The organism is Pseudomonas kulmbachensis (assembly GCF_963681935.1).
GTDB classification, from domain to species: Bacteria; Pseudomonadota; Gammaproteobacteria; order Pseudomonadales; family Pseudomonadaceae; genus Aquipseudomonas; species Aquipseudomonas kulmbachensis.
Genome location: NZ_OY817088.1, coordinates 4,848,700 through 4,906,370 on the forward strand (window position 1 = coordinate 4,848,700; position 57,671 = coordinate 4,906,370).

General features: G+C 58.6%; 35 protein-coding genes, 1 pseudogene and 1 riboswitch (2 of these 37 only partly in view). Of the genes and pseudogenes, 13 read left to right on the forward strand and 23 right to left on the reverse strand.

The window, feature by feature from the left end; translation table 11 throughout:
* Positions 1 to 957, forward strand: the 3' portion of a protein-coding gene (locus U5A05_RS22235) for an AhpA/YtjB family protein (protein WP_261739984.1). 597 nt of this gene lie to the left of the window's left edge; the window shows 957 of its 1,554 coding nt (coding positions 598-1,554); its start codon lies off the left edge, out of view; the stop codon is at positions 955 to 957.
* 68 nt (positions 958 to 1,025) lie between these two features.
* Here the strand turns inward: U5A05_RS22235 and U5A05_RS22240 are convergent, their stop codons facing one another.
* The 9 genes and pseudogenes from U5A05_RS22240 to U5A05_RS22280 all read right to left on the reverse strand — a co-directional run bounded on the left by U5A05_RS22240 (position 1,026) and on the right by U5A05_RS22280 (position 10,322).
* Positions 1,026 to 1,730: a PqiC family protein gene (locus U5A05_RS22240; RefSeq protein ID WP_261739985.1), complete on the reverse strand. Its 705-nt coding sequence runs from the start codon at positions 1,728 to 1,730 to the stop codon at positions 1,026 to 1,028.
* A gap of 179 nt (positions 1,731 to 1,909) precedes the next feature.
* Entirely contained in the window at positions 1,910 to 4,174 is a 2,265-nt protein-coding gene (gene parC, locus U5A05_RS22245; protein ID WP_321834884.1) for a DNA topoisomerase IV subunit A, read from the reverse strand.
* A gap of 11 nt (positions 4,175 to 4,185) precedes the next feature.
* Positions 4,186 to 4,707: a retropepsin-like aspartic protease family protein gene (locus U5A05_RS22250; RefSeq protein WP_261739987.1), complete on the reverse strand. Its 522-nt coding sequence runs from the start codon at positions 4,705 to 4,707 to the stop codon at positions 4,186 to 4,188.
* Positions 4,704 to 5,684 (reverse strand): esterase-like activity of phytase family protein, encoded by a 981-nt coding sequence (locus U5A05_RS22255; protein WP_321834886.1) that lies wholly within the window; start codon positions 5,682 to 5,684, stop codon positions 4,704 to 4,706. The genes U5A05_RS22250 and U5A05_RS22255 overlap by 4 nt, the downstream gene beginning before the upstream one ends.
* Complete coding sequence (parE, locus tag U5A05_RS22260; RefSeq protein ID WP_261739989.1) at positions 5,684 to 7,588, reverse strand: DNA topoisomerase IV subunit B; 1,905 nt, start codon at positions 7,586 to 7,588, stop codon at positions 5,684 to 5,686. The genes U5A05_RS22255 and parE overlap by 1 nt, the downstream gene beginning before the upstream one ends.
* 52 nt (positions 7,589 to 7,640) lie before the next feature.
* A complete protein-coding gene (locus U5A05_RS22265) occupies positions 7,641 to 8,249 on the reverse strand; it encodes a YqiA/YcfP family alpha/beta fold hydrolase (protein WP_261739990.1) in 609 nt (202 codons plus the stop codon).
* A gap of 95 nt (positions 8,250 to 8,344) precedes the next feature.
* Complete coding sequence (gene cpdA / locus U5A05_RS22270; RefSeq protein ID WP_261739991.1) at positions 8,345 to 9,160, reverse strand: 3',5'-cyclic-AMP phosphodiesterase; 816 nt, start codon at positions 9,158 to 9,160, stop codon at positions 8,345 to 8,347.
* A 101-nt stretch (positions 9,161 to 9,261) separates the two neighbouring features.
* Positions 9,262 to 9,714, reverse strand: a pseudogene (locus U5A05_RS22275) (DUF1249 domain-containing protein).
* On the reverse strand, positions 9,705 to 10,322 hold the full coding sequence (locus tag U5A05_RS22280; RefSeq protein ID WP_261739993.1) for an NUDIX domain-containing protein: 618 nt from the start codon (positions 10,320 to 10,322) through the stop codon (positions 9,705 to 9,707). Before U5A05_RS22280 ends, U5A05_RS22275 begins: the two are co-directional and overlap by 10 nt.
* A gap of 221 nt (positions 10,323 to 10,543) precedes the next feature.
* On the opposite strand from U5A05_RS22280, the gene U5A05_RS22285 reads away from it, so the two are divergent.
* Entirely contained in the window at positions 10,544 to 11,290 is a 747-nt protein-coding gene (locus tag U5A05_RS22285; RefSeq protein ID WP_261739994.1) for an RsiV family protein, read from the forward strand.
* Positions 11,291 to 11,407: 117 nt separating this feature from the next.
* Here U5A05_RS22285 and cytX read toward each other — a convergent pair whose 3' ends face one another.
* Positions 11,408 to 12,700, reverse strand: a complete 1,293-nt coding sequence (gene cytX / locus U5A05_RS22290) for a putative hydroxymethylpyrimidine transporter CytX (protein ID WP_321834888.1) — start codon at positions 12,698 to 12,700, stop codon at positions 11,408 to 11,410.
* Between the two features lie 158 nt (positions 12,701 to 12,858).
* Positions 12,859 to 14,748, reverse strand: coding sequence for a phosphomethylpyrimidine synthase ThiC (gene thiC / locus U5A05_RS22295; protein WP_321834889.1), 1,890 nt, complete (start codon positions 14,746 to 14,748; stop codon positions 12,859 to 12,861).
* A gap of 154 nt (positions 14,749 to 14,902) precedes the next feature.
* A riboswitch (TPP riboswitch) is annotated at positions 14,903 to 15,008 on the reverse strand.
* 172 nt (positions 15,009 to 15,180) lie between these two features.
* Between thiC and U5A05_RS22300 the strand changes: the two genes are divergently transcribed.
* Positions 15,181 to 16,617, forward strand: coding sequence for a TolC family outer membrane protein (locus tag U5A05_RS22300; RefSeq protein ID WP_261739997.1), 1,437 nt, complete (start codon positions 15,181 to 15,183; stop codon positions 16,615 to 16,617).
* Positions 16,618 to 16,916: 299 nt separating this feature from the next.
* Complete coding sequence (locus tag U5A05_RS22305) at positions 16,917 to 21,590, forward strand: dermonecrotic toxin domain-containing protein (RefSeq protein WP_321834891.1); 4,674 nt, start codon at positions 16,917 to 16,919, stop codon at positions 21,588 to 21,590.
* Here the strand turns inward: U5A05_RS22305 and waaA are convergent.
* On the reverse strand, positions 21,555 to 22,832 hold the full coding sequence (gene waaA / locus U5A05_RS22310; protein ID WP_321834893.1) for a lipid IV(A) 3-deoxy-D-manno-octulosonic acid transferase: 1,278 nt from the start codon (positions 22,830 to 22,832) through the stop codon (positions 21,555 to 21,557). The two genes, U5A05_RS22305 and waaA, sit on opposite strands and share 36 nt — an antisense overlap.
* A 145-nt stretch (positions 22,833 to 22,977) precedes the next feature.
* Between waaA and U5A05_RS22315 the strand changes: the two genes are divergently transcribed.
* The 4 genes from U5A05_RS22315 to U5A05_RS22330 all read left to right on the forward strand — a co-directional run bounded on the left by U5A05_RS22315 (position 22,978) and on the right by U5A05_RS22330 (position 26,439).
* Positions 22,978 to 23,310 (forward strand): DMT family transporter, encoded by a 333-nt coding sequence (locus U5A05_RS22315; protein ID WP_261740000.1) that lies wholly within the window; start codon positions 22,978 to 22,980, stop codon positions 23,308 to 23,310.
* 149 nt (positions 23,311 to 23,459) lie between these two features.
* On the forward strand, positions 23,460 to 24,635 hold the full coding sequence (locus tag U5A05_RS22320; RefSeq protein ID WP_261740001.1) for an NAD(P)/FAD-dependent oxidoreductase: 1,176 nt from the start codon (positions 23,460 to 23,462) through the stop codon (positions 24,633 to 24,635).
* Positions 24,632 to 25,444 (forward strand): aldo/keto reductase, encoded by an 813-nt coding sequence (locus U5A05_RS22325; protein WP_261740002.1) that lies wholly within the window; start codon positions 24,632 to 24,634, stop codon positions 25,442 to 25,444. Before U5A05_RS22320 ends, U5A05_RS22325 begins: the two co-directional genes overlap by 4 nt.
* A 41-nt stretch (positions 25,445 to 25,485) precedes the next feature.
* Positions 25,486 to 26,439, forward strand: a complete 954-nt coding sequence (locus tag U5A05_RS22330) for a metal ABC transporter ATPase (RefSeq protein WP_261740003.1) — start codon at positions 25,486 to 25,488, stop codon at positions 26,437 to 26,439.
* 48 nt (positions 26,440 to 26,487) lie between these two features.
* Here the strand turns inward: U5A05_RS22330 and hldE are convergent, their stop codons facing one another.
* Complete coding sequence (gene hldE / locus U5A05_RS22335; RefSeq protein ID WP_261740004.1) at positions 26,488 to 27,909, reverse strand: bifunctional D-glycero-beta-D-manno-heptose-7-phosphate kinase/D-glycero-beta-D-manno-heptose 1-phosphate adenylyltransferase HldE; 1,422 nt, start codon at positions 27,907 to 27,909, stop codon at positions 26,488 to 26,490.
* A gap of 222 nt (positions 27,910 to 28,131) precedes the next feature.
* Positions 28,132 to 29,940 carry a lipid A export permease/ATP-binding protein MsbA gene (gene msbA / locus U5A05_RS22340; RefSeq protein WP_261740005.1) on the reverse strand — a complete coding sequence of 603 codons (1,809 nt, stop codon included), beginning with the start codon at positions 29,938 to 29,940 and terminating at the stop codon, positions 28,132 to 28,134.
* A gap of 157 nt (positions 29,941 to 30,097) precedes the next feature.
* Here msbA and U5A05_RS22345 point away from each other — a divergent pair, with 157 nt between their 5' ends.
* A complete protein-coding gene (locus U5A05_RS22345; RefSeq protein WP_321834896.1) occupies positions 30,098 to 31,960 on the forward strand; it encodes an O-antigen ligase family protein in 1,863 nt (620 codons plus the stop codon).
* 45 nt (positions 31,961 to 32,005) lie between these two features.
* Here U5A05_RS22345 and U5A05_RS22350 read toward each other — a convergent pair whose 3' ends face one another.
* The 7 genes from U5A05_RS22350 to U5A05_RS22380 all read right to left on the reverse strand — a co-directional run bounded on the left by U5A05_RS22350 (position 32,006) and on the right by U5A05_RS22380 (position 40,016).
* Positions 32,006 to 32,626 (reverse strand): CatB-related O-acetyltransferase, encoded by a 621-nt coding sequence (locus tag U5A05_RS22350; RefSeq protein WP_321834897.1) that lies wholly within the window; start codon positions 32,624 to 32,626, stop codon positions 32,006 to 32,008.
* Between the two features lie 15 nt (positions 32,627 to 32,641).
* The gene (locus tag U5A05_RS22355; RefSeq protein WP_261740008.1) at positions 32,642 to 33,526 is read right to left on the reverse strand and encodes a glycosyltransferase; all 885 of its coding nucleotides are present in this window, start codon (positions 33,524 to 33,526) and stop codon (positions 32,642 to 32,644) included.
* Positions 33,523 to 34,674, reverse strand: a complete 1,152-nt coding sequence (locus U5A05_RS22360; RefSeq protein WP_261740009.1) for a glycosyltransferase — start codon at positions 34,672 to 34,674, stop codon at positions 33,523 to 33,525. The genes U5A05_RS22355 and U5A05_RS22360 overlap by 4 nt, the downstream gene beginning before the upstream one ends.
* Complete coding sequence (locus U5A05_RS22365; RefSeq protein WP_321834898.1) at positions 34,671 to 36,125, reverse strand: PIG-L deacetylase family protein; 1,455 nt, start codon at positions 36,123 to 36,125, stop codon at positions 34,671 to 34,673. The genes U5A05_RS22360 and U5A05_RS22365 overlap by 4 nt, the downstream gene beginning before the upstream one ends.
* Before the next feature lie 123 nt (positions 36,126 to 36,248).
* A complete protein-coding gene (locus U5A05_RS22370) occupies positions 36,249 to 37,145 on the reverse strand; it encodes an antimicrobial resistance protein Mig-14 (protein ID WP_261740011.1) in 897 nt (298 codons plus the stop codon).
* Positions 37,145 to 38,275 carry a glycosyltransferase gene (locus U5A05_RS22375; RefSeq protein ID WP_321834899.1) on the reverse strand — a complete coding sequence of 377 codons (1,131 nt, stop codon included), beginning with the start codon at positions 38,273 to 38,275 and terminating at the stop codon, positions 37,145 to 37,147. The genes U5A05_RS22370 and U5A05_RS22375 overlap by 1 nt, the downstream gene beginning before the upstream one ends.
* On the reverse strand, positions 38,259 to 40,016 hold the full coding sequence (locus U5A05_RS22380) for a carbamoyltransferase family protein (RefSeq protein ID WP_261740013.1): 1,758 nt from the start codon (positions 40,014 to 40,016) through the stop codon (positions 38,259 to 38,261). The genes U5A05_RS22375 and U5A05_RS22380 overlap by 17 nt, the downstream gene beginning before the upstream one ends.
* Positions 40,017 to 40,297: 281 nt before the next feature.
* Between U5A05_RS22380 and U5A05_RS22385 the strand changes: the two genes are divergently transcribed.
* From U5A05_RS22385 to U5A05_RS22400, 4 genes are all read left to right on the forward strand, one after another.
* A complete protein-coding gene (locus U5A05_RS22385; RefSeq protein WP_321834901.1) occupies positions 40,298 to 44,566 on the forward strand; it encodes a dermonecrotic toxin domain-containing protein in 4,269 nt (1,422 codons plus the stop codon).
* Positions 44,567 to 44,760: 194 nt separating this feature from the next.
* Positions 44,761 to 49,047 carry a membrane-targeted effector domain-containing toxin gene (locus U5A05_RS22390; RefSeq protein WP_321834903.1) on the forward strand — a complete coding sequence of 1,429 codons (4,287 nt, stop codon included), beginning with the start codon at positions 44,761 to 44,763 and terminating at the stop codon, positions 49,045 to 49,047.
* A gap of 152 nt (positions 49,048 to 49,199) precedes the next feature.
* Positions 49,200 to 51,278: a TonB-dependent receptor family protein gene (locus U5A05_RS22395; protein ID WP_261740016.1), complete on the forward strand. Its 2,079-nt coding sequence runs from the start codon at positions 49,200 to 49,202 to the stop codon at positions 51,276 to 51,278.
* 367 nt (positions 51,279 to 51,645) lie between these two features.
* Positions 51,646 to 55,941 carry a membrane-targeted effector domain-containing toxin gene (locus U5A05_RS22400; RefSeq protein ID WP_321834904.1) on the forward strand — a complete coding sequence of 1,432 codons (4,296 nt, stop codon included), beginning with the start codon at positions 51,646 to 51,648 and terminating at the stop codon, positions 55,939 to 55,941.
* Positions 55,942 to 56,098: 157 nt separating this feature from the next.
* Here the strand turns inward: U5A05_RS22400 and U5A05_RS22405 are convergent, their stop codons facing one another.
* On the reverse strand, positions 56,099 to 57,547 hold the full coding sequence (locus U5A05_RS22405; RefSeq protein ID WP_321834906.1) for a lipopolysaccharide kinase InaA family protein: 1,449 nt from the start codon (positions 57,545 to 57,547) through the stop codon (positions 56,099 to 56,101).
* On the reverse strand, positions 57,547 to 57,671 hold the 3' portion of the coding sequence (locus U5A05_RS22410) for a lipopolysaccharide kinase InaA family protein (protein WP_321834907.1). It continues 628 nt past the right edge of the window; the window shows 125 of its 753 coding nt (coding positions 629-753); the start codon falls outside the window, past its right edge — the gene reads right to left on this strand; its stop codon occupies positions 57,547 to 57,549. Before U5A05_RS22410 ends, U5A05_RS22405 begins: the two co-directional genes overlap by 1 nt.

Sequence of the window (57,671 nt, forward strand, 5' to 3'; positions counted from 1 at the left end):
TGGCTGCGCGAACCCGACCCGTACACCCCGGCCATTCAGCGCCAGGATGAAATCGGTGATCTGGCCCGTCAGCTTCACACCCGCCTGGCCCCTCCGGCACCCGAGCCGGAACCCGAGCCAGAACCGGAAGAAGAAGACTACGACGACAGCGACTACGAAGAAGCCGAAGACAACGAGCCTACTTTCGAAGTACGCAACCTGAGCGACCCTACTTTCGATGAGACCCCACCTGCCCCTGCCCCTAAAGCAGCACCCCGGCAGTTGATCAACACCGAAGAAGACGAGAACGACGACGAAGATCCGTTCGCCGATCTGCGCGACACTGGCACCACCAAAGCGGCGCCGGTTGTGCTGGCCAAGCCCAAACCGGCCGCGTCCACAGCGCCACAGCCAAGTGCCGTGCTCGCGGTGCAACTGGGCGCACAAGAACAACTGCGTCGCCTACCCCGCGCCCGGTTGATGGAGCTGCTGGAGCGCTATCGCGACTGCCTGAATCAGGCGGCTTCGCTGTATCAAAGCGAGCTGCACACACTGAACGATGGCAGCACGCTGATGTTGTTCCACAGCGAAGACAGCGGCGAAGACTACCTGACCAACGCCATTTGCTGCGGCGAACTGCTGCGAGCCCTGGGTCACGCTTTGCAGATCGAAGTCGCGGACAGCGGCATCACCCTGCAATTGCAACTCGGCCTGGTACTGGGCGAAGGCTTGAGCGGCATCAGCCAGATTGACCTGCTGCTGACTGAAACCGCGCAGGACGCCCTTGCCCTGTCGCAACACAGCCGCAACCTGCTGCTGGTTGAGCGCAAGATCAGCGACGACTCGCTGATTCGTCAGCGTGCCCGCATTCGTCCGATTGCCAGCCCTGAAGGCGCCTGCTGTGTTGAGCGCCTGATGGAGCCCTACCCGTCCATGCTGGAACGCCAACTGGCGCGGATGCACGAGAGCCGGGTATAGAAGAGGGCTTTTGACCTTCCATAAAAAATCCCGCACATGTGCGGGATTTTTTGTTTCTGGCATTTAACCTAGAAGCGGAACACTTCCATGTCCGTACGAATAGGTGAAGCCATAGGGATTTTCGGCTTTTCCGCTTCTTGCTTCGGCTCGGCACGGGCCGCTGGCTTGCGCGGCTCAACCAGCGGTGGCTGGTTGGCCAGTGGTTTAAGCGCCACTGCCAATTGCTCGCTCAACTGCTGCAGCAACTTGCCTTGCGCCTTGACCTGATCAGCCGTGCTGCCCGCATGCGGCTGCTCCAGGTGAACAATACGGTTGTCACGCACCTGCCCGCGACGGTCAATCAAACGCCATTGCGCATCCAGCACTGCGGGCAGGTTCTTGCCCGAGTCCAGGCGAGTGATCGACAGCAGTACCTGTACATCCGGGCTGAAGCCCGCAGTGGCAGGCGCCAGAACAACACGCTGGCTGTCCAGACGCCACGCCAGCTGGCGCACCAGCAGTTGATCGATATCTGACGACAGGCTGCCGGCCCATCGACCGTCGGTTGCGGCGCTCAGGCTGCCATCGGGTTGACGTTGCAGCAGGGTTTCACGTTGCAGGTAGTCGGCCACGCTGATCGGGCCAAGTACCACGGCCATGCCGGCGCTTTGCGCAGGCTGGCCGGGGGTGCCGCTGTCCAGTTGGTACAAGGCCGCGGGCTGGTGCGTGCTGCACCCCGCCAGACCCAACACACCGGTCAGCAACGCAATTAAGGGAAGGCGTAGAACGTTCATCATTCCATCCAGGTGGCCGCCATATGGCAGGCCGCAGTGTGATTCTCGAAAGGTTCGCAAGGCACATTGCCATGAGCCGTGTCGCAAACGCGGCATATCATCCGCGAATATTGGACCTGACTCCAGCGCTGTCGCGCCGATCTGCGCGTAAAAAACGCAGATCGGGCACCTAAACAGGCTTAATTGGGTATTTCTACCAACAAGGCATCCACACGCTGGAAGCCTCGCGGCAGTTTGTTACCCCGCCGGCCACGCTCACCTTTGTAGTGCTCAAGATCATCCGCCTTGAGCGACAAGGTACGCTTGCCTGCCTGCAACACCAGTGTGGCGTTGTCCGGGAGCACGGCAATGTCAGTCACATATTCTTCACGGTTGGCCACGCGATCGCCGGGAATACCGATGATCTTGTTACCCTTGCCCTTGCCCAGTTGCGGCAGGTCGCTGACTTTGAAAATCAGCAGGCGGCCCTCGGTGGTCACGGCTGCCAGCCAGTTGTGCTCGCGATCGTTGACGGGCTTTGGCTGCATGACTTGCGCGCCTTTGGGCAGGCTGAGCAATGCCTTGCCAGCCTTGTTTTTGGCTTGCAGGTCTTCACCCTTGACCACAAAACCGTAACCAGCATCAGAGGCAATAACGTACAGCGCATCGTCTTCCGGCAACAGCACACATTCAAAGCTTGCGCCGGGCGGTGGAGTCAAGCGGCCGGTCAGCGGCTCACCCTGGCCACGGGCCGACGGCAAGGTGTGCGCCGCCACCGAGTAGCTGCGCCCCGTGGAGTCGATAAACACCGCAAATTGATTGGAACGTCCGGCCGCGGCGGTTTTGTAACCATCCCCCGCTTTATAGGACAAACCTGTCGCATCCAGGTCGTGACCTTTACCGCAACGCACCCAGCCTTTTTCAGATAGAACAACCGTGACCGATTCAGTCGGCACCAGTTCGTTTTCCGACAGGGCCTTGGCTTCAGTACGAGACACAATTGGCGAGCGACGGTCGTCGCCATAAGTTTCGGCATCGGCCAGCAATTCGGTGCGGACCAATTTTTTAAGCTTGGTTTCGCTGCCCAACAGGGTTTGCAGCTTGGCCTGCTCTTTACGCAGCGCATCTTGCTCGGTGCGCAGCTTCATCTCTTCAAGGCGGGCCAATTGACGCAAGCGCGTGTCGAGAATGTAGTCAGCCTGGATTTCGCTCAGGGCAAAGCGCGCAATCAACTCGGCCTTGGGGTGTTCCTCGGTACGGATGATGTGAATCACTTCATCGAGGTTCAGGTACGCGGTAAGCAAACCGTCCAACAGGTGCAGGCGACGCTCGACTTTATCGAGGCGAAACTGCAGTCGGCGGCGCACCACATTAACCCGGAACTCCAGCCATTCCACCAGCAAGGCGCGCAGGTTTTTCAGCTGCGGCTTACCGTCCAGACCGATGATGTTGATGTTGACCCGGAACGTGGACTCAAGCTCGGTTACGGCGAACAAGTGCTGCATCAGTTCGTCGAGATCGACCTTGTTGTTACGCGGAATAATCACGATACGGCACGGGTTTTCGTGGTCAGATTCGTCGCGCAGGTCAGTGACCATTGCCAGCTTGGTCGGCTTGGCCTGCATCAGGGCCGCGATCTGCTCCAGCACCTTGGCACCGGATACCTGATGCGGCAGCGCGGTGACCACGATGTCGCCGTCTTCAATGTGATAAACGGCACGCATGCGCACCGAACCACGGCCGGTCTGGTAGATCTTCAGCAGGTCAGCACGGGAGGTGATGATTTCAGCTTCGGTCGGGTAGTCCGGGCCCTGAATGTGCTCGCACAGCTGCTCAACGGTGGCCTTGGGCTCGTCGAGCAAGCGCACGCAAGCCGCTGCCACTTCACGCAGGTTGTGCGGCGGCACGTCGGTGGCCATGCCCACGGCGATACCGGTGGTGCCATTGAGCAGGATGTTCGGCAAACGTGCGGGTAATACCGCAGGTTCGTCGAGGGTGCCGTCAAAGTTTGGCACCCAGTCCGCCGTGCCTTGGCCCAGCTCGCTGAGCAGCACTTCGGAGTACCGCGACAAGCGCGCTTCGGTGTATCGCATGGCCGCGAACGACTTGGGATCGTCCGGTGCACCCCAGTTGCCCTGACCGTCGACCAGGGTGTAGCGATAGCTGAACGGCTGCGCCATCAACACCATGGCTTCGTAGCACGCCGAGTCGCCGTGGGGGTGGAACTTGCCGAGTACGTCACCGACGGTACGCGCCGATTTCTTGTGCTTGGAGTCAGCGTCCAGCCCCAATTCGCTCATGGCGTAAATAATACGCCGCTGTACGGGCTTAAGGCCGTCGCCGATATGCGGCAGGGCCCGGTCCATGATTACGTACATGGAGTAGTTGAGGTAGGCCTGTTCGGTGAAGTCGGCCAGTGACCGGCGTTCTACGCCGTCCAGGCTGAGTTCAAGGGAGTCGCTCATGCGGACCTCATTCAGTTCGTTGTCTGGCGCAGCAGCATGGTGCCGCCGCGCTGGGTAAATTCAAGTTTGTTCAGCGCACTCATGCCCAGCAGCACTTGCTCGCCTTCCAGCCCCGGAGCCGCCACTGCACGCACGTCGCGCAACACAATGGCGCCCAGTTGCAGCCGGTCGATGCGGGTCTGATAGCCCTGGGTGCGGCCATTGGCGGTGTTCAGGGTCACGGGGACACCTTTGGGCAACGCCAGTTGTCTGGCCAGATCCATCGGCACTGCCACATCGGTGGCGCCGGTATCCAGCAAAAACTCCACCGGCACGTTGTTGATCCGGCCGCTGGCGACGAAGTGACCCTGCGCGTTGCCGAGCAGTTTGACCTCGATATAACCCTCGCCTTGTTGCGAGGTGACTTCGGTATTGGGGTTTGCCTGACGCTGTTCCCAGCGCCCGAAAAATTGCGCTGCCAGGTACAGCCCGGCACACCAGGCCACGATCATGAAGACGCGACCGACACCTTTACCCGGTGCTTGCTGGCTCATGATTTGACACTCCAACCACCTTGCGGGGCAGCAAAGCGCCAGACGATGGGGCGCTTCTCGCCATCGGCACGGACATGGTTGCCGTTGTCGACACCGATCCAGGCGCCTTTGGCATCCAGGCTCAAGGCCTCGGCATTGCCATAGGCGCTGTTATAAAGCCGCCCTTCGGTCAAAGCATCATTGGCAAATGACCAGCAGCGCTCGATTTCACCCGTATCCGGGGTACGCCGACAAATGCGATAGGCCATGCGCTCAAGGGTAAACAGCTTGCCCTCGAACAGCGCCAGATCGGCAAAATCCTTTTGCTGGGCCTTGGCCTTGAGCTGAGGCGGCGCCTGTTCAAGACCGCCTTCACTCATGAGTACGCAACCGCCTGCGCAATCCCACACACTCTGTTTTTTGCGGATGGTCAGCAAGCCACGGCGCTCACGCTCCGCCGCCAGCCAGATCTGGTTGCCCTGCGGGTTGATGGCGATGCCTTCAAACAACGCATTAAAATGCAGCAACATGCCACTGGCACGGGCCTGACGCACCAACGTCGGGTCAATCTTGAGCCAGGCCGGCGCGCCCGTCAGCGGAACTTGCAACACAGCGGCATGGGCTTCACTGACCACATAGCGGTTGCCCGCGTCGTCGCACGTGATGCCTTCAAAATCCAGAGCACCGCCGCGCAACGGGCTGATGGCTTTACCCATCATCCGTACACCCCACGGCAAGCCGCTTTCCGGCGGCGGCGGAACTTCAATGCTCAGGGCCTCGGCTTGCCACACGGTAGTACGCTGATCAAGGCGATAAATTTGATCATCATCGCGATCCGAGACGGTCCACAACTCACCTGAACACAGCGCCAAGCCAGACAGATTGCCACCGCGCATGCCTGCAACCGGGTGCTCTGACTGCAGCACCAGCTCTGGCCAGGTATTGGCCATGACTGGCGCAGCACCCAACCAGAGCAAGCCCAGCAAGGCACTGCGCATCAGGCCAGCACCTGCGCCAGGTTACCTTTGGATTCGAGCCATGACTTGCGATCACCGGCGCGCTTCTTGGCCAGCAGCATATCCATCATTTCGCTGGTAGCGGCGTAATCTTCCAGCGTCAGTTGCACCAGGCGACGGGTATTTGGGTCCATCGTGGTTTCGCGCAACTGTGGCGGGTTCATCTCACCCAGACCCTTGAATCGCGTGACCTGTGGCTTGCCACGTTTTTTCTCGGCCACCAGCCGGTCAAGAATGCCGTCACGTTCTGCTTCGTCCAGGGCGTAGAAAATCTCTTTGCCCAAGTCGATGCGGTACAGCGGTGGCATCGCCACGTACACGTGACCGGCGTCCACCAGCGGACGGAAGTGCTGCACGAACAACGCGCAGAGCAAGGTCGCAATGTGCAGACCGTCGGAGTCGGCGTCGGCCAGGATGCAGATTTTTCCGTAGCGCAACTGGCTGATATCGGCTGCGCCCGGATCGACACCGATGGCTACGGCGATGTTGTGCACTTCCTGACTGGCCAGCACTTCGCTGCCGTCGACTTCCCAGGTATTGAGGATCTTGCCGCGCAACGGCAGGATCGCCTGGAATTCCTTGTCCCGTGCTTGCTTGGCTGAGCCGCCAGCGGAGTCACCCTCTACCAGGAACAGTTCGGAACGCATCGGGTCCTGCCCGGCACAGTCGGCCAGTTTGCCCGGCAAGGCTGGGCCTTGGGTGATGCGCTTGCGCTCGACCTTTTTACTGGCCTTGAGCCGGCGTCCGGCGTTGTTGATCGCCAGTTCGGCCAGCTGCATGCCCATCTCGGGATTGGCGTTGAGCCACAGGCTGAAGGAGTCCTTGATCACGCCCGATACAAATGCTGCCGCTTCACGGGAGGACAGTCGCTCTTTGGTCTGGCCGGAGAACTGCGGCTCCTGCATCTTCATCGACAGCACGAACGCAATGCGTTCCCACACGTCTTCGGGCGCCAGCTTCACGCCACGCGGCAGCAAGCTGCGGAACTCGCAGAACTCGCGCATTGCGTCGAGCAAACCCTGGCGCAAACCGTTGACGTGAGTACCGCCCTGAGCTGTGGGGATCAGGTTGACGTAGCTTTCCTGAACGCTGTCGCCCCCTTCAGGCAGCCACAGCAAGGCCCAGTCGATGGCTTCTTTATTACCGGCCAGGCTGCCGCAGAACGGCTCATCCGGCAGGCGTTCGAATTCGCTGACCGCGTCGACCAGATACGAGCGCAGGCCGTCTTCGTAATGCCACTCGACCTTTTCGCCGGTGCCTTTGTCTTCAAAGCTGACCAGCAGCCCCGGGCACAGTACGGCCTTGGCCTTGAGGACGTGCTTGAGACGGCTGACCGAGAACTTGGGCGAATCGAAGTATTTGGGGTCCGGCGCGAAGTACACGCTGGTGCCGGTGTTGCGCTTGCCGACCGTACCGATGACTTCCAGATCGGTGGCTTTATAGCCATCGGCGAAGGTCATCTGGTATTCGTTGCCGTCGCGCTTGACCTTGACCCGCACCAGCGTCGACAGCGCGTTGACCACCGAGATCCCCACGCCGTGCAGGCCGCCGGAGAACTGGTAGTTTTTGTTGGAGAACTTGCCACCCGCGTGGAGCTTGGTGAGGATCAGCTCGACACCTGACACACCCTCTTCCGGGTGGATGTCCACCGGCATGCCGCGCCCGTCATCGCTGACTTCCAGTGAGTGATCGGCGTGCAGAATGACTTGCACCGACTTGGCGTGACCGGCCAGGGCTTCGTCGACGCTGTTGTCGATGACTTCCTGGGCCAGGTGATTGGGCCGACTGGTGTCGGTGTACATGCCAGGGCGTTTGCGCACCGGGTCGAGGCCCGAGAGGACTTCGATGGCGTCGGCGTTATAAGAGCTAGCGCTGGGAGTGGCCATAGGGTCTCGTCGTTAGTCGTAAATGAAAAATAAGGGCCATTCGACGGGCGCCTTAAAGGGCCGCAAAGTCGATGGTTTGAAACTGTTCGGCGCCAATCCCTGCAAAGCTCAACAGCTCTGGCAGTTGCTGGGCGAAACCTTGGTAACTGTGATCGCCACCCGCCTGAATACGCAATGTACAGGCCGCGTAGTACTTTTCAGCGTAGCGGTAGTCCAGGGTTTCATCGCCTGTTTGCAACCACACCTGATACCGCTGCGGGTCTTGGGGTGCTGCCACTTCGAGCTCGGCCAACGCCTGCACATGATCGTGGGTCAGTTCCCAGGTTTGGCCGCTGTAGTGGTTGGTTTGCGTGCCCAGATAACCGTCGAACATCCGATGCGGGCTGACGGCCGGGTTGACCAGCAAGGCTTTGAGGCCATGTTGCTCGGCCAACCAGGTCGCATAGTAGCCGCCGAGCGAGCTACCGACCAGCAATGGCCTGCCCAGCTCGCTGATCGCGGCCTGCAATTGGGCCATGGCCTCACGCGGATGGTGGTGCAAGGCTGGCACCCGCAACTGCTCGCCTTGCCCGATGCGCTGCATCACTGTCGTCAACTGCGTGGCCTTCTTGGACTCGGGGGCACTGTTGAACCCGTGGATATACAAGATTGAACCCGACATGTGATGACCCCCGAAGACACATTAAGCTGAACACAGCATCAAGAAAGACGCGCAGTTTAGCCTGACTCAAGGGCAATGACTCGCTTCAAGATATTTCAGTAATTATTGGCGCTGTAATCCGGCTCGAAAGTGAAACCGGCCAGGCGCGACACGCCGGTTTGCAACGTGCCATCAGGTTGCAGGCGCAACCAGCGGTAGCCCGGTGCCTCGTTGCTGACCTTGAAGTCCTGGCTGCCAACTGCGAACTGGATACAGGTCGACGGCGATGCCAGCAGCCGGACATCGTTGCGCTGCTGATCGAACGGCTGATGCACATGCCCCCAGAGCACCGCCCGGGCCTGTGGATAACGATCCAGGACCGCCCAGAACTCCTTGGCGTTGCGCAGGCCAATCGGCTCCAGCCACTCACACCCCACCGACACTGGATGGTGATGCAAGCACACCAGATGATGACGTTCGGGCGCTTCACTCAAGGATTGCGCCAGCAGTTGCAGTTGGTCGTCTTCCAGATAACCGGGAGTGGAATGGGGCACCGCCGAGTTGAGCAACGTAATGCGCCAATTGCCGATATCAACCACCGCCTCCAACAGACGACTTTGTACGGCGGCTTCGCGCATTTGCGGTATTTGATCGTGATTACCGGGGATCCAACGGGCAAACGGCGCCAGTTGCGCCGTCAGTTTGCGAAAGTGCTGATAAGCCTCGACGCTACCGTCCTGGGTCAAATCGCCAGTGGCCAGTACGCCGTCGATATGCGGTTGCTCGGCGCGGATCAGATCGATGACCTGTTGCAGGCTCTGCGCCGTCTTGAGCCCCAGCAGCGAACCGTCTGGATCAGCAAACAAATGGCTGTCAGACAGCTGCACCAGCAGCACCGGATCTTCGGTGGTCAGCGTGGATACATTGGGCAAGGTGGCTCTCCCGGGAGGGGTCAATGAATGGCTCGATTATGCAGCCACCGCTCAAACTTTTGTAGCCGCTGCCGAAGGCTGCAACGAGCAAAAGCGCTGGCTCAGCGCACTTCAGCGTATTCATGCCCACACGCCAGGCAATGACTCAGCCACTCACCCAAAAACACATTGAGCTGGGCTTTTTCGTCAGGCTGGTGCATGGCTATGTTGGGATAAGGATAGATGCTGCGAAAGCGCCGGGCATGCTCGGCAGCGACTACTTCGGCCATACGCGCATCGTGATACACCTGCACCTGCAACTAGGGCACCGGCAACCAGGGCAAGCTGTGTTCCTGACGCACCCGCAGGGTGGTGGTGTACGGGCAGTCGAGGATCACCTCAAGCGTCAGTACACCCAGCATTTGATCTCCCTGGGTCACAGCGATCCGACGCGGGCCAGGTTGCTCGCGCATCTCTGGCAACAAACGCATCAGCCGCGCGTAGTTGGCCTCGCAAGCTGCTTGCAGCCCGATCAGATCAACTCGATAACGATCGCGAACCCCATTTACGACCATAGCCCCCTCACTTCAGCGCGATTAAGCGCCAGCCATTGCAGGGCAATAATGCTCGCTGCATTGGAAATACGTCCATCACGTACTGCTTGCAGCGCATCTTCGTACGCCCATACCGTTACACGGATATCTTCCGCTTCTTCTTCGAGGCCATGCAAGCCACCCACACCCACGGTGCTGCAACGCCCCAGGTACAAATGCACAAACTCGGTGCTGCCGCCCGGTGACGGGAAATAACGGGTGATCGGCCACAGTGACGAGAACGTCAGTCCGGCCTCCTCCTCGCCTTCACGGTGAGCGACCTCTTCAGGCACTTCGGCCTTGTCGATCAACCCGGCAACCAGCTCGATCAGCCACGGGGTTTCGGTCTTGCCCATGGCCCCAACCCGAAATTGCTCAATCAGTACCACTTCATCGCGCTGCGGGTCATAAGGCAGTACGCACACCGCGTCATGACGCACAAACACTTCGCGACTGATCTCACGGCTCATGCCTCCGGCGAAGAGTTCATGGCGCAGGTGCACGCGATCAAGTTTGTAAAAACCCTGATAACCGTTCTCGCGTTTTACGATCTCAACGGCGCTCGGCGTGGCCTTGGTGATATCAGTCATTGCAAACCCCTTGCTGGCGAATTTCACCGGGGTGGCCCTCGGCATCGCGCATCCTAACGCGCCTGCACCTGCGGATGCAGCCTCTTTTATGACGCGGGGATAGACGGATTGCCTGCAAAACAACTCTAATTGGCTCTATGTAAGCTTAGTGGCGAACCGATGCCCATGCTGGCAGTCGAACCACCATTATTTCCCCTTTCTTTCGACGATGAAGGACGACCATGTCGCTTTTAAAGTTTGCTTCCATGACTTGCATCGCCCTGACCCTGGGCGCTTGCCAAAGCATGTTTCAACCTTCGGTACAAAAACCGCTGGGGTTTACCAATGATGCCTCGGAGCAAGTCAAAGCCGGCTGCAGCGGCCAGGACTGCCCACTGGTGAATATCGACACATTGCACTTCGCCGACGCGCCCAAGCTCGACGCGCTGATTGAAAGCCGCCTGTTGAGAATGACCGTCAGCTCCCCTGACGAAAAAATGGCACCATCGCTCAACGCCTACCGCGAGCATTTCCTGCGTACCGCCGACAGCCGCAACAGCACCTATTTGCAAGCCAAGGTACGCGAACAACATGACGGTCTGGTGATTGTCGAGCTGTCCAGCTACCTGGACACCGGCGGCGCACATGGCATGCCGGGGCGTGGCTTTATCAACTATTCACGCAAAGAACAAAGAGACGTGACCTTGCAGGACATGCTGCTGCCGGGTCAGGAGCAAGCCTTTTGGGGCGCCGCCAAAGTGGCCCACAACAACTGGTTGATCAGCAGCCACTATGGCAGCGATCCGGAGTTCGTAAAAAACTGGCCGTTCGAGAAGACCCCGCACGTAGCGCTGCTCAAGGACAACGTAGTGCTCAAATATGACGTGTACAGCATTGCGCCGTACTCCGAAGGTCATGTTGAGCTGAAGATCCCCTACTCGCGCCTGAAAGGGATTTTTAAACCTGAGTGGTTCCCGGCCCAGGGCTAACCACAACCTGTAGCCGCTGCCGCAGGCTGCGACGGGCAGCGCAACGGCCCCTGCCTTCGAGGTCGAAAGCAAAGGCCCTTCGGGGCCTTATCGCAGCCTGCGGCAGCGGCTACAGATTTAGTGCTCCGCGCTCAGGGTTAAGGGCGTTTTTGCAGCGCGCCCCAACACCCACTGCAACACCCCGGCCAGCAACAACGCAGGCAAGGTTGCGCCAATATCCGGCAATAAATTGGCCAGCAGGTGATAAGTCACCACTCCGCCCAACCAGGCCAGCAAGGTAGGCCAGCGAAACAGAGTTGGCATCACCTGGGCGCTGCGCTTGCGCAGGACAAAGTGGTCCACCAGCACCACACCGAACAATGGCGCGAACACCGAGCCGATCAACAACAGGAAGTTCTGGTACTGCGCCAGCGGCGCGAAGCAAGCGATCAGGGTGCAGATCACACCGATAGCCAAGGCCAGATGCTCAACTTTCAAACGCAGCAATATCCCGCCAGACACCGCCGCCGAGTGAATATCGGCAAAAGCGTTCTCCGACTCGTCGAGCAAAATCAGCAGTAACGGAATACCCAACCCCGCACCCGCCAGCGCCAACAGCAGCGCATTGACTTCACCGCTCGGCGCAAACGCAAGGGTGTAAGCCACGCCCAGGCTCATCAACCAGAAATTACCGATAAAGAAGCCCAGTGCCGTGCCGCCGAATACACTTTTGGCGCGTTTGCCGAAGCGTGAGTAATCCGCAATCAGCGGCAGCCAGGACAGCGGCATGGCGATGGCGATATCAAAACCCACGGCAAATGGCAGCGAGCCATCGCCCTTTTGTGCCAACAGCGCAGGCAGGTCGGCTTTGGCAAACAGGTTCCAGGTCAGCCAGATACAAGCCGCCAGCAGCAGCCAGATACCCCATTTGCGCAACACCTTACGCACAAAGGTCAATGGCCCGCTGACTGCCAGCAAGGTAGCCAGAGCGCCGAAGAACAGCGTCCACAACAAGGGGTTGCTCAGCAGGCTGCCTTCGCTGAAGGCCCGGGCACCGAGCAGGCTGGCCGCATCGCGCATCACGATGATTTCGAACGAGCCCCAGCCAATCAGTTGCAACACATTGAGCATGGCCGGGAGCATGGCGCCGCGGCTGCCGAGGCTGAGCTTGAGCGCAGCCATCGATGACAAGCCGGTATCGCTGCCAATCACGCCGACCGAGGCCAGCAGCGACACGCCCACCAGCGTGCCGAGAAAAATCGCCAGCAACGCACCTGTCAGCCCCAGCCCCGGTGCAAGCAACGCGCCGGTCTGCAACACCATCAGGCCAATGCCAAGGGAAAACCACAGGGAAAACAAATCACGACCGCCGAATACGCGCCTGTCCAGAGGGACAGCAAGGTCGGGGGAGTAAGTGCCGGGTGTGTTCAAGGAATGAGTCTCAAAAAGAAGGACAAACCCTGTAGCCGCTGCCGCAGGCTGCGATAGGTTGCGCAGCGACCTTCGCTTGTTAAAGGTCCTGCGGCCCTTATCGCAGCCTGCAGCAGCGGCTACAGAGATTTGCGCCAGCAGGGCTGGCGCGTTTCAGATCACACTTTTTTGTACAGCTGACTGCCTTCCTGCTTGAAGCGCTCAGCCTGTTCAGCCAGGCCTTTGGCAACGTCCACGTCGATAGCATCGATGCGCTGGTTAGCGGCGTAGATGCGCACTTCCTGGGTGATTTTCATCGAGCAGAATTTCGGCCCGCACATGGAGCAGAAATGCGCGACCTTGGCCGAATCCTTGGGCAAGGTTTCGTCGTGGTAGGAGCGCGCGGTGTCCGGGTCCAGGCCGAGGTTGAACTGGTCTTCCCAGCGGAACTCGAACCGCGCCTTGCTCAACGCGTTATCACGGATTTGCGCCCCCGGATGGCCCTTGGCCAAATCGGCAGCGTGGGCAGCGATCTTGTAGGTAATTATCCCGGTCTTCACGTCATCCTTGTTCGGCAACCCCAGGTGCTCCTTGGGCGTTACGTAGCAAAGCATGGCGCAACCGAACCAGCCGATCATGGCCGCACCGATACCCGAGGTGATGTGGTCGTAACCCGGAGCAATGTCGGTAGTCAGTGGGCCGAGGGTGTAGAACGGCGCCTCGTCACAGCACTCCAGCTGCTTGTCCATGTTCTCTTTGATCAACTGCATCGGCACGTGGCCAGGGCCTTCGATCATGCATTGCACATCATGCTTCCAGGCGATTTTGGTCAGCTCGCCGAGGGTTTCCAGCTCGCCAAACTGCGCGGCGTCGTTGGCATCGGCAATCGAGCCCGGACGCAAGCCATCGCCCAGCGAGAAGCTGACGTCGTAGGCTTTCATGATTTCGCAGATTTCGTCGAAATGGGTGTAAAGGAAGTTCTCTTTGTGGTGCGCCAGGCACCATTTGGCCATGATCGAACCACCGCGGGACACGATGCCGGTCACGCGCTTGGCGGTCAGCGGCACATAGCGCAGCAACACCCCGGCGTGGATGGTGAAGTAGTCGACGCCCTGCTCGGCCTGTTCGATCAGAGTGTCACGGAACAACTCCCAAGTCAGATCTTCGGCGGCGCCGTTGACCTTCTCCAGCGCCTGATAAATCGGCACGGTGCCGATCGGCACCGGCGAGTTGCGGATGATCCACTCGCGGGTTTCGTGGATGTGCTTGCCGGTGGACAGGTCCATCACCGTGTCCGAACCCCAGCGAATACCCCAGGTCAGCTTGGCCACTTCTTCTTCGATGGACGAGCCCAACGCACTGTTACCAATATTGCCGTTGATCTTCACCAGGAAGTTACGGCCGATAATCATCGGCTCCAGCTCAACATGGTTAATGTTGGCCGGGATGATGGCGCGACCGCGGGCGATTTCTTCGCGCACGAATTCAGCAGTGATTTCTTTCGGGATACTGGCGCCGAAGCTGTGGCCAGGGTGCTGCTGATCCAGCAGACCGGCGGCGCGGGCTTCTTGCAACTTCATGTTTTCGCGGATGGCGACGTATTCCATCTCGGCGGTGATGATGCCCTGACGCGCATAGTGCATCTGGGTGACATTAGCCCCGGCCTTGGCCCGACGCGGGTTTTTCACGTGGGCAAAACGCAGCTTGGTCAGCTCTGCATCGTCCAGGCGCATTTGCCCGAAGTTCGAACTCAGGCCCGACAGGCGTTCGGTGTCGGCCCGGTCGTCGATCCACGCCGAACGCACGTCACCCAAGCCTTTACGCACGTCAATCTGCACGGACGGGTCGGTATACGGGCCGGAGGTGTCGTAGATCAATACCGGGGCGTTCACTTCGCCGCCAAAATCGGTAGGTGTGACATCCAGGCTGACTTCACGCATCGGCACCAGAATGTCCGGGCGCGAACCCTGTACGTAGACTTTTTGCGAGCGGGTAAACGGCTTGACCGACTGCTCATCGACCTTGGCCGAATCACTGAGATTGATCGCGTTTTTTGGTTTTGTACTCATCACGGCTCTCCAGACTGCATCCAGGCGGATTGTCGGAGGGAGAACCTGAAAAATGTACGGATGCACCCAAGGACTGGATGCTGAGTGACGGCCTCGAAAGACTGATCATTTTTTGATCAATCGATCCCGGACAGCACTCAAGAGGACTCGCCGGGAGACGAGAAATCTTGTTCCCTACGCAGGCGCTAACCTGATCAGGTTCAACGGGATCCGAAATTATTCGATCTCAGCCTCATAGCAAGGCACCCCGACAAGAACCCGGCCAGTCTAGACAAGAGTGAGACAGAACGCCAACACCACAATCAAGCGGGTGATAAAAGGCGCAACAACGCCATTGTTGCAAGGTGCCACCACTACTACACTCGCTACTTCTTGAAAACGCGAGTCGGACTCGGGCTTTCATTTTTCGCATTCTTGAACTAGGGATCGCTCATGCTGCGCAAACTATCACTGGCTCTAGCCGTGTCTTGGGCGACCAGCGCAATGGCTCTGGATACCACCGCCCCATTGTCCAACCAAAACGGCCTGGTCAGCGTTTACCAGGAGGCTGTGGATAACAACGCTGATCTGGCGGCTGCCCGCGCCGATTACTCCGCACGCAAGGAAATCGTGCCCCAGGCCCGCGCCGGTTTGCTGCCCAACCTGTCGGGGGGTGCCGAGTCGAGCAATGTGCGCACCTCCATCGACCAGCCGTCACTGACGACCACCCGCAGCGCAGTGGTGTATCAGGCGACCCTGGCACAACCGATCTTCCGGATTGATCGCTGGTTCCAGCTCAAGGCGGCCGAATCGGTCAATGAACAGGCTGCACTGCAGCTCTCGGCCACTGAACAGAACTTGATCCTGCAAAGCGCCAATGCCTATTTTTCGGTACTGCGCGCCCAGGACACACTGGCAGCCACCAAAGCCGAAGAGGCCGCGTTCAAGCGCCAGCTGGACCAGTCCCGCGAGCGCTTTGACGTGGGTCTGTCGGACAAGACTGACGTGTTGCAATCCCAGGCCAGCTACGACACGGCACGCGCCAATCGGATGCTCGCTCAGCGCCAGGTCGAAGACGCCTTTGAGTCGCTGATTACCCTGACCAACCGTCAGTACAACGCCATTGAAGGCATGCGCCATACCTTGCCGATCTTGCCGCCGACGCCCAATGACGCCAAGGCATGGGTCGACACCGCCGGCCGGCAGAACCTCAACCTGCTGGCCAGCAATTACGCGGTGGATGCCGCCGAAGAAACCCTCAAGCAACGCAAGGCCGGCCACGCGCCAACCCTTGATGCCGTGGTGCAGTACAAGACCGGGGACAACGACGCCTTTGGCCTGAGCAACCCCAACGCCCTCAACCAGCGCTATGGCGGCGATGTGTCACAACGCAGCATTGGCGTGCAGTTGAACATCCCGATCTACAGCGGCGGGCTGACCAGTTCGCAGGTTCGCGAGTCGTACTCGCGCCTGGACCAGACCGAGCAGCAGCGTGAAGCCCTGCGTCGCCAGGTGGTCGAAAACACCCGCAACCTGCACCGTGCGGTGAACACCGACGTTGAGCAGGTACAAGCACGCAAACAGTCGATCATCTCCAACCAGAGCGCGCTGGAAGCCACGGAAATCGGCTATCAGGTCGGCACACGCAATATCGTCGACGTGCTCGACGCCCAACGCCAGCTGTACAACTCAGTGCGTGATTACAACAACAGCCGCTACGACTACATCCTCGATAACCTGCGCCTCAAGCAGGCAGCGGGAACCCTGAACCCTGGGGATCTGGAAGCGCTGTCGCGTTACCTGAAAGCCGACTACAACCCGGACAAGGACTTCCTGCCACCGGATCTGGCCAAGGCGGCCGAAGCCAATATGCGTTCGCCGGGTAATTAACTGGCGCAGGTTGCGATCTTTTCGCTGCAAAGATCGCAACCTGCGTAGTGCAGTTCACTTAAGCTCCGTGTGACCGCAACTGTGGGAGCGAGCCTGCTCGCGAAGGTCTCAAGAGCGTCGCGAGCAGGCTCGCTCCCACGTTTGTGCCGGTATATCCCGATACCACCTGTTTTTGAGAGCTCCAGAGGTAAATACGACTCCGGTCTGTTGACCTCCTTGAACTCAAGACAGGCACTCCCATGTCACTACCCTCTTCGGCTCAACCCTCTTTACCGTCTGTTGTACCCGCGATAAACGCCGTGAAGGCCCAATTCGCCAACCCTCCCGACCTCGAATCAATCGTGCGTACAGTGCTCGGCGAGGCCATTGCACACCAGTATCCCTCACTGAAAATCGACCTGCAGCGCACCCGGCTGGCCACTCCCCGCGCGCAAGGCGGTTGGGCTATGGAGCCATTCATGCCACGGGTTCTGGACTATCTGGGCAGCGGCACTGCGCTGGACTTAAGCCCCGTCAACGCTCAATCCTTCTACCTGTCCGATGCCCCACCCGCATGGCTCAAATCCGGTGAAGATGAACCGGACATGAAAGTCATCGAGACCCTGGTCAAACAACTGAGCTGGCGCTTGCCTCTGAGCTTGCAGAATGCACTGAGCGATTTTTGGGCAGACCGCTCCGACACTGGCATCAGCCGCTGGCAGTGGCTCAGCGATGTAATCAGGGACACCCTGAGCATCGGCGTCCTGCAACAACCCGATCTGGCTGACAAGGCTCGCCAGGCAATTGACCAGGTGATCAATTGCCCGGAGCGCGAAGATCGAATCCGTCAATACGGTGAAAACGCGATCCGCGCCTATTGGCTCAGGGCGACAATCATCAATGCCGGGGTGAGCAAATCCGTACTGAGCCAAAGAATCGTACTGACAGGCACAGACCTGGCACTGATCTGGAAAGCGAACGCCAGCACCTTGTTATTCAAAAATCTGGACCAGGTTGCCAAAGACTGGTCCTCCTGGATCGGTAAAAGATATGTGGCGCAAGAAATTCGCGTCAGATCCTTCGAGATTGACGGCAACGTGTTTGACGCCCATGCCGCCGCCCTGCTGAACCGTCAACTGGAGGAACTGAGCAACCTGAAACTGCCAGCCGGTATCGGTTGGCAGGCGCTGCAAACGGTCTATCGGGACATCACCGATCCCTCGGCGTTTTTTCTCAACGCCCCGCAAGCCAGTCCGCAAACCCTTGAAGCGCTAAAGCAGCTTCTGCCCGCATGGCTGAAAAATGCATCCCTTGCAGAGCAGGCCCTTTACCGCCAATACAGCGTGGCCTGGGCCTGCACAAAAAAACGCAGTAACGGACGCACCTTCCTCAGCGACATCGCCGACATTCGCAGCTACGCCGCCGATGCCCTGCAGCAGCAGATGCAACGTGAACAGCTACGGTTTGAGCAACACCTGGACCTGCATGCCGCCAAACAAACCCTGAATCCCGACGATATTGAACTGACCTTTCATACCGCGGCCGGGTTTGCGGGCACCATCGGCATGGTGGAACGGGTCAAGATGAGCCTGACCGACCTGGCCCTGAAAAACTTGTTCGCACGCCCAAAAGGCTCATTAACCCTGCGACATCGTCTTGGACTTTCGCTGCCCGAATGGCTGACGCCCGATTACATCACTCGGCGTAATGGCCTTATCGAACAAGTCGACATCGGCAAGGTTTACCCCCAACGGCTCGAAGACCTGCTACTGGGCAACACCCCCGATGCCAGGAAGCGCGAGCAACTGTTCGCCCGGCACTTGCGTGTGCAACTGCCATTACAGGCTCTGGAACTGAGCCTCAAACAAGAGAGTGGAGTGACCCCGCTCGGCGCACGCCATGTCGGTGCACTGGTCAAAACCCTGGCCGAGGATCGAGAGGTTGATGGGCAACCGGTGGTCATCAGAAACCTGGCACTGGCGCGCAAACCCGAGGCTGTGGCAGATGTCGTGAGCAATATGTACATCATTGAACCCGACAACATGGATGTCGGCCCGCACCTGCTGTATCGGCCGCTCTACGCGCAATCATTGATCCAATACCCTACTCGCGCCGCGCTGTTGGACGCTATCGCGCAACCTGGCGAGGTGCAAGACAGCGTCCTGATCTGGTTGAGTGACCTCGCCCGACCGATCTACGACAACGGCGGGTTCAAGGAGCCCCATTACGTGCGGTTTGGCCTGGGCAGTGAATTCGCACCCATCGAAGTCCCGCAGCCCGCCCGGCTTGCGACCAGCGCCAGCAATAACGAACTGCTGCAATACCTGCATAACGGTCAGTTGATGCAGCTTTTATATGGCAATACCGCCCGGGCCCTGGTGGACCAGGCGAATGCCGATTCAGTGTCCAACAGTGAAAGCCGCTGGGGCGTGTTACTTGAGGGCGCAGGGCTGATTTTCAACAGCCTGTTGTTGTTACCTGCGTTGCCACGACCACTGATGCTGACAGGTTGGCTGCTGAGCCTGGCGAGTTCGGCCAGCCAGGATATCCCCGAACTCGCCAGTGATGACCCGAGCGCACGCGAACTGGCGGCGGCCGATGTGTTGCTCAACGTCGGCATGCTGCTGTTCCACTTGGCCGCAGGCGCAGTAACCCGTGACACACACCGGGCCAAGGCGCTGAAGGCCAAAGCCTTGCGCCCCTTCGCACCTGCTCGTATCGCCGAGCAGTGGCCCGAGCCGCCACCGCCCAAAATCGTCGAGGGAGCCGTGACCCTGGCGGGCGAATTTCCCAATGCGCAAAGCACGGTGCTCGACTTCAGTTTCAGCAGTGCCCGTAATCGTCTGACCCCCAGCCAGCGTGAGCGACTGGATCGGTTCAAGGTGGCGCTTCGCGGTTCACTGCCCCCCGCAGCATTGAACGGAGCGCACAAAGGTCTATACCGCATTCAACAGTCTTGGCACGTCCTGCTCGATCATGAGCTGTACCCGGTTTATATCGATCAGGGCGGTTCGGCCGTGATCGTGGCCCCCACGGATACCCGCCAACAAGGCCCTGCGTTGAAATCGGATGGCAACGGCAACTGGTCGCTGGACTTGCGCCTGCGACTGCAAGGAGGCATGGCCCCCAGCCGCATAGCCGCTCTTCAACAAAAAAAGGCAGAGCGCATCAAACAACTGGAGGCCGAGTTGCAAGCTTCCTTCAGACAGGAAGACCCGCTGCAAAAAGCCGTCGAGATAACACATGCGGCCCTGCAACGCGCCCAGGGCGATACGCGTTTTACCAATGAACAACTCGCCAGGTTTCGCGAAAAATTCGACGACGCGTTGCAAGCGTCACTCAACTATTACCAGCACATGCTTGATAGCAACCAGGAGCGTATTGAACTGCAGATACCCTTTCACGAAAGGATTGTGATTTCCCTGCTGGAAAGCCTGTTCGACAACCGGGTCAGCGCCTTGGCCAGTTCGAAATACGAGAAAGAAACCATCATCAAGCAATGGCCGCAGTTCACCAGACCGGGGCCCGAGATGGAACAAGCGGCTGACCTGGATCCTCAAGGCTTCAGACTGTTTATCAAGGCTCTGGTTGCACTCAACGAGCGCACCATTGACCGGCTCGAACTGCGAAACAGCTATATCGAGCAGCTCTACAACCTCAGTAACGCAGGCAGCGAAACTGCCTACCGCCTGGCCGCAGATATACCCACAGAGGAACTCACCAGCCTGAGCCTTAAAAGCTTTCAGCTCGACTGCCTGAAACTGGCCAGCTCAAAAATCACCTCCGGCAAGTTGATCGAGAGAACGCTGGACACCACGATTGACCCGCTCAAAGAGTACCTTCGCACCCACGACGAACTTAATAGCCTGGAGTTCGATGCCAGCAAACGGCTTGCGGTGCTGGACAGCCTGGCCGAACAATACGGGCAGGCTCTGGATGCTCTGGAAGGTATCAGTATCGTCAATGCCGACGAACTGGAGATCGACTATTTCAACAAGCTGCGCCAGTTGCTGGAAGAACTTTACCTGAGTGTCGTAAAGCAGCTGGCCGCCGAAATAAAACCCCCGCAGACGCCACGAAAGCGCCCTCGCAAACGCACACCCTCGGCGGCCGGGAAACCGCAGAAAAAAGTAATCAATACCCGTGGCAAGGGCCCATTGATCGGTGACCTGAAACCCGCCGGGAACGAGTGGCCGATTGAGGTGATTGAAATACGCTCCGGCTACGACAACCAATTGCTCTCGACTTACTCGCAGCACGGCGACGAGTGGGTTGAAATCCGCACCGTGCAACCTGAAATACCGCCAGCGACACGCGCATTGAATGTGATCAAGGGCGATGCGCGCAAATTGTTCGACCGGTTTGACGAGCTTCTGCGCAAAGGTCGGCAGTTCAAGGTCCGTTGCAGACACCCCATAGAAGTCGAAGAGTTGCACACTCATGAGGCCACGAAACTCGACAAGCTGGCCACCGAACTGCACTTTGCCCTTCAGTCGCAGCCACTGGCATCACGCCTGCCCAGCGACCAAGTGCTGGTCGACAATATGCGCGACGGTGCCAGGCGCCTGATCAGCCAAGGCCAGGAATTGCGCACCCAGTTGAGTCTGCAGTTGCCGCCGACCGACGGTAACCTGCGCTACCTGCTGGCTCATGAGCGGGTGCAGATCGCGGGGCTGGGCGAGCGGATACAGCTGCAGGGTGAGCACCGGGACTTTATCCAGGAGTACGCCATCAACGACTCTCAGGGTTATCCGCTCTGGTATGCGCACTTTCATTATGAGCAGGCGGATGCTCCCAGGCAGAACTACACCGTCGCCCATTTGAAAACCAAAGCACAACGCAAGCTGAGCTACTACTCGCAACTGGCCAATGCACAAGGCGGGCAAGCCATTGTCAACGTACATCGTGGCCAGATCGGTAAAGCGCTGGCCGAGCGCTGGTTCCTGCCGCTGGATGGATCAGCGCGACAACAGGCGCCCCAACCCGTCCAGTAAACGTTGCAAGGCACCCTGATTGGCCAGCATTACTTTCAGACCCGCGTCGCTCATGCGCTGCGCGTCTTGTGGCAATTCAAACAAACGCTGCACCGCAACGGCCAGGCCTTGCGCGTCATCGACCTCTTCAAGTGCCCCGGCTTCACGCAACTTGGCGGCGATTTCGAGGAAGTTGAACAGATGCGGCCCGCTCAGCACCGGCTTGGCCAACGCTGCCGGTTCCAGCAGGTTGTGCCCGCCGTTGGGCACCAGGCTGCCGCCAACAAAGGCGGTGTCTGCCAGAGCATACAAAAACAGCAACTCGCCCATGGTGTCGCCCATCAGCACTTGCGTATGAGCGGCAACCGCCTCGCCACTGGAACGGCGCACGGTGGCAAAACCTTCGCGCTGGCACAGCTCGAAAACCGAATTGAAACGCTCGGGATGACGCGGTACCAGAATCAGCAGCGCATCAGGGTAATGGCCGAGCAATTGCCGATGAGCCGCCAGCACCACCTCGTCTTCGCCCTCGTGGGTACTGGCAGCAATCCACACCGGACGTTGCTGGGCATGCCATTGCTCACGCAATTCCCGGGCATTGATCAGCAGTTGCGGATCAATGCTCAGGTCGAACTTGATCGAGCCCGTGACTTCAACGCATTCCGGTCGCGCGCCCAACAGCCGAAAGCGCTCGGCTTCAGCTTCGGTCTGCACCGCGATCAGGCTCATTTCCTCAAGCATCGGCCGGGTAAGACCGGCAAAGCGGGCATAGCCTTTGGCCGAGCGTGCGGAAAGTCGTGCATTGGCCAGCGCCACCGGAATGCCACGCTTGGCGCATTGGTGGATATGGTTAGGCCACAACTCGGTCTCCATGATGACGCCAAGTTTGGGCTTGATCCGGTCCAGAAAGCGCGCCGCCGCCCACGGTAAATCGTAAGGCAGGTAGCAATGCTGAACACGCGGCTCATTGGCAAACAGGGCCTTGATCCGCTCGGAGCCGGTCGGCGTCATGCAGGTCACGGTAATCGGCAGCTGTGGATAACGTTTGAGCAGCGCCCGAATCATCGGCGCCGCGGCAATGCTCTCGCCCACCGACACCGCATGTACCCAGATCCCGCCCGGCTGCATGGAGGGCAAATTGATGGCGAAACGCTCACCAATGCGCTTGGCATAGGCTGGCGCCTTGCGCGCCCGCAGCCACAAACGAATCGCCACCAGCGGCAGCCCAAGATGAAACAGCAAGGTGTAGAGAGTTCTATTCATGGGCGCGGAGTTTACTTGAAAAAGTATTCACGATGATGGCACCGAATCACCTCCGTCGTGTCGCAATCAGAACGCACTACACACTTTTACAGACCCTAGAATGTCTTGCTGTTAAATTGCCCCGCACCAACCTCAGGACTCCACCATGAACGCCTACTACTATTTGGCCATCGCCATTTGCGCCGAAGTGATTGCAACCGTCTCCATGAAAGCGATCAAAGGCTTCAGCACACCGCTGCCACTTATTCTGGTCATCGCCGGTTACGCCACAGCGTTCTGGATGCTGACCCTGGTGGTGCGCACCATTCCCGTGGGCGTGGCCTACGCCGTATGGGCGGGCCTGGGGATTGTGATGGTGAGCATCGCGGCATTGTTTATCTACGGGCAAAAGCTCGACATCCCGGCAATGCTCGGCATGGGCCTGATCGTGCTGGGCGTGGTGGTGATCCAGCTGTTCTCGAAAACGGCGGGACACTGAGCCCGACTCGTCCCTTTGCCTGCGGCAGAGATATTTCAAGCGTGGGAGCGAGCCTGGAACAGAGTATCAACACGGTTTTGTGCACTCAGACCCAGCTTCAAGATCTGGCTGTATACTCTCAGCTTTGTCTTTAAACGCTGAGGTCGCCCATGCCATCTGTTATTTCCACCGACGTGCTGATTGTCGGCGCTGGTGTTGCAGGCCTCTGGCTCAATGCCCGCCTGCGCCGCTTGGGGTTTTCCACGGTGGTGGTCGAGCGCGAAAGCCTGGGCGGCGGTCAAAGTTTGAAATCCCAAGGGATCATTCACGGCGGCGCCAAATACGCGCTGCACGGTGCCCTGACCGGTGCTTCCGAAGCCATTGCCGATATGCCACGCCGCTGGCGCGAAGCCCTTGCCGGTAACGGCGAGCTGGATTTGAGCGGCGTACGCCTGCTCTCCGAAGCCCATTACCTGTGGTCGCCCGGCACACTGGCGGGCAATCTCACCAGCTTTTTTGCCAGCAAGGCCGTGCGCGGCCGGGTTGATCAGGTCAAGGGCGACCAATTGCCGCCCGCCCTGCAGAATCCGCGTTTCAAGGGCAAGGTCTATCGCCTGGCGGAGCTGGTAGTCGATGTCCCGAGCCTGATCGAGCGTCTGGCCGAACTGGCCGGCGATGGCCTGCTGGCCGGTCAATCCATCGAGCCTTTGCTTGAAAACAACGAACTGATCGGCCTGCGGGTCGATGGACGCGATATTCATGCCCAGCGCATTGTATTCAGCGCAGGCGCAGGCAATGCCGAACTGTTGGCCTGCGCCGGTATCAGCGTCCCGGCCCAGCAACTGCGCCCGCTGCACATGGTGCTGGTCAAGGGCCCAAGCCTCAAGCCACTGTATGCACACTGCCTGGGCGGTGGTTCCAAACCGCGCGTTACCGTGACCACCCACCCGGCCGCCGATGGCGAGTGGGTGTGGTATCTGGGCGGTGAAATCGCCGAGGCTGATGGCGTTGCCCGCGAACCGGCCGAGCAAATCGCCGTGGCGCAAAAAGAACTGGGCAATTTGCTACCGTGGGTCGACCTGAGCCAGGCACAGTGGGCCACGTTTCGGGTTAACCGGGCCGAGCCCGCGCAGTCGGGCCTGGTGCGTCCGGACAACGCCTTCCTCGCGGATCAAGGCCGTCTGCTGGTGGGTTGGCCGACCAAGCTGGCACTCGCACCTGACTTCGCTGACCGGGTGCTCAAAGCGCTGGAGCAAGACGCTATCCAACCGAGTAATGCCCCGGCCCTGCCGCCGCTGCCGCGCCCGCCTCTGGGCAAAACTGCCTGGGAGCTACTGTTGCCATGAGCCAGCCGACGCTGCACGAACTGCATCGCCCGCTGGGCAGTACCGGCCTGCTGGTTTCGCCACTGGGGCTGGGGACTGTCAAGCTGGGCCGCGACCAAGGGGTTAAATACCCCAGCGGCTTTCAGATCCCGGACGACGACGAAGCGCGGATGTTGCTCAAGCTCAGCCGCGACCTGGGCATCAACCTGATCGACACCGCACCCGCTTACGGGCGCAGTGAAGAACGCCTTGGCCCGCTATTGCGTGGCCAGCGTCAGGACTGGGTGATTGTCAGCAAAGTGGGCGAAGAGTTCGTCGACGGCCAGTCGAGCCACGATTTCAGCGCGGCCCATACACGGCGCTCGGTGGAGCGCAGCCTGCAACGTCTGGAAACGGATTTTATCGATCTGGTGCTGGTTCACTCAGACGGCAATGACCTTGCGATTCTCAACGAGTGCGAGGTCTACGAGACGCTGGCCGAACTGAAACGTGAAGGCAAAATTCGCGGCTTCGGCTTATCGGGCAAAACTGTTGAAGGCGGGCTCAAAGCCCTTGAAACCGGTGACTGCGCGATGGTCACCTACAACCTCAATGAACAGGCCGAGCGGCCTGTCATCGATTACGCCGCTACCCACGGCAAGGCCATTCTGGTTAAAAAGGCCCTGGCCAGCGGGCATGTCTGCTTGAGCCCAGGGGTTGATCCGGTGCGTGCCAGCTTCGAACTGGTGTTTGGCCATCACGGGGTTGCCAGTGCTATTGTCGGCACCATCAATCCGCTGCACTTGGCCCATAACGTGGCGACTGTTGCGCAGGTTCTGCGTAAAACCTGAAGCCGCCAAGGCGGCCGACCCCGACGCAAGGAGGAGCCGACATGCCGCGCATGCTGATCCGCAAGAACCCCAGTGACTTCAAGACCCTGCCGCTGTATGTCGAAGCAACACCCGAGGGCCTGAGCTACCAAAGCGTCGGCATGCCCCTGAACTTTACCCAAACCCTGCAAAAGCGCCGGCCGGTGAAGGTTGCCGACACTGAGCGCTTTTCGCTGGAACTGGCCAACCTTGGGGTATCGGTCCGCCTGACCTTGAACTGGCAAGGCCGCGATTACTGGGTGCTGGTGCGCCAGCGGCGCCAGGATCGGGGGGATGTGGTGCTCAAACTGATTTCGGGCTATGTGCCTGCCCATGAGGTCAATCTGCCCCTGCATACGGCCATCCAGGAGATTGCCGAAGAGTGCTTGCTGGAAACCCCGGAGGGTTGGCTAAGCGGGCGCTTCAACGACACATGGTTACCGGCGCCCTACTCCGCAGCGCTGCATTACCGTGAAGCTCTGCCCTTTCGTCTTACGCCCTTGTCTGGTGCAGCGCGGCCCGTTCGCTGTGGCGCTCAGCCACTGCTGGAGCGACCACGGGCCTACGTACACCTGCCAACTGCATCGTTGCAACTGATTTACGACCTGCGTCTGGAAGTGCCCAAAGAGGCCAAGTCCCTGAGCCTGTTTCATGTCGACGAACGGCTGGAGGGCGATCAACTGGTCGCTCGCCTTGATCGCCAGCGCCCGGATCTGTACTTGATCCCGCTGACCGAGGGCCAGCCCTGCGCCGAGTTATACACCCTGAGCAAAGATCGGTTACAGCCAGCCAGTACTCGGGGCGTGCGCTTGGCCGAGAGCTTTGCACCGCAGGACGGCTGGGTGGTGCACGACGAGCGGATTCGCTGGAAGGATTGGGTCAAGCAACAGGGTCTGAACCCGCCGACACCGGAGTCCAGGCTCAAGCGCCTGACCGGCAAGGCGCGGCAGATTTTCAGGAAAGTGGTGAAGAGCTAAAGCCTCTCACCCTCTCCCTCCGGGAGAGGATGAGGGTGAGAGCTGCATTCACTGACCGCGGATTTTCTCGACAATCGCCGTGGTCGAGCTGTTTTCAACCAGCCCCAGCACTTTCACCGTGCCGCCATAGGCCGCCACGATATCGGCGCCGACTACCTGGTCGATCCCGTAATCACCGCCCTTGACCAACACATCAGGCTTGACCTGGGCCAGCAGGTTTTCCGGAGTAGCCTCGGGGAAGCTGATAACCCAGTCCACCGCGCCCAAACCTGCCAGTACCGCCATGCGCCGGTCAACACTGTTGATCGGGCGCCCAGGGCCTTTCAGACGGCTCACTGAAGCATCATCGTTGACCGCAACGATCAGACGATCGCCCTGGGCCCGCGCTTGCTCCAGATAGGTCACATGCCCGGCATGCAAGATGTCGAAGCAACCATTGGTGAAGACGATTTTCTCGTTGTGCGCCCGCGCATCCTCGATAGCCAGCAACAGCTGGTCGAGGCTCAGAACACCGCGCTCCGAACCTTCCGAGCGTTGAATCGCCCGGCGCAGTTCCGGCGCGCTGATGGCCGCCGTACCCAGCTTGCCAACCACAATACCGGCCGCCAGATTGGCCAGCGCCACGGCGTGCGGCAGTTCTTCACCGGCTGCGATGGCCGCGGCCAAGGTCGAAATAACGGTATCGCCAGCCCCGGTAACGTCAAACACTTCACGGGCCCGGGCCGGCAAGTGCATGGCCGCAAAGCCCGGACGCAACAGGGTCATGCCATGCTCGCCACGGGTAACCAGCAAGGCTCCAAGGTCCAGGTCGGACATCAGCTTGGCACCTTTGGCTACCAGATCGGCCTCGTCCGTGCAGCCACCGACAATGGCTTCGAACTCACTGAGATTTGGCGTGATCAGGCTTGCGCCACGGTAGATCGAAAAATCCTTGCCCTTGGGATCGGCCAGCACCGGAATGCCTTTGGCACGTGCGGCCTGGATCAGCACCTGATGGTTTTTCAGGGCGCCTTTGCCGTAGTCGGACAACACCAGCACCTTGACGCCTTCAAGCAGGTTTTCAACTTCAGCACCCAACGCCAGAGCGTCGGTGGCGAACGGTTCTTCGAAGTCGATACGCAGCAGTTGCTGGTGACGGCTCATGACCCGCAGTTTGACGATGGTCGGCTGGTGCGCAATGCGCTGGAACAGTGCATGAACGCCCGCGCCCTTGAGGCTGTTAGCCAGGCTGTCGGCAGCTTCGTCGTCACCGGTCACACCCACCAAAGAAGCAGGCGCACCGAGAGCAGCAATGTTAAGCGCAACGTTGGCAGCGCCGCCTGGACGGTCTTCGATTTGCTCGACCTTGACCACCGGCACCGGCGCCTCAGGGGAAATCCGTGAGGTCCCGCCATGCCAATAACGGTCGAGCATGACATCGCCTACCACCAAGACAGGGGCTTGATCGAATCGCGGCATGGACAACTTCATGGAGAACCCACATACAAAATGAACAGGGGCGCGATATTAACACAGGGTGAACGCTGGTCAGTTCACGGTATTAATCGCAGCGAATGAGAATCAGGCAAAGCGAAAGTTATCTGTAGCCGCTGCCAAAGACTGCGACGGGCCGCAGGCTCCAGGTCAGGATCGCTGCGCAATCCATCGCAGCCTGCGCCAGCGACTGCAAATGGATTGCGGCGACGGCACCTGCTAGGCGATATCGCCAGAGGTTTGCGGGGCATCAAGGCCCATCGAGTGCAGGCGCGCGTAGTAACCGTTGTGCGCCATCAGCTCGGCATGGGTGCCGCGCTCGACAATCTGGCCCTGATCCATCACCAGGATCAGATCGGCTTTCTCGATGGTGGTCAGACGGTGCGCGATCACCAGTGTGGTGCGACCTTTCATGACGTGGTCGAGTGCCGCCTGGATGTGACGCTCAGACTCGGTATCCAGCGCCGAGGTCGCTTCATCGAGAATCAGCAACGGTGCGTTCTTGAGCAATGCACGAGCAATGGCCAGACGCTGGCGCTGACCGCCGGAAAGCAGTACGCCGTTCTCGCCGACCTGAGTGTCCAGGCCTTGTGGCAATTGCTCGATAAAGTCCATCGCGTAGGCATCACGCGCGGCTTTCTCGATGTCGGCACGCGGGGCGCCCGCCAGGTCGCCGTAGGCAATGTTGTTGGCCACGGTGTCGCTGAACAGGGTCACATGCTGCGTCACCTGGGCGATATGACGACGCAGGTTGAGCAGGCGGTAGTCCTCGATATCCACACCATCCAGCAGGATTTCGCCCGAAGTGTGGTGATAGAAGCGCGGAATCAGGTTCGCCAGTGTCGACTTGCCGCTACCGGAACGCCCCACCAGTGCCACCATTTGCCCTGGCTCGGCCGTGAACGTCACGTCCTTGAGCACCTGGCGCTCGGTGTCCGGGTAGGTGAAGTTGAGGTTACGCACTTCGAGACGACCACTGACCTGGTCACGCTCAATAGTCCCGGTGTCGATTTCCGGCTTCTCGTCCAGTTGCTCGAAGATGCTTTCAGCGCCCGCCACACCCTTCTGGATTGTCGAGCTGACTTCGGACAACTGACGAATCGGCTTGGGCAGCAAACCGGCCAGGGTGATGTAGGCAATCATGTCGCCCGGCGAAGCATCGCCGCGCAGGTAGAGCACCAGGAACATCAGCACGCCCATCGCGACGTAGATGACCAACTGCAACATCGGCGTATAAATCGCACCAGTGCGGGTCATGCGCAGTTGCTTGTCGGTGTTGCTCTGGCTGGCCTGCAGGAAGCGTTTACGCTCGTAAGCCTCACCGCCAAAGCTGCGAACAACGCGATAGCCCTGGATGGTTTCCGAGGCCACGTGCGTCACGTCGCCCATCGCCACCTGGATTTTCTTGCTTTGCTTGCGGAATTTTTTACTGGCAGTACTCACCATAACCGCGATCAGCGGTAGGATCGCGACCATTACCAGCGTCAGGCGCCAGTTCATCCACAGCAACGAACCAAACAGGAACACCACCGTCATGCCTTCACGAATAACGACCTTGATCGCATCGGTGGCAGCGCCGGTGACCATGGTCACGTTAAAGGTGATACGGGAGATCAGATGGCCCGAGTTGTGCTTGTCAAAATAGCGGTTGGGCAGTACCAGCAGGTTGTTGAACAACTGCACCCGCAAGTCATGCACCAGACCCAGGGAGACCTTGGCCAGGAAGTAGTTGCCCAGGAAAGAACCCAGGCCCTGCCAGGCGGCGATCAATACAATCAGTATCGGCACGACCTGTAACAGGCGCAGGTCACGCAAATATGGGACAGTGGGAAACAGCACTGCGTCCGGGTTGGAGAGGCCATCGACAAAATACTTGAGGATGTAACCAAGCATTGGCTGGGTCGAAGCGAAAATAAGAAACCCGACGATACTCAGCAGGAAAAGGCCGACATAAGGCCGGACATAGCTGAGCAGGCGCAGATATATCTTCAAGCTCGATTCGCTTGTGCTGGGGCTGGATTCGGTCATATCACGCGGCGGTTAGTCAAAAAGGAAGCTGACTTTATCACAGCTTCTCTGGTGTACTGCCTAACGCTTGAAGCCCGCCTTCGTGGGGCAGTAAAAACGACACCACAGGGCCAGTACGCTAGTATGGCCGTCCAAAACCTGGAATGAACCTTTCAGCATGCAATTCAGTTACTTAAATTATTCAAAGCAGCGGGTGTTTGATTTCATTTGCCTATGGCTGCTCCCCGTTGGCCTTTTATTACTCTTATCCGACCTTTATTTCCTGCCTGGGCGAAGTATTCATCACAAGCTGTATTACGCCCTGTTCAGCATTCCGACCCTGATCGCGATCATCTTGCGGCCTAAAGAGCTGAAGGACATGTTGCGTGAACCGCTCATCCTGGGCTTTATGTTGTTTGCCGCGTGGGCGATGGTCACCTTGATCTGGACCAACGGCGAAGAAGACGTCATGGGCTCGCTCAAACCGGCCCTGCACTTGCTGATGCTGTTTTGGGGCTGCACGCTGCTGACCAAATATCGCAGTGAAAGCCTGCAGCCGGTGTTCTTTGCTGCTGCAATCATTGCCCTGATCGCTACCCTTTATAACCTGTACATGTTCATCAGCCATTACGCCCCGGAAGACCGGATGATCGGCGCTGGTGCATTCGACAACCCACTGCTCAGCTCCCACGCGTTTGGCTTCTTTTGCATTTATTGGCTCACGCTGAGCATGACCTGCAAACGCCCGTACACCCTGCTTATCGCAGTACCTGCCTTTACCATCATGTTCGCTGCGCTACTGGCAACCGGCTCCAGAACCCCGCTAGTGGCCGTGGTCATGGCCATGATCTGGCTGAGCCTGGTCTGCTGGAACCGACGCTCACTCGCACTGATGAGCATGCTGGTCGCAGGCGGCATCCTGGTGATGGCACTGTTCTCCGAAATGATCATGAGCCGTGGCAGCTCGTTCCGCTTTGAGCTGTGGCAGTTGGTGCTGGAGCGAATCAAGCTGATGCCCTGGATCGGCCATGGTTACGAATCGACCCTGAGCCTGGACCCTGGGGCGGGCTTCTTGCTGAGCGAGCCTCACAACTTCGCCCTGGGCGTGTTGTATTACACCGGCATTCTTGGCTTCACGCCTTGGCTGTTCATGCAGGTCTGGGCCTTGTACAGCAGCTGGCGCCATCGCGTGCAGCCGTTGTTCATCCTGGCTTCGGCATTGCTGGTGTACGGCATTGGCGCCGGGCTGACCGAAGGCGGCGGCATACTGCCGAGGCCCAAGGAACACTGGTATCTGCTGTGGATCCCTCTGGCCTTGATCGCTGCACTAAGCATCAACCAGCGCCTCAGGATTCTGCGCGACCGACCTGTACGCAGCCTCTCTGCAGCGGCGTTCAACACGCTTCAGGCGCATGCTCAGATCATTGAAGAAGACGGCCTGGGGCCAAAAGTCCTGCGTCTGGAAAACGGCAACTTTCTCAAGCTGTTCCGCCAGCGCCGCTGCTATACCTCCGGCAGCTTCAACCCGTACTCAGAACGTTTTGCCATCAACAGCGAACGCTTGCAGGGCATGGGTATCCCCGCGCCGAAGATCCTCGACCTGTATCAATTGCGCGATGGCAGCACGGCTGTTCTGTACCAGCCGCTGCCGGGCCAGACCCTGCGTCAGGTAATGCAATCGATGGGGTCGCCGGCCGTTCGCCATGCACTGGTGGAGCGCTTCGGCAAGTTCCTCGCGGTGTTGCACGACAAGGGCGTTTACTTCCGCTCCCTGCACCTGGGCAATGTGTTGCTGATGGACGACGGCGAGTTTGCCCTGATCGACATAGCCGACCTGCACCTCTACCCGTCACCGCTGAGGATCGCATTGCGCCAGCGCAACTTGCGCCACATGCAGCGTTACCCGGAAGACCGTCGCTGGCTGTTCGATGAGCAGTTGCAAGCGCTGCTCGACGGTTACGCCAGCCTCGCGGACCCTGTCGCCGTTAACAGCCTGAGCCAGCAGATCAAGCAATTGAGTACTGCGCAAGCTGCGGTCTGACACATTACAGGGAGCACCTGCAGGTGCTCCCTGCCCCGACCGCGATCAGGCCTGACGCTTGGCGGCGTAAGCCAAAAAACCTTCAATATTGTCGCTGCACAGTTGGCCGACCGCTTGCTCGATATCGGCTTGCGGCCATTCCCACCAGGCTGCCTGCAACAAGGCCTCGCGCTGCTCCTGCGGGAACCTCCAGCGCAGAAACCTTGCCGGGTTACCACCCACCACCGCATACGGCTCGACATCACGCGTGACCAGCGCACCGGCCGCCACAACTGCGCCGTGGCCGATGGTGACGCCCGACAGCACGGTGCTGTTGGAGCACAGCCACACATCACTGCCCACCACCACATCGCCACGGGTGCCGTTGTAATCGGTAATGTGCTGCGCCGCCTTGAGCATGGCCGGGAAGGGATAGGTCGTAACCCAGTCGGCCCGATGGTGCCCGCCCAAAAAGATATTCACCCCTTCGGCAATCGAGCAAAACGCCCCGATGCGCAGGGTTGAGCCTTCTTTCCAGTCGTGTACCAAGGGCAGGCCATAGCTGCCCCGGCCGATCTCGTAGTCGGGATAGCACTGTTTGAAACGGGCCACTCCCCGCTCGATTTTCGGTAATTTGCGGATCGCACGCTTGGCGCGCTTCTCCCGAAAACGTTCAATCCAGCCCACAGCGCGCCCCTCGTCTTAGTCTTTTTCCAACGGCGAAAAATACAACCGCCCAAGGCCACGCCAGGTTTTACCCGTCCAGTGCTTGAACGGGATCTGCGCCAACAGCTCACGGGCCAGAGCGCGATTGCGGTTGGAGGTTTTCAGGAACATGGAGTTGAGGAACTTGTAGCGCACCTCGTCATAGAGCGGGTGATCGCTGAACTGAGCATAGATGCGCAAGATGCTGTCGATCATGAAGCGATGATTCTTGTACGAATTGGTGGCGTGCTTGCGATAGCGTGCCATCACCACGTTCAGGCCGTCGATAAAGTACCCGGCATGGGTAATTTTCAGCTCGATATACAAGTCTTCAAGGCGAATACTCGGGTCAAACCCCCCCACCTTGTCCAGCGCTTCGCGGCGGATCATCAGGGTAGGTGCGGGCGGATAAGGCTTGCGCTCCAGGAACATGTCATCGAAATCCAGACGCCGGAACGGCACATCACGGCGCTGACGCTTTTCCGGAAACAGATTGCCATCAGCATCGATCAACTCGATATTGCCCGCGCAAATGCCCACTTCAGGTTTGCCATCCATGTAGGCAACCTGAACCGCTATGCGGTCCGGCATCATGATGTCATCGGAGCCGAACGGTACGATCAGACTGCCCTTGGCCCGGGCGATAGCGCCGTTAAGCGTATTGGTCAGCCCCTGATTCTGCTGCACCCGAAAATCAAAACCATGCGCGGCCTGCAAACGTTGAATACGCTCCACGCTGTCATCAGGCGAGCCGTCATCAATCACCAACAACTCGATATTGGGATAGGTCTGATCCAGAACACTCTGAATGCTCTGCTCGATATACGGGCCATGGTTGTAGGAGGCGATAATTACCGTCACCAAAGGTTGCGAGTCGGTCATGAATGCTCCTTGCGTGCCTGACTCAAGCCCGAGTCGATCAAATCCAGATACTCCTGACGGAACACCTCAATATCGTGGTGTTCCTGCAAGTAGCGATATGCCTGCTCGCCCTTGGCCTGCAATGCTTCATCCGACAAGGCCAGGTACTCATCCAGCGCGGCCGTCAGCGTTGCCACATCGCTGGGCTTGACGGCCAGACCACCGGCCCCCTCGATCAGTGGCAGCATGGCTGGCACATCGCTGGCAATCACCGGCAAGTGCCCGCTCATGCCTTCGAGCAGTGCCAACCCCAGACCTTCAGCCAGCGAAGGCATGGTCCAGATGTCGAAAGCACGAACGTACTGCAGGGCGTTCTCCTGAAAGCCCAGCAGATGCGCACGGCCATTGAGACCCAACTGCCCGATCTGCTCGCGCAAGCGCGTCTCTTCACGCCCAGCACCAATAATTGCCAGTTGTGCCTTGGGGTATTTGTCTTTCAGCGCAGCGAAGGCTTGCAGCAAAAAGCGATGACCCTTGATCGGCACCAGTCGACCCAGTGCGCCAATCATCCGCGCATCCTGATCCAGACCAAGCTTTTCACGCGCCTGCTGGCGTGGCAGCTGCAAGGCTTCGGCTTGCTCGATATCGATGGCATTGGTGATGGCGAAAGTATTTTGCTCAGTGAAACCGCACTTGCAGTCCAGCAGGTACTGTTTGACCGCAGGTGATACCCCGACAAAGCGCCAGGCCTTGTCGATCAGGCGTTTGGCCTGACTGCGCCGATAAAAGCGGTCATATTCGCCAAATCCATGGGAGATACCCACGCACAGCGGGATTTTCAGCCAACGATTAAGCTGCAACATCATGTTTACCGGTTTGAAGCGGTTGCAAATCACCACATCAAACTGCTCTTTGCGGCAGAACTTGTACAACGCCCACATGGCGCGCAGACGCATGCCCTTGAGCGACTTGTCGCTAAACTCGAAATACACCGAATGATCGGCCTTGCTCACCGGTTCGCCGGGGCCTGGACGACCACGCAAGAATGCCGCCGTCACTTCGTAACGTTCACTGGGCAGCGCCCGCACGATCTGCTCGGCAAGGTCGGCAAAGTCATGGGATTTGACGTTGTAATCGGGCTGTAATTGCAAAACCTTGGAACGCTTCATAACTCTCCCCGATGAAGTCCGTTTGCAGCATGTTCTTTCAATACCCAAAACAGTTCATGACGCCGAACCGCTTTGCGAAAAAATTCATTTTCGCCATAAGGCGATGGTTTTCTGCCTGCCAAGAGCTGTTGTATCGAACGGCGCACTCGACGCTTGAGCACAGCTCGGGGCTGCAAGTCATGCATCATGCCCAACGCCATCGCTTTGTCGCGCTGCTGCTCAAGGTTGAGCGCCAGGCTGCAAGGGCGCAGGCTGAGCGAGGCATCGAACACCGGCGGCAACGCAATGCCATCGCCGCTATTGCCCATTGGCCAACGGTCGTTGTCATGCAGATGGTTGGCGTAACCGAGTACGGTGGTCGGTTGCCACTCCAGGCCTTCGAGGGCTTCGATCACTGCCGCGTGCGCGCAGATATGATCCGGGTGCGGGTCGATTGACGGGTGCGGGAGCACGATCACTTCAGGGCGGGCGCGCAGAATCAACGCCCGCAGATCAGCCAGCAAGTTAAGCCAGGTCGGCGCGCCGTCCAGATCACCGGGCAGCGGGAACGGGTTGAGCTGGCGAAACAGGCGAATGTCGTTCAAGTCAGCCTCTCGCGAAGCCATCGGCTGGTCGGGCGCGGCCTGCATGGCAGGCAACTGCAGGCAGAAGTACCCCAACTGCGCGCAATGGTCTTGCTGCACACCGGCCCAGCGCGGCACAACCATGCTGTCCCAAGCACGCAAACGACCCTTGAGACGAGCCGCCTGGGCGCGCTCGAGGCCCATCTGTTGATAATGCTCGGCTTCGATTTCGCCTGCGGTCAGGGTCACAATCCAGGCTTCCCTGGCTTGGCTGTACAGCCCAAAAGCGGCCAGTTCAGCATCGTCGGCGTGGGGCGCAATCACCATCACACGCTGATTGCGGTAGTCGGGCTGGCTGAACACCCACAACTGCGGCGGGCCCATAACGCGACAAAAACGCCCGCGAATATGCAGTTTGCCGTCGACCAGGGCTGCCCCAAAACCGCTCAAGTTCAGGTAGCGCAGGCCATTGAGCCCACGCTCGAAGGTCTGCCGGTCAGCCGACTCACCGTCCGACAGCTGCACGTACGGATCGAGAAAACGCCCCAACCAGCCACTTTTAACCTTGATCGCCAGGATCAGGGTTTCGTCGCCAGCCAGGCTCAGCGGCTGATCCACAATCAGTTTTTCGCCCACAAGACGTACGGGCGGGCGCTGGCTGTCTGCCGCAAAGTTGTACTGGTAATCGTCTTTGGGCGAATAGAACAGATGGTCGGCAAACCAGGCTTCATGGGCCACCCAGCCCAGCACCGCCAGTACCGGCGGCAGCCACCAGGCCAGCAGCACACCGCTGGCAATCAGCACCAGCAGGCCGATCAGCAGGCTGATGCGCTTGTTGCGCCGATGACGCTTGAGGAGCTGTTGTTTGCGCGAGGCGGGTTGGCTCATAGTTCGGCTCTTGTGATTAAGCTCCTGTGGAAGCGAGCCTGCTCGCGATGCAGGCGCTGCGCTATGCATGAAAGATCGCAGTGATACCATCGCGAGCAAGCCCGCTCCCACAAGATTTGTGTTTCAGACCCTGAATACCGGCACCGGATTACACCAACGCTCCTTGTACTCGCGATCGGCACGGCCGAACGAGAAGCGCAAAGGCTTGTTGACGCTACGGGCCTGCTCCCAGGCAGCCTGGGTATTGATAAAACTCAACACGCTACCAGGGCTGAATTCGCGGGTTTGGGGATCGACGCCACCATTGACGTATTCGACACTGATCCACTCTGGCGACTCAGCGCGGTACACCAGCTGAATGGCTATCGGCGCATCATTGAGGAAAACCACCGAGCCAATCAATAGCTCGCGCAACAGCTCAATGACCTCAGCCATACGCTCGGCTCCCGTGGCGACAAAACCCCAGCGCCGCAGAAACAAATCGCAATAGATACTCGCCAGTTCAACGCTGGAAAACTCCGAAACCGGGCGCACAACGCCGCCCGCCTCTTCCAGCAAACGCAGTTCGCGGCGCTGGTTATAGCGGAATTTCTTCGACAGCTCTTCGGGCGTGCGAGCCATGGCCAACTGCTCGGCCTGTGGCTTGAGGGTACTGAACCGGCCTTCGCAGAGCTGCGACAGATAACGCCCACGGTGACGCAAAGGCGCCGCCGCATCAGCCGCTGCAGGCAGGATCAGCTCAGCATTGCCCAGATCGAACAGGCCTTTTTTGCCGTGACGCTTGAGCACGTCCTTGGACAGGGCCAGGTCGCGACCCCAGGTCGGGATTGCCGCTTTCAGCTCGCCGCCCTGCTCCCAGGCCAGATAGCGCACCGGGATGCCAGCCAACTGCGCCAAGCGCTCGACCACCAGCGGATGGGTGGCAACACTGCCACCAAAACGCTGCCAGGCATCGGCATAGGTGCCAGCATCCACAACGCTCCAGCCGCGCTCGCGCCAGCCTTGAAATCGATTGAGCATCAGGACTCCGCAGTCAGGTCGGTGACTTGCGCCAAGTGCCAGAATGTATTGCGTACCGCCTGATCACTGAAGCGCTCGTGCAAGCGTTCAAGCATCAGTTCGGCGCAGGCCAGGCGCTGCTCGTCATCGAGTTGCGCCAAGTGTTGCAGGCCTTGGGCCAGATGCTCGGCATCGCCCAGCGGGAACAATACCCCCACGCCCTCGACCACTTCCTTGGCGCCGCCACAGGCCGTGGCCAGCAACGGCACGCCAGCCGCCATGGCTTCCAGCAGTACCATGCCGAACGGTTCGTGATCGGAACTCAACGCAAACACATCAAAGGCCCGGAAATAACGCCGCGCATCGGGCACCTGGCCCAGAAACAGCACATGTGGGCTGACCCCGAGTTCTATGGCCAGCTCTTTGAGGTCTTGCTCCAAACGGCCCTTGCCCATAATCACCAACTGACTGTCAGTCGGCAGATTGGGCAGCGCCTTGGCGAAACCACGGATCAACGTGGCCTGGTCCTTGTCCGGATGCAGACGCCCGACATTACCCACAATAAAGCCATCGACCGACAGCCCCAGCGCTTCACGCGCCGGAGTGCCAGACAATTGCTCGGCTTGCACGGTATTGATATCGATGCGGTTGTAGAGCGTGCTGATGCGACCCGTTGGCCACTTGGGCAGGCACTTGCGCATGTCGTCACGCACCGCGTCCGAGACACCGAGCAGGCTCAGGCGCTTGCGAAACAGGTGGGCAAACAGCTTGCGACTGCGACGCTGATAGTCGCCAAACGCGTGATGCACGCCGATCACCGGCAAGCCGGTGGCCAACAAGGCGACATAAATCGGCTTGAAGCGGTGGGCGATGCAAAAACTGAAGTTGCGCGAAGCGGCGATCTTGCGCAGCTCGCGGATGGCGCCCAGCTTGAGGCCGCGAATGGCCTTGGAGCTGAACTCCATGAACAGCACTTCATCAGACGCACAGCCTGCGGCCACTTGCGGGTCGGCCGCCCCGGTCAAAAAGACCGTGGTGACCTTGTACCCGGTGCCGGCAAACAGGCTGGCGTACTGGCGCGCGCAGTCCAGAAACGGCCCGTCATAGCCGTGGCAGAACTGCAGCACATGACGCTCAGTCGAGCGATTCATAAGTCTCGGCGCCGTCTTTAACTACCAAAATATCTTCCATGATCAGGTACTGCAGATCGGAACCGAAGAACATGTTCAGCGCGTCGGTCGGCGAGCAAACCATCGGTTCGCCACGGCGGTTGAGCGAGGTGTTCAGCGACACGCCGTTGCCGGTCAGCACTTCCAGCGCCTTCATCATGTCGTAGTAGCGCGGGTTGTATTCGCGCTTGAGCACCTGGGCGCGGGAGGTGCCATCTTCATGGACAACCTCTGGCACGCGGGATTTCCACTCGTCCGACACTTCAAAGGTGAAGGTCATGAACGGTGCTGGATGATCGACCTTGATCATCTGCGGGCCAACGGTGTCGAGCATCGACGGGCAGAAAGGCCTCCAGCGCTCGCGGAACTTGATTTGTTCGTTGATGCGGTCTGCCACGCCTTCGCTGCTCGGGCAACCAATGATCGAACGACCACCCAGTGCACGCGGACCGAACTCCATACGGCCCTGGAACCAGGCCACCGGATTGCCGTCGACCATGATCTTGGCGATCTTCTCCGGGGTGCCCTCGATCTTGCGATACGCAGGCTTGCCCGGGTGACGGGCACAGGCCGCGATCACATCTTCGTTGCTGTACGCAGGGCCGAGGTAGACGTGTTCCATCTTCTCGACCGGCACGCCGCGAGCGTGAGACACATAAGCCGCCGCACCCACTGCAGTACCGGCATCGCCGGATGCAGGCTGTACAAACAGCTCTTTGACTTCAGGACGGGCGATGATTTTCTGGTTCAGCTTCACGTTCAACGCGCAGCCGCCCGCAAAGGCCATCTTGCCGGTCTCTTTAAGAATGTCGCCCAGGTAGTGATCGATCATCTGCAGCGACAGTTTTTCAAACAGCGCCTGCATGCTGGCCGCGTAGTGGATGTACGGCTCGTCGGCGATATCGCCTTCGCGCTTTGGCCCCAGCCACTCGATCAGTTTTGGCGAGAAGTAGAACCCCTTGCCCTTTTCTTTGTAACGACGCAGGCCGATGACGTTGGCGTACTCGGTGTTGATCACCAATTCGCCGTTTTCAAACGAAGCCAAACGCGAAAAATCGTATTTGCTGGCGTCGCCGTATGGTGCCATGCCCATCACCTTGAACTCGCCGTCCAGCATCTCGAAACCGAGGAACTCGGTGATCGCGCCGTACAGACCGCCCAGGGAATCCGGGTCGAAGAATTCCTTGATCTTGGTGATCTTGCCGTTTTCACCATAACCGAAGAAGGTCGTGGCGTACTCACCCTTGCCGTCGATACCCAGGATCGCGGTTTTCTCTTTGAAACCCGAACAGTGGTAAGCGCTGGAAGCGTGAGCCAAGTGGTGCTCAACCGGTTCGATCTTGATTTTCTTCGGATCAAAGCCCAGTTGCTCAAGGCAGAACACAATCTTGTTGCGATAGCGCTTGTAGCGACGGTTGCCCATCAGGATCGCGTCAAGGGCGCGATCCGGGGCGTACCAGTAGCGCTTGGCGTAGTGCCAGCGGGCCTTGCCGAACAAGCTGATCGGGGCGAAAGGGATCGCCACAACGTCAACGTCGGAAGGTTTGATACCCGCTTGCTCAAGGCAGAATTTCGCGGACTCGTAGGGCATGCGGTTCTTTGCATGCTTATCGCGTACGAAGCGCTCTTCTTCAGCCGCCGCTACCAGCTTGCCGTCGATATAGAGGGCTGCTGAGGGATCATGGCTAAGGGCGCCGGACAGGCCAAGAATCGTCAATGCCACAGGTTGGGCCTCTTTTGAATGCAGGCAGGCGGCGGGCGCCTGAAAAAATGGTGTGCCCCCCGCAACGCGAGGAACAACTAAAGGGCGGGATTATAGCGTAAAGCGCGAACGAATGACCCAGCGCTATTTGCCACGCCCTGCCAGCGGGGCTTATGGGTGCCTGGTGCCGCTACTTCACGCGAGGGCAACATATATATAAGCCCAGCCACCCATCGCTTTGCGATTACCTGTGACGAAGTTTTTGCGTGTTTTTTGCGCTCACCAAACCACAGGATAAAACCATGCCTGACAACCTGGCACTGCTCACACAAGCCGACAAAGAACTGTCCACTCTGCGGCAAAGCCTTCCCGACCTTGAAATCGCCATGGAGAAAAGCCTGCGGCGCTACTGCCCATTACTTGCGCAAGATGCCTGTACCAACTGGCTTTTCATCAATCAAGCAGGACCGTCAGAACCGGGGCAATCGCCCGTCATCATCAGTAAATCCATCAGCATGCTTATCGATCAGTGCTACCTCGATCAGCAAGTGCCGACCCTCGATCAGCACACCACGAAGATCTACAGCTACGCGCACACCCTCGATGAACAGGACCGGGTCACTGCAATAACCGCTGAACAGCTCACAAAATTCCTCGCCTTTGTCACCTACGACCTCGAGCAGTGCGTGCAGGATGGACTGAACGACTTTTGGCAAACACCACGCCAGGAGATCAAGTCACTCACTCCGAAAGACTGGTTGTCCGGTTATGTTTTCGACCTGATCCGGGCAGAAGCGACTGTGCGCCATGCAGACAAAACCTTCGACACAGCCAGCCTGGATGCCGTCTACCAGATGTTCCATTCACCCTCCAGGCCGCCCGCCCGGGCCGACTTCGCCTTCTATTCGCTATGGCTCAATGGCCAGCCGGCTCAAAGTGCTGTGCCGCTGCATGGCGTTTTCGTAATAACCACGAAAAACCTGCCCACCGTGGTGACCGATAACTCGCAACTGCGCGTGGTGCAAGACGAAATACCGCGCACGGTGGTGCTCTTCACCCCCAGTCAAGGCCTGGAAACCTTCACCACGCTTACAGCGCTGACCCAGGAGCTGGGCGAGCGACTCAAGGACACCTACCAACGCGAGACATTACTCAATTGCGTTCTGGCGCAGGATCGTGACCGCGCCCTTGCCCACCAACATGTGGATTACCGCCCGGTACGGGACAAGCCCCCCCAGACGTTCTACGTTGAACAACTGATCGACAAGCAAAAACGCGACATGGGCCATGCCTGGTCAATGGCCCGCACGCGCAAAGAGAACGTCACCCTTGAGCAACTGAACAACCTGATGGATCAGTCGCTGAACTCAAGCATGCTGTTAAAACCCGCAAGCATCTTGCAGGCTCGCCATACGCGGCTGCATGAAACTCGGCTCCCGGTCTGGCTTAAAACCGCCAGCGAGGCAAACAAAAACCTATGGCGCCTGGCAGTTGAAAGGCTAAGTCATGAGCGGCTGGCTTGCGAAACCACAGAGGCCTTCCCCATCGCGCAAAGTGGGAAAAAAAGCACCCTGTTGGGCTATGCGCGTTTGCAACTCAAACAACAAATCAAAGCTGACCACGGAATTGAAGTCGACCCCGACAACATTTTTATCTCCACCACCGAAGCCCTGCAGACAGGCGCCGTGATCAACCCTGTCAGCGGTTCCGGTTTCCCCGCAGGGGCGAGTATCGGCCGCACCGGGCCAACCATCAGCTATCACACGACAAGACACAGCCTGAGCGAACTGGCGCTCGCCAACGTCGGGATATGGGATGTCACATTTGCCCTGACCGCACGTATCACCGACGCCCAAGGCAAACCCCACACCGTCCTGACTCACAGCTACATCAAGGCACTGGTGCGCCAACTGGATGTGGGCGAAAACTACAAAGCCAGGCTCATGTATTTGCTCGTGAATTCACCCCAGGCCCGTTGGCGCAAAGAGCGGTATGCCGCACTCAAGGCCGCACAGCTCAATCTGGATCTGATTGAAGCGCGGCTGTCGGGCATTCTGACTGAAGATCATGCCGCCTGGGTTCAAGCCGTATTGGATCACCCGGTTGATAAAAACCGTCCATTGGTCAAGGGGGCCCAGATCAAACCACTCTGGCTGGTATTGCGTTACAAGACACTGCCGGGATTGTTGGTGTTCAGTTGCACCGGTTCAACACAATTGCTTTGTTATCTGCCCGATGCACCAGAAAACACCTGGTTTGTGGTAGCCAGTTCGCACCGTGATCTGGCTCGCATCCTGTCGCAGCCGCTATTTCACAACTACCTCCTGAGCCGGGTGACCTCCGCACAGCAGGCCTACATCAAGCCGTTGTTCAGAGAAGGGCTGGACACAAGCAACACTCAGTTGCGAATCATCAATCACCACGCTTTCGAAGCGTCTTATGACACTGAAGCCTTGCATGCGCTCAGGGAGGCGGACGAGCAATCGACCTCAACCTATGAAAGCAACCTCAACACTGCCAAAGAGGCGGTACTGACGGCGATTGATGTCATATCGTTTGCCCTGCCCACCCGGATACTGCTGCCGATTGTCGCCGCGCGGTTTTTCTACCAGTTGGCGCTAGGCTATGACGCCCTGCAACGGGACGAAGAATCAGAAGCCCTTCTTCATTTTATGGGGTCAATCAGTCATCTGACCGATGGCGCCTCGGACTTTGCCGGCTCCTCGGTCTTTAGTCGCTCCATCCGCGCACGAATCAAACAACCTGTTCCCAGGCTCAACACTGCCGGGGCGAGCTCCCCCGTCCTTACCGGGCTGAGGCTGCGCACTGGCGAGGAATACGGTGCCGGTGTGTATGAGACAGTCTCGGTTGAAGGCACTGCGCCAGCCCAATACGTTCAGGACAGGACAGGCAATGTGTATCGCAGCCATTACGACAGCCTGGACGAAACCTGGCGGGTCATTGACGAAAGACAGCCCGATGCGCAGTACCGCGTGCCCGTGCACGAGCTTTCGGCAGGCAGATGGGACATTGATCCTGCACCGCACCTGTTCAGTCAGAAGAGCGGTATCCAACGCGCAATAGACAGCGCAGTAATCACGGACGTCAACCTGGCGGGCAAAACACCTGATACCAAAGGCGTGTACCGGGTGGGTAACCTTAGTTATATCGAACAAAGTGGCCTGGTTTTCGAGGTCTACAGCGGTTGGTTGGGTCGCGATTTGTACCTGCAAATACCAGCAGGCTCCAGCAGCGCCAATCTCCGTTACAAAGTGCGACGCATAGTGGGGCACTGGGAGATAAAACATCGTATATCCAGCACCACAAAGCGCTGGGAACCCTTGGTGCGCAGCCGCGCCGAGCTGCCTGTGAGCTCACCAGAGGTTCCATACAGCGCTTACGATCTGCCTGCAGAGCACCAAGCCATTGTCAGGGAGCTCGTTGTTGGCAACGACAAGCTACTGCAGACCGACTATGTCTCCCCCCACCCCAGCCTTCAGATATCCAGCCATTTCTTTAAAACACTGCGGGTCAAACTACTGTTGGACGCCCAGGCCTTCCTCAAGGCAGCTCCCCCCCGGCAGCGGGCCGTACGACCTTTTCTAACGCAGGACATCTCGCCAGAGAACCTCTTCAACGAGCTGTACGAACAGTCTCAAGGCGTGATTCTAGGTGAGAGCCACTCCCAGCTCTCGGCCAAAAAAATCCTGATCACCCAGATGGATGCAATCAAAAATAACGACGTGGGGGTGATCTTCCTCGAACATCTGCAAACGGATGTGCATCAGGGCATGCTGGATGACTTCTTTACTACGCAAAAAATGCCATCGGAGCTGGACGTCTTTCTCAAAGCCCAGGATGCCGGGCACCAAATCAACCCTTTGAGTGAATACACCTATAGCCGATTGGTCCGCGAAGCTATCCACCATCGCATTCCGATCAAGGCCCTGGACTGCGTGGCCAGTTATCATGTCAACGGGATGCGTACTCGCTACCCCGATGTCAATCGCACTGAAATGTTCAACTACTTCGCCACGCAGGTAATCCGCGGGCATTTGGCACAAAACCCCCATCAAAAATGGATAGCCCTTACCGGTAATAGCCACATCAATACGTATCAAGGTGTGCCAGGGCTCGCCGAGCTGGAAGGTGCGATAGGTATATCTCTCTCCGATGCCACTCCCGGCCATGGCCTCGGCCTGCTTCAGGATCTCGCTGTGATCGTGCCTCCGACGGTATGGCATCCAGGGCACATTTTATTGAAAGCCGACTACTGGCTGGAAGTGGAGATACCCGGTACACCGCTACGACCGCACACCCGGACTGCGGCACAGATCGACATAAAACTCAGCCAGCCGGGCATGTACCTGCTGCAAAATGTCCCAGTGGAAGGCCCCTATCTGATCCATCGTGCCAATAGTCGACAAATTGCTCGCACACGCTTGCAAGTCGACGAAGGCAAAGTGTTTATCGATCGTCCCGATTGGACCGATATTCATCTCAAACGCTATGACTACCTTGAGTTCCTGATTGCAGACCTGAAAAAACTGGGCCTACAACCTGCACGCTAACCAAGGTGTCCGTTGCTTATGCGCGGGCCGGTAACGGCCTGCCGTGAGGCAAGCGTTTACTTCAACCGCCCGCACTGATTAGTCGAGAGCAAGACAACACATATATAAGCCCAACGCCCCAAGGCTATGGGATTTCCTGTGAACACACTTTTGCGCACCCATCCGGGCGCAAGGCTCATCACAGGAAGCATGCGATGCCTGAATATCTGGAACATTTCAAAAGCCTGCCGCACGAGCTGCAGCGGCTCACCAAGGCCTTCCCCCGCCTCGACCAAGCACTGAACCATCGGCTGCGGCTGCTGTTCCCCAGGCTTTCCAGGGACGCAGCCCTTGACCGGCTCTACTTGAACTACGAAGAGCCGGCGCAACCCGGTCAGTTACCGGTGATCGCCAGCCGAACCCTTGGCGCGCTGGTCGAGCAGTGCTATCTCACCCGGGCAGTACCGACCTTTTTTCAGAACACTGCGCGCATTTACAACCACCCCCACACCCTGGACGATCAGCACCTGACTCGCGGCATTACGGCGCCCGAGTTTGAGCAATTGCTCGACTTCACAACCCACAGCCTTGAGCTTTGCGTTAAAGATGCCCTCAGCTATTTCTGGCAAACGCCCAATAACAATCTCGACGGCCTCACACCCAAAGCCTGGCTAACCCAGTACACCCGCGACCTGATCCTGTCCGAGGCCACTGTGCGTCACGGCGAAAACACCCTTGCGCCCAACCCCATGGAGGCGATCAAGCAGGTCTTCCCCGTTATTGGTCCTCGTTCTGCACAGCCGCCACGCAGTGCTTTCAGTTTTTATGAGGTCTCACTCGATGGTCATCCCCTGCAAGGGGGTATTCGGCTGCATGGCGTGTTCGTGATCACTCATAACAACGTGCCCCGAGCTTCCAGCGATGCCCATGACAATCGCATCGTGCAGGACGAAACGCCGCGTACCGTGGTGCTCTATACGCCGAGCAATGGCCTCGAAGCATTCACCTCACTCAAGGCACTCAGCGAAGAAATGAGCGCGCGCCTCAGGGATGAAGTCCAGCGCGAGACGATTCTCGACTATGTGCTGGCTGCAGAACGTACGCGCGCGCTTACCCATGGGCACGTGGACTTCGGCTCGATCGAGGAAGACGACATACCGACCTTTTACAGCGACCAACTGATCGAAAAACAGAAGCACGATCAGCAACACGCATGGGCACTTGCCCGCACCCGGAAACAGGACGCCACGCTTGAGCATTTGTCCGAGCTGATCGAACAGTCACTCAATTCAAGCTTGCCTCTCCAGCCCGCCCGCATTGTGCATGCGCGCTATGTCCGGCTGCTGGAAAGCCGGTTGCCGCAATGGCTTGTGTCAGCCTCTGATGCCGACAAAGCCCAGTGGCGTCTGGCCGTCGAGCGCTTGAATCTTGAGCGTCACGCGTCGCAGGCTCCAGACACCCAATCCCTTGCAGAAGTCGGACAAAAAAACACCCTGCTGGGGTATGCCAGGATTCAACTCAAACAACGGATCAAAGCCGATCACGGGATAGAGATTGATCCCGACAGCATTTTCATCTCGACCACCGAAGCCCTGCAGACCGGCCCGCTGGTTTACCCTGGCAGTGGCGCCGGGCTTCCCTCGGGCTTTGCCGTCGGCGTCAGCCTGGAACGAACAGGCCACACAATTACCCACAGAACCACTCAACGAAGCCTGAGTGAATTGGCCTTGGCCAACGTAGGTATCTGGGACACAACCTTTGCTCTGACAGCACTGGTAAAGGATGCCAAGGGCAATCGCCACCCGGTTCTTACCCCGGCCTATCTGAAAGCGCTGGTGCGTCAGCTGGATATCGGCGGGCGATACAAAGCCCGACTCAATGATTTGCTGGTGAACTCTGAACAAGCCCTCTGGCGCAAGGAGCGCTATATCGACTTCAGCAAGGCTCAACTGCAACTGGACCTGCTGGAAGCCAGGTTGTCGGGCAGTTTGAGCGTCGAACATGTGGCCTGGATTCAACACGCGCTGGATCACCCCGTCGAGGCCACACGCCCCTGGTTCAACGGCAAACAAGTCAAAGTGCATCTGTTGATTCTGCGCTACAAGCCACTGCCCGGCGCGCTGGTATTCAGCTTGACCGGATCAGCCCAGCTGCTGTGCTACCTGCCCGGTGCGCCGAATAACCGTTGGTTCGTGAGCGCACATTCGCGCAATGAGCTGGCCAGACGACTGTCTCACCTCTCATTGCGCAGCTATGTACTGCAACGCGTGACGGTTGCTCAAAAGCCCTATATCAAGCCGTTGCTGGAAGCAGGAATGACGGACACCACTGTGCAACTCCAGATCATCCCTCACCACCTGCTTGAAGCCTCATACGACACAGAAGCCTTGCATGCCATCCACGAAGCCGACGAGCAATCGACCTCCACATGGGAAAGCAACCTCAATACCGCAAAAGAAGCCGCGCTGACCGCCATCGACATCATCTCTTTTGCAATGCCGATCAAGCTCTTGCTGCCCATCGTACTGGCTCGTTTCGTCTACCAGTTGATGCAGGGTGTAGATGCGCTGCAACGGGATGAAGAGCACGAAGCACTGCTGCACTTTTTAGGCGCTATCACTCATCTGACCGACGGTGCCTCGGACTTTGCCGGTTCTGCCGTTTTTGGCCAGGTGATCCGCCAGCGCGCGAAGCTGCCAGCGCCTACCCTGAGCCCTGCGGCGGCGAGCCCACACGCGGCGACAGGGCTCAAACTTCGCACAGGCGACGAATTCGGTACTGGGGTCCTTGAGTCAACTTCGGTGAACAACAAGCCCGACTATTACGTCAAAGCCAGTAATGGCCAATTGTATCGCAGCCACTATGACGCGCTGGATCAAACCTGGCGGGTGATTGACCCGCGCAAACCCGAGGCTCACTACCAACTGGCGCTTCGCGAACTGTCAGCCGGGATCTGGGATGCCAGCCCTGTTCGCTCCCTGAGCAACCAGCAGGCCGGGATTGAACGGGTGATTGAAAGCGCCAAAGTCACAGGCATTGACCTGCGCGGTAAAAATCCTGACGCACGCGGCGTGTATCGCGTTCACAACCAGCGATATATCGAACAAAACGGCGTAGTTTTTGAAGTCAGCAGTGGCTGGCTGGGCCGTAACTGGTACCTGCAAGTGCCCGCAGGTTCCCGCAGTACCAGGGTCAGTTACAAAGTGCGGCGCACCACGGGTTACTGGGAAATCAAACACCGCTCCGGCACCACAAAACGCTGGGAGCCTCTGGTACATGACAGCAGCGAGCTGGCGCTCAACACCGCCGAGAGCAGCTACAGCGCTTACGATTTACCGGCCAACTACAAAGTCCGCGTACAGGACTTGATCACCAACTATCCGGTGTTGTTTGACAACAGAACACTCATCCAGCATCTCGGGCTCAATGAGACCAGCCAACTGTTCTCAAGGCTACGTACCAGACTCCTGACCGATGCCCGCGCCTTTCTCAAAACCAGCCCCGTCAAGCCACGCCCCATACTTCCGGAAATACCCACTAACACGTCACCCAAAAACCTGTTTGATCGCCTTTACGAAAACACTCAAGGCATCGTGCTGGGCGAAACACACGCCCAACAGTCAGGCAAACAGATCCTGATCGCCCAGATGAGCGATCTGGCCAACAATGATGTGAAAGTGCTGTTTCTCGAACACCTGCACACCGACTTGCACCAAGCACATCTGGATGCATTCTTTGAAAGCGGAAAAATGCCCGTGGCGCTGGATGATTTCCTCAGGCGACAAGACGCTGGTCACCGGCTCAACCCCACAAGCCCCTTCACCTACAGCCAACTGGTGCGCGAAGCCCAACATTACCGCATTCGCATCAAAGCGCTGGATTGCACGGCAAGCTACAACCCCAGGATCCAGATCAGTGCAAACCCCGACCTGAATCGGTATGAAATGTTCAGCTACTTTGGCGCCCAGATGATCAACCGTTATCGGAGCCAGAACCCCACCCACAAGTGGATCGCCCTGACTGGAAATTCCCACGCCAACACGTATCAGGGCGTGCCCGGGCTGGCAGAACTGGAGGGCGCCATCGGCGTACGTGTTTCCGATGCGGCCCCGGGCCAAGGCCACGGTTTGCAGCAGAACCTGGGGGCGGTGATACCTCCGAGCTTTCAGCAACCCGAGTACCTGTTTTTGAAAAACGATTATTGGCTGGAGATCGAGTTACCCGGCATTGCGCCTGATCGACCGGCATTTTCCCAGGCACAAATCGAAGCAATGCTGGCTCAGCCCGGCGAGTTCATGTTTGGAAACTCTCCATTGAACGGCCCGGAGCTGATCCAGCGCACCCGCAACCAGGAGATCCTGCGCAGCCGTATCCAAAGCGATAACGGCCAGTTTTTTATCGAGCTTGGCGATTGGCCAGATATCCACCTCAAGCGCTATGACATCTTTGACAGCCTGGTCAGCGACTTGAAAGAAAAAGGCATGCAGCTCGTGAACTGGTAGCCCACCACAACACCAGTCAGGACAACCGTGTTTTGTCCTGACCGGTTACTTTTGCTGGCTATCGCTCCCTCAGCCGCTAAAATGCGCGGCCTCTGCTAGCCTGATGCCCGTCGCCCAGACGGGTCGCGTCACACGGAACCGCCATAACCCTCATGAAATTTTTTGTACCCGCCCGCCTTGCCTTGCTGCTGCCTGGTCTTTTTATTGCGCCCCCAACGCTGGCCGAACCGCTGGAACTCGATCCCAGCGTCATCACCGGCTCGCGCAGTGCCAGCCAAAGCTTTAACCTGCCGTATTCGGTCGACAGCATCAGCCAGCAACAAATCAGCGACGGCCAATTGGGCATTAACGCGTCCGAGGTACTGTCCCGCGTGCCAGGGCTGGTGGTGCAAAACCGCCAGAACTACGCCCAGGACTTGCAGATTTCGTCCCGAGGCTTTGGCGCCCGTTCGGCCTTTGGCGTACGCGGCATCAAGTTGATCGCCGATGGCATCCCGGCCAGCACTCCTGATGGCCAAGGTCAGGCGGCCACGTTCAACCTCGACACTGCCGAGCGTATCGAAGTGCTGCGCGGCCCCGCCGCAACCCTTTACGGCAGCAACGCCGGAGGGGTGATTCAAATGTTCTCCCGTGACGGCGAAGGCCCACCGCGTATCGGTGCCGAAACCCTGATCGGCAGCGACGGCATGAGCAAGAATCACCTGACAGCTGAAGGCGCCACCGATGACGTGGGCTTTGTGCTCGATGCCTCGCGCATGGACACCGACGGCTACCGCGACCACAGCGCCGCCCGCCGCGACCAGACCTTTGCCAAGCTCAACCTGAAGCCTGACGAAGACAGCAAGCTGGCGCTGATCTATAGCAGCCTCGAGCAAAACGGCACGCAAGACCCGCTGGGCCAAAGTTGGGCCGCCTACAAAGCCGACCCGCGCTCGGTCACACCCAATGCGATTACCTACAACACTCGTAAAAGTATCGATCATCAGCAACTGGGCCTGAACTACGAGCGCTACATCGGTGACGCCACCTTGCAGGTCAATGCCTATACCGGCACCCGTAGTGTGATTCAGTATTTGGCGATTCCCAAGGGTACGCCCAGCAACAACCAAGGCGGCGGCGTGGTTCAGTTCGACCGCAAGTTCTACGGCGGCAGCCTGCGCTGGTTGCAACCGGTATACGGCGTGCCGGGTGACCTGACCCTGATCGGCGGCCTGGACTTTGACCAAAGCCAAGACAGCCGTCACGGTTACAACAACTTCGTTGGCAACCAACTGGGCGTTAAAGGTGCACTGGTACGCGACGAAGTCGACACCGCCCGCAGCCTCGACCCCTACGTGCAGGCCAACTGGGCGCTGGACAACTGGACCGTACAGGCCGGTTTACGCTACAGCACCATGGAAATGGACGTCGACGATCAATTCTTGAGCAATGGCGACGACAGCGGCACCAAGCGCTATGAAAAAGCCACGCCCTCCATGAGCGTGATGTACGCCTTTACCCCTGAACTGCATGGATATGTGAGTGCGGGCAAAGGGTTTGAAACACCGACCCAAGCCGAACTGGCCTACTCACCAAGTGGCCAGGGCTTCAACTTTGGCCTCAAGCCTTCTGAAAGCACCCAGTATGAAATGGGCTTGAAGGCACAGATCAGTAACACGCGGATCAATGCTGCTGTATTCCAGATCACCACCGAAGATGAGCTGGTGGTACAGAGCAACACCGGTGGGCGTACGACTTATCAAAACGCCGGGCGCACCTTGCGCCGAGGTTTCGAACTGGGCGTCGAAAGCCAGCTCAGCGAACACTGGACCACTACCCTCGCCTACACCCGCCTGCAAGCCACCTACGACAGCGACTTCGCCAGCACCAAAGGCACCGTGGACAAAGGCAACTACCTGCCGGGCGTACCGCAAACCACCCTGTTTGCCGAAGTGAACTGGAAACCCACGGATTGGGTCAGCACTGCAATCGAAGGCATGTACCGCAGCAAGGTGTATGTCGAAGACACCAACACCCAAAAGGCAGCACCGGCCTACAGCGTGTTCAACTGGCGGGCGAAGTTTGAGCAAAAAGTAGAGCACTGGACCTTCCACCAAACCCTGCGCCTGGACAACCTGCTGGACCGCCAGTACGTGGGTTCGGTGATCGTGGCTGATGGCAATCAGCGCTACTACGAAGCCGCACCGGGCCGCTCGTGGTACGCGGGCGCCGGGGCGCAGTACAGCTTCTAATAAACCCGCGACCTGCGGCTACCCAATGTAGAGACTCTGTTCTAGGTCAAGCCCCCCAGTTGGAGCGAGCCTGCTCGCGAATGATCTTCGCGAGCAAGCTCGCTCCCACGCTTGAAGTGTCTCTGTAGCTACTCTGTTCCCGGTCAAGCACTAGCGAGGCGTCTGAATTTACGACTGCTTCGCAGCCGGACGCAGCCTCGCTGCGCTCCTCAGCGGCTACAAAAAGCGATCAGGCGTAGGGCTTGATGTCGTTGTTGTGGTGGTGGGCATATCTATCTAACACTCTTCCAAAAAAGCCCTGTGGTTCCTTTACCTGCATGTACGACCTGCATCACGCACGTCGACCTCAGTAAAGGAATGCACAGCCATGCCCCTCTCTTCAACTCCACTCAAGGATGCCGAGCAACAGCTGTTGGCATTTTCAAAACTCGTACCGAATCTGGAAGCTGCCTTCCAGTACCATCTGCACCCGTTTTTCCCTGGGCTGCCTGCGGACATTCGCATCAATGAGATTTATCTGACCGGCCTGACTGACGTCGACGAACCGGGTCAGGACGAACAACTAATCTCTCACTCACTGCTGGAAATTCTCAATACCCGCTACCTGACCGGTGAATCCCCCGCTTACCTGATAGGCACAAGCCAGGTTTATCGCGTGCCCGACTCAACAGACAGGCAGCACCTTATTCCCCAAATGCCCGTTGCCGTACTGGAAACCTTTGTCGACTATCTCATCCAGCACCTCAAATGGTGCTTAACCAATACACTCACGCACTTTTGGAAAACCCCCCACCCTGGCCTGGAGAACCGAACGCCCCGTGAATGGCTGAGGCGGTTTTTCATGGGTTTGGTTCAAGCTGAACAGTCGCTGAGGCTACGTGACCAGACACTTAGCGCAACAGAAAGCCAAACCGTGCTCGACGTACTCGAGACATCCCGCAGTCAGGATCGAATCGACCGTCAGCACGCCAACTACACAGGGGTTTACGAAATACTCATCCGCGGGCCTTTCCCCGCACTCGACTGGCCGCTTCCTGGTGCTTTTGTACTGACCCGGGCGGGAACATCAGGTATCGATTCACTCTCGACAAACTTTGAAACGCCGAGTTTTTCGCCCTCTCCAGCCGCCACCAATTTAGCCCTGCTGTACCTGCCAGACAGCGGCTTACAGGCGTTCAGCTCGTTGCAGGCACTGGATCTGGAGCTGCGATTACGGCTAGGGGACGAGGTACAAAGCAAGGCGCTGCTCAGTGTTCGACCTACCCAGGAACACCCACCTATACAGGGCCACGCTCACAGCCTGGGCTACCGCGAAATACACGGTCACGTCTTTGCAGAGCGTGCTGGGGCATTGATTCAGGCGCAACTGGCCAATATCGATCACGCGTGGGCCAGTGCCGCCCTCAACGGCAGTGCCAACAATCTGGACGCACTGGACGACTACCTGAGCGACGCACTGTCGTTGAGCCGTTACCTCAAGCCCGCCGCCATCATCCAGAACCGCTACACCCGGCTATTTGAAAAACAACTGCCTGACTGGCTCAAATCAGCGCCCGAGGCGCAAAAGGGTCGTTGGCGCCATGCAGTGGCAACCCTGAGTCGCGAGGTCGCGTTGTCACAAGGCCCCGGCATGCCCCGCGCTCAACAAAGCGGCAATAAAACCTACCTGCTGGCCTTTGCTCGAGACCGGCTCAGGCAACGGATCAGAGAGGATCTTGGCATAACGGTCGACCCGGACACGCTGGTGCTCGTTACCACCGATGCCCTGCAGACCGGCCCCATTATTTACCCGCTGGCGAATTCAGGTTTTGCGGCGGGCATGAGCCTGGACAGAACGGGCCCCACCGTGACCCTTCAACCGGTCCGACGCACGCTGTCGGAAGCTGCGCTGGATAATGTCGGGGCACTGGACGTTACGTTCGCCTTGACGGCCACCATTACAGACGGTCATGGCAATCGTCATCCCATGCTGAGCAGTTCGTACCTTAAATCCATTATCCGCGAACTGGATATCGGCACCGCTTACCGTGATTTCTTGAACGAAACCCTGCTTACCTCCGAACAGGCAAGCTGGCGCAAAGAGCGTTACCGGGCACTCAAGACGGCGCAGATGCGCCTCGACACCTTTGAAGCCAGGCTGTCCGGGCAACTCTCCAACCAACAGGCCGACTGGGTTGAAGCCTTGCTGGACGCAGACACCGCGAAAATCATCGTTTCGAAGATTTCGACCCGGCTATTGATGTTGCGTGGTAACCCCATGCCCGGCGTGCTGCTGGTTACTGCCCACAGCAGCACACAGCAACAACTGTGCTATCTGCCGGAGGCCCCGGACCGTGTATGGTTTCGCACCTTTGACAACCTTAATGAGCTGGCCAGGCAACTGTCATTGCCTGCGTTGCGCGACTACGTTTTACAACGCACCTCTGTGCTCGAACAGGCCTATTTAAACCCACTGTTAAAGGCCGGCCTGACCGATTCGAACATCCAGGACCAAGCCATCACCGAGCATTTTCTGGATGCCAGCTACGCTGGCGAAGTGGCCTTTGCGCTGCGTAACGTCGATGAACAATCGACCACAACGCGAGAGGCCAATATTCAAACGGTCAAAGACACCGTCATGACCGTGGTGGACATCATCAGCTTCGCACTGCCGCTCAAGGTATTGATCCCGCTATCGATCGGGCGTTTTCTATATGGGCTCTATCAAGGCGTGGACGCGCTGCGGCGTGAGCAGGACCATGAGGCGATGCTGCACTGGCTCATCTGCGTCGCGCACCTGACCGATGCCGGGTCAGACTTTGCTGGCTCCCAGGTTTTTGCATCTTCCATTCGGGTTCGCAGCGGCCCTGTTACGCGGGCCTTCAGTCCGGGCGCCGCCTCACTCAAAACACCGCAGCAGATGACCTTGCTCAAGGGTGAGCACTATCGCCAGGGGGTGTATGAGTTCAAACCCTCCCACGGTGCTGCTGGCGAGTACTACCTGCCGGATGCCAATGGGCGTCTGTTCCAGGCCACTTATGATCGAACCCAAGACACATGGCTGATGATTGACCGGCGCATGCCGAACGCCGCATACAAAACCCCTTCCTTGGAAGTAGCGCTGGGTAAATGGAAAGCCAACGCCTCGACGCCAATGAGCAACCAGATTTTCGGGATTAACACGTTGATTAACCAAGCACGCGTGAGCGGTATTGAGCACTTGCGTGACATCCCGGATACGCAAGGGATTTACACCCTGAACCAACGCCATTACATCCAGCAAAACAACGAGGTGTTCGAAGTGAGCGCAGGCGTACCCGGCCCTGGTTTGCACCTGATCATTGCAACTGGCTCAAGCACCACCCAACCGGTGTTCAAAATCAGGCGCAATCTGGGCAGCAGCGAATGGGAGGTCAAGCACTCGACATCACGGGGCTATCCTCGCTGGACAGCGTTAAGAGCAGGCGCACGCCACATTTCTCCTCCGCTACCCGTAGACACGCAAAACCTCACTCTGCTACCGCGAGAGCACCGAGCAGGAGTCGAGGCTTTTATCAAAGCCCAGACGCGCAATCAGAACACTCGGAGCGCGACCTTTCGTGACCCTGTAGTCATACAAGCCAGTCAGTTTTTTTACCGATTGCGACTCGACTTCATCAATCGAGCCCAGACTTTTATCCACTCGGCTGTGCTGGCGCCTCGCGTCAGCATTCCGCAACTGGCTCAAGCGACACCCCACCCCGAGATTTTGCGGCAGATCTACAGCCGATCCACGGGACTCGTGGTCGGTGAAAACCATTATTCAGTGGCCAGCAAAAAATTCCTGATCGATAACATGGCCGAATTGGCAAAAAACGATGTGAAAACCTTTTACCTTGAGCACCTGCAAACCGACTTCCATCAGGCCGATCTGGATATCAATGCCAGAAGCGGCATTATCAGCCACAAGCTCAACAAGTTTTTGAAACAGCTGTACAAGCGCGAAGGCCTCGACAGCCACCCGGCTTACACCTTCCTGACCCTGGTCACCGCCGCCCGCTCGCACGGGATCAGAGTCATCGCCCTCGACTGTGCCTCCAGCTACAACATAATCGGCAAGCGGGACTATCACTTGAAACGCTGCAAGGCGCTCAGCTTTTATGGCTCTGAAACGATCCGCGCCCATCAGGCAGAGCACGGCGCCCATAAATGGGTAGCCTTGGTCGGCAGTACCCATGTCAATACCTTTGAAGGCATACCCGGCCTGGCCGAATTGAATGGCGGCATCGGGATGAAAGTCATGGACACGTTACCGGGCCAACCGACCGGCATTGGCCCGGATAAAGGCCGTGTCACCTTCATGAAAAATGGCCCCTTGAGCCTCGCCTTTTACAAGACTGACTTGCGTCTCTCTGTGGAAGTGAGCGCTAGCCGAACGTATTGGGGCCCGCGCCAGCGCCAGGAAATCGAACGTTTGCTCAACCAAGTCAACCAGTACACCTTTAACAACCATCCCATCGACGGGCCAACGCTGTTTCATCGCAGCGCCACGACTGAGCTGATCGAGACACCACTGCTCTGTGACCCCGATGGCAAGGTCTACCTGCAAAGGCCCGAATGGCCAGACGTGCATGACGTGCGATTTGCTCAAGCCCAGGATTTGGCCATCAATATGGCAGCTATGGGCATGACCTATGTGAAATAGGCGCGCTCAGCGACCCACCTGTAGATACTCTGTTCCAGGTCAAAAAATTGTGGGAGCGAGCCTGCTCGCGAATGATCTTCGCGAGCAGGCTCGCTCCCACGTTTGAAGTATCTCAAGCCGCTGACGAGGAACAAAGGCAGCGGCTACAAGTGCGCGCCTAAGCCTCTACTATGGTTTTGGGTAAGCGCCCATCAATCACTTGATGCAATGCGCTGCCAGCTGGCCAGTTGCGCATGAAGCGCGCACGGTCGCGGGCGTAGGCCGAAGCGAAGCTGCCAGGCGAGCGATGCTGGCACATCGAATCCAGATCGATCAGTGCCCAGCGGCCATCAGCCCAAAACACGTTATGACCCTTGAGATCACCGTGGCTGATACGCTCACGAATCAAATCGGCAAACAACTGGTCCAGCGCCTGCAATTCGGATTCCGGGGCATCGCCGCGCTCAACATACGGCGCAAAACGCTCGATGATATCGGGCCCCGGCAAATACTCGGTGACCAGATACGCTTTGCCGCGCAGCCACAGAAAACGGGTTTCCAGCAGCGCCAGCGGCTTGGGCGTGGCGATGCCCAGAAACGCCAGCCGATTGCCTTCACGCCACGAATGCCAGGCCCGGCTCGGACGCCAGAAGCGTTTGAGCCAGTGGGCAAAACCCTTGATGTTGTAGCGCTTGACCACCAGGGTGCGACCGGCCACTTCAACTTTGCCGACACTTGCCGCACCGCCGGTTTTGTACAGATGGCCCTGATCGAGCAAGGCATCGGCCTTGGCCAGTACAGGCAACATGGCGGGTTCTTCTTCGCGCAAAACAGCGCGCAGGGCGAAGGCCCCGCGCTGCACGCTAAACAGCGAGCAATCGCGGCCGACCTTGTTCAAGTAATCATTCAAGCGCCAGGCACGTACCTTCTCGACCTGCCTGAGCAGCGCCTCGAGCGGCAAGGCGTGTTCGCCGTTGCTCAGCAGGTAATGCACCAGCAGCTCTTCGATAAACGGCTCAAGATTTTTGGGGAGCTGGGCGAAGAACACCCCGAGGTTTTCCAGCACTTTCTGCCGCGACAGCGGTTTGCCCGCCTCTTCGACGCAAATGCCTGCACCGTCGATCAAATACAACTTACCGCCCTGGCGCAGCAGGTTGTCCAGATGCAGATCCTGCTGCCACAAACCTTTGAGGTGCATCTGGCCAATCGCAGCCAAAGCCTCGCCCAGCACAGCCGCTTGTTCGTCCGCCAAAACCGGCAAGCCCTGCACCGCCTTCCAGGCCTGATCGAGGCTTTGCGCGTCTTCGATAAATTCGAACAACAACCAGCCGCCCTCGCTTTCCTGCAAGCCATCGGCCAGCAACTGTGGCGTGGTCAAACCCTGTTCAGCCAACAGGCGTACGCCCGTCAACTCGCGCTGAAAATTGCGTGCTGCCTTGCTGCCCACCATCAATTTGGCCAGCACGGTACGCCCGCGCCATACCCCGGCACCGACATAGCGCTGCCCCGGCAATACCCGCAGCAAGGTCAACAGCTGCAATTGCGCAGGGCCGGCCGCGTCGGCCAGTTCAATACTCAGCGGCAAGCCCGGTGCACGACCGGCCTTTTGCAGTTCGGACAAACGCATCAGCGACCTCCCTTGTGGCTGCGGCGCACATTCAGCCGCGCCAGCCAGGCATCGACCAGACCACTGTCGACCGGCTGATCCAGATAGGCCGCGAGCAAGGCGCGCACATCGGCGTCAGTCCAGA

What these genes read in the sequence shown, in the direction of transcription:
- U5A05_RS22345 (WP_321834896.1), top strand. Translation starts at nt 30,098, where the DNA reads ATGCAATTCAGTTACTTAAATTATTCAAAGCAGCGGGTGTTTGATTTC.
- U5A05_RS22385 (WP_321834901.1), top strand. Translation starts at nt 40,298, where the DNA reads ATGCCTGACAACCTGGCACTGCTCACACAAGCCGACAAAGAACTGTCC.
- parC (WP_321834884.1), bottom strand. Translation starts at nt 4,174, where the DNA reads ATGAGCGACTCCCTTGAACTCAGCCTGGACGGCGTAGAACGCCGGTCA.
- hldE (WP_261740004.1), bottom strand. Translation starts at nt 27,909, where the DNA reads ATGAAGTTGTCCATGCCGCGATTCGATCAAGCCCCTGTCTTGGTGGTA.
- msbA (WP_261740005.1), bottom strand. Translation starts at nt 29,940, where the DNA reads ATGACCGAATCCAGCCCCAGCACAAGCGAATCGAGCTTGAAGATATAT.
- U5A05_RS22355 (WP_261740008.1), bottom strand. Translation starts at nt 33,526, where the DNA reads ATGACCGACTCGCAACCTTTGGTGACGGTAATTATCGCCTCCTACAAC.
- U5A05_RS22285 (WP_261739994.1), top strand. Translation starts at nt 10,544, where the DNA reads ATGTCGCTTTTAAAGTTTGCTTCCATGACTTGCATCGCCCTGACCCTG.
- thiC (WP_321834889.1), bottom strand. Translation starts at nt 14,748, where the DNA reads ATGAGTACAAAACCAAAAAACGCGATCAATCTCAGTGATTCGGCCAAG.
- U5A05_RS22330 (WP_261740003.1), top strand. Translation starts at nt 25,486, where the DNA reads ATGCCGCGCATGCTGATCCGCAAGAACCCCAGTGACTTCAAGACCCTG.
- U5A05_RS22390 (WP_321834903.1), top strand. Translation starts at nt 44,761, where the DNA reads ATGCCTGAATATCTGGAACATTTCAAAAGCCTGCCGCACGAGCTGCAG.
- U5A05_RS22405 (WP_321834906.1), bottom strand. Translation starts at nt 57,547, where the DNA reads ATGCGTTTGTCCGAACTGCAAAAGGCCGGTCGTGCACCGGGCTTGCCG.
- U5A05_RS22265 (WP_261739990.1), bottom strand. Translation starts at nt 8,249, where the DNA reads ATGTCGGGTTCAATCTTGTATATCCACGGGTTCAACAGTGCCCCCGAG.
- U5A05_RS22240 (WP_261739985.1), bottom strand. Translation starts at nt 1,730, where the DNA reads ATGAACGTTCTACGCCTTCCCTTAATTGCGTTGCTGACCGGTGTGTTG.
- U5A05_RS22360 (WP_261740009.1), bottom strand. Translation starts at nt 34,674, where the DNA reads ATGAAGCGTTCCAAGGTTTTGCAATTACAGCCCGATTACAACGTCAAA.
- U5A05_RS22255 (WP_321834886.1), bottom strand. Translation starts at nt 5,684, where the DNA reads ATGCGCAGTGCCTTGCTGGGCTTGCTCTGGTTGGGTGCTGCGCCAGTC.
- U5A05_RS22250 (WP_261739987.1), bottom strand. Translation starts at nt 4,707, where the DNA reads ATGAGCCAGCAAGCACCGGGTAAAGGTGTCGGTCGCGTCTTCATGATC.
- U5A05_RS22370 (WP_261740011.1), bottom strand. Translation starts at nt 37,145, where the DNA reads ATGCTCAATCGATTTCAAGGCTGGCGCGAGCGCGGCTGGAGCGTTGTG.
- U5A05_RS22365 (WP_321834898.1), bottom strand. Translation starts at nt 36,125, where the DNA reads ATGAGCCAACCCGCCTCGCGCAAACAACAGCTCCTCAAGCGTCATCGG.
- U5A05_RS22375 (WP_321834899.1), bottom strand. Translation starts at nt 38,275, where the DNA reads ATGAATCGCTCGACTGAGCGTCATGTGCTGCAGTTCTGCCACGGCTAT.
- U5A05_RS22400 (WP_321834904.1), top strand. Translation starts at nt 51,646, where the DNA reads ATGCCCCTCTCTTCAACTCCACTCAAGGATGCCGAGCAACAGCTGTTG.
- U5A05_RS22280 (WP_261739993.1), bottom strand. Translation starts at nt 10,322, where the DNA reads ATGACTGATATCACCAAGGCCACGCCGAGCGCCGTTGAGATCGTAAAA.
- parE (WP_261739989.1), bottom strand. Translation starts at nt 7,588, where the DNA reads ATGGCCACTCCCAGCGCTAGCTCTTATAACGCCGACGCCATCGAAGTC.
- U5A05_RS22315 (WP_261740000.1), top strand. Translation starts at nt 22,978, where the DNA reads ATGAACGCCTACTACTATTTGGCCATCGCCATTTGCGCCGAAGTGATT.
- U5A05_RS22320 (WP_261740001.1), top strand. Translation starts at nt 23,460, where the DNA reads ATGCCATCTGTTATTTCCACCGACGTGCTGATTGTCGGCGCTGGTGTT.
- U5A05_RS22300 (WP_261739997.1), top strand. Translation starts at nt 15,181, where the DNA reads ATGCTGCGCAAACTATCACTGGCTCTAGCCGTGTCTTGGGCGACCAGC.
- waaA (WP_321834893.1), bottom strand. Translation starts at nt 22,832, where the DNA reads ATGAATAGAACTCTCTACACCTTGCTGTTTCATCTTGGGCTGCCGCTG.
- U5A05_RS22395 (WP_261740016.1), top strand. Translation starts at nt 49,200, where the DNA reads ATGAAATTTTTTGTACCCGCCCGCCTTGCCTTGCTGCTGCCTGGTCTT.
- U5A05_RS22325 (WP_261740002.1), top strand. Translation starts at nt 24,632, where the DNA reads ATGAGCCAGCCGACGCTGCACGAACTGCATCGCCCGCTGGGCAGTACC.